This window comes from Vibrio sp. 2033, from assembly GCF_033339735.1.
Genome location: NZ_JAWOVC010000010.1, coordinates 1 through 57671, shown reverse-complemented (window position 1 = coordinate 57671; position 57671 = coordinate 1). Strand labels below are relative to the sequence as shown.

The following is a 57671-nucleotide window of genomic DNA, read 5'->3' as shown; positions in this document are numbered from 1 at the left end:
CAGCCAATGCTTCTCGTACATCGTCTAATTTAAACGGCTTAATAATGGCATTGATTATTTTCATTGAGTTATCTCCGAAGCTTTCATCCTGAAACACTTCTTATAATCCAATCTACGTGCCAAGTTTTTAAGTTATTGAATAATAAAAACTAACCTCAATTTACATATCTATAAACAAAAAGAGCGCACCATATCGGTGCGCCCTTTTCACAAATTTAAAGCAACGGCAGAGAAGTTACCCAAAACTGTGCATTAAATGTTCAAAAAGTCTTTCCACTGTTCGATAAGTGCCATGAAATCCTCTATCCCACAACTTGCTGTACTTTCTGCATTGTAGAAGTCGAACTCACTTTCCATCTCGACATCATATTCATGGGCTAATGCGTTTTCTTGTACAAGAACTTCGTCGCCCTGAATCATCAAGCTAATTTCCGTGCCTGTTAGGTTATGCTCCTGAGAAGGCGCTGAAAATGACCGCTCAATTAGCTTTTCAACCTGTGCAATCTTCATCGGATCTTTGCCAATTTCTTCTTGCAACCAGCGCCCTACAATCTCATGTCCCATGCTACATTTTACGTAGTACTCGCCCATCAACGTGTTACGAATGAATTCAAATTCCACCGAGATTGCCTATTTCGTATCAATTTGGTGCGAGTATAGCGAATTGCTCCCATAAAAAAAGCACCTCATATGAGGTGCTTTTGAATTGTGCATTTCTGATTATGCCGGTTCTTGGAAGATCACTTCGTCCGCTTTCTTGGTGTATTGATCCATTTTATGGAAGTTCAAGTAGCGGTATGTATCCGTTGCCGTAGCGTCGATTTGCTTCGCGTATTCTAGGTATTCTTCTTTGGTTGGAATCTTACCTAGAATTGCACCTACTGCAGCTAGCTCAGCTGACGATAGGTAAACATTCGCCCCAGTACCCAGACGGTTCGGGAAGTTACGCGTTGAAGTCGACATTACTGTTGATTTATCTGCAACACGTGCTTGGTTACCCATACAAAGTGAACACCCTGGCGTTTCAATACGAACCCCTGCACGTCCGAAGATACCGTAGTAGCCTTCTTCAATCAGTTGGTCTTTATCCATCTTTGTTGGTGGCGCTACCCAAAGGCGCGTTGCTAACTGGCCATTGAACTTATCAAGCAATTTACCTGCTGCGCGGAAGTGACCGATGTTCGTCATACAAGAACCGATGAACACTTCATCAATCGCTGTGCCTTGTACTTCAGACAACAAACGAGCGTCATCTGGGTCATTCGGTGCACATAGTACTGGCTCATTGATTTCAGCCATATCGATTTCAATCACATGTGCGTATTCAGCGTCTTTATCTGCTTGCATCAGCTCAGGGTTTGCTAGCCACTCTTGCATTGCTGTAATGCGGCGCTCGATAGTACGGCGATCACCGTAGCCTTCAGAGATCATCCACTTCAGCATCACGATGTTAGAGTTTAAGTACTCTTCGATCGACTCTTGAGACAATTTCACAGTACAACCTGCCGCCGAACGCTCTGCAGATGCATCAGAAAGCTCAAATGCTTGCTCAACCGTTAGCGTTTCTAAGCCTTCAATCTCAAGGATACGGCCAGAAAATTCGTTGATCTTGCCCGCTTTCTCTACCGTTAGTAGACCTTGCTGAATCGCGTAGTAAGGGATGGCATGAACAAGATCACGCAGTGTAATACCCGGTTGCATTTCACCTTTAAAACGAACCAAGATTGACTCTGGCATGTCTAGCGGCATAACGCCTGTCGCAGCTGCAAAGGCAACCAAGCCCGAGCCTGCTGGGAATGAAATACCCAGAGGGAAACGAGTATGTGAGTCCCCACCCGTACCGACAGTATCCGGTAGTAGCATACGGTTTAGCCATGAGTGGATAATACCGTCACCAGGACGAAGAGATACACCACCGCGGTTCATAATAAAGTCCGGAAGTGTATGGTGAGTGTTAACGTCTACTGGTTTTGGATAAGCCGATGTGTGACAGAAAGACTGCATGACAAGATCAGCAGAGAAGCCGAGACACGCCAAGTCTTTAAGTTCATCACGAGTCATAGGGCCAGTAGTATCTTGCGAACCTACTGTCGTCATTTTCGGCTCACAGTAGGTTCCAGGACGGATGCCTTCTACGCCACATGCTTTACCAACCATTTTCTGTGCAAGCGTGTAGCCTTTACCAGAATCTGCGATTTCACCAGGTTTGCGGAATACGTCCGAAGGCTCAAGACCTAGCGATTGACGCGCTTTGTCTGTCAAACCACGACCGATGATCAATGGGATACGACCACCAGCACGAACTTCATCAATCAGTACTTCTGTTTTTAGCGAGAACTCAGCTAGAACCTCACCAGTTTCGTGGTTGCAAACTTTACCTTCATATGGGTAAACATCGATAACATCGCCCATGTTGAGCTTAGTTACGTCAACTTCGATTGGTAGTGCGCCAGCATCTTCCATTGTGTTAAAGAAGATAGGGGCAATTTTGCCACCAAGCACATACCCACCAGCTCGTTTGTTTGGAACGTAAGGGATATCATCACCCATAAACCAAAGCACTGAGTTGGTTGCAGATTTACGTGAAGAGCCAGTACCAACAACATCACCAACGTAAACCAATTGATGACCTTTGTCTTTTAACTCTTCAATTTGCTTGATCGGACCAATAGTACCCGGTTGATCAGGGTTTATTCCTTCACGCTCGTTTTTAAGCATCGCCAGTGCGTGTACTGGGATATCAGGACGAGACCAAGCGTCAGGTGCAGGTGAAAGGTCATCCGTGTTCGTTTCACCTGTTACTTTAAATACGGTTAGAGTGACTTTTTCTTCAAGCTTAGGCTTAGAAAGGAACCACTCAGCATCAGCCCATGATTGAAGTACTTTCTGTGCATGCGCATTGCCTGCTTTTGCTTTCTCTTCTACGTCATAGAAAGCATCAAACATTAGCAGCGTATGAGACAGCGCTTTTACTGCGATCTCTGCCAGTGCTTCATCATCCAATAGCTCAACTAGCGGTTCGATGTTGTAACCACCTTGCATAGTGCCTAGCAGTTCAGCCGCTTTTTCACGACTCACTAATGGTGATTTAACTTCACCTTTTGCTACTGCTGTTAGGAAACCCGCTTTTACATAAGCAGCTTCATCAACACCTGGAGGGATACGGTTTTCAAGTAGGTCAAGAATGACTTCTTCTTCACCTTGTGGGGGATTTTTCAGAAGTTCTACAAGTCCAGCAACTTGTTCTGCGTCTAGCGGTTTAGGAACAACTCCTTCAGCAGCACGCTCTTCGACGTGTTTACGGTAGGCTTCAAGCACGACTTTTTCCTCTCATTGCGGTTCCTCCTCTATTATTACTATTGTTAAAGTAAAGGAGTGAACATCCTTGGAAACTTGGCTCTCCATTGCCCTTGTTTTCATTCAATTATGATTGAGAAACAGCGCCGTAGAGGCCAAAGTGTGGGCAAAATAATAGCAAATTTAACCTTAAATTAAAATCTTATCATTTTGACCAACATAGCAACTTACGACTAAAGTTCTGCTAATTTTGACCAAATATGCCAAGTTTTTGCTTTCTCATACCCGATTAATTAAACGATGTTCCTACGATCAAATACACAGCATCTAAATCTTGCTCGGTACGACCGTATGCCAACATTATTGGTCCTATTGGTGAGTCAACACCAAAGAAGATGGAGCCAGCATTGTAAAGCGGCGCTTCGTTTAGTTTCAGATCATTATCAGACCAAACACCGCCATATTCGACCGATGCGCCCAGGTAGACTGGAGCTTCAAACAATCCGAAATCATTATCAAACCACTTATATCGGTACACCAAACTGCTGAAAAATAAGTTCTGTCCGATCAGGCTATTTCTTGGGATTCCAGATAGGCTTAAAAAGCCGCCCAACTCTCTGGGATCAAGCGGTAAAGATGAGTTTTTACTCTCTACAAAACTATATTCAGCATGTCCGACTAAAGTATGACGCTGATGACTCACTGCACCTTTAAATCGTGCAGAGATTTCATAAACGGTATCTTCAATAATTTTGTCAGTTTCTAAAAGGCTAACGCCTTGAGGACTTTGATCATGAGACACTAAATATTCGAGATCGACTAAAAGCCCACGAGTCGGAAATGCGAAATCATCAAGTGTATCTAGGCGATAATTGGCAAACAGGCCACGACGTTCAAAATCCAATTTACCAGCAGAAGCCAAAGTAGAAAGCTCAATATCTCCGGTTGAGTAGCGAGCGCCAAATCGAAGTTCTTGCCACAATGTGGGTTGGATACCTATCGCTAACTCTGTTGTAAAATCATCGTAAGTGACCGGAAAAAAGTCATTTACTGACTCTAAATCTGGTGCTTGAGGCTCTGTTAAAGGTAAGTTTCGGCTCTCACTACCATAGGAAATTCGCCCCGATACAAAAAGTTCTTGGCTAGATAAAACAGGGGAATACAACTCAGCTTCAATCAGCTTATCCGTGCCCATTTCTACGTTGAACGCCAACTCCGCGCCATGAGAGTTTAAATTGGTAAAGTTGGTCGATATTCCTATGCCGTACTGGCTATCTGTATCGAAGTCATCTTCAAGAAAAAATCGGAAGTTGAGATAATTAGGCCCCCACGACTTCTCGTTAACATCAAAAACCAACAATGTCTCACCATCAACCTCTTCAAAGTGATAAGTGATGAGCTCGAACCGATCTAACGCGTAGAGGTTTTCAACGGCTTTCTCAATTTCGGCCGTTGAAATACGACGTCCGGTTTCTAGTTCAATACGATTCGTCAACAACACATCGCTGTAGTGCGTATTATTAACAATCACTATGTCATCAACCACACGCTGATCGCCATAAATCAAAGTTTTACGAACTTCTTGTTTGCGATCGATGTATTTTTGATAGTCCGCATTGGACAAGCGCAACCCTTTCAGCTTGTCTTTTAACTGCTTGGTAATATCGTACCCAGCTTGAAAAGCCCAAGGCATTTTGTCGAACTCGACAGTTTCCATGGTGCCCACATTGGGACGAATATAGATATCTTGAGGTTCAAGCTCGTCCACTTGCTGTTGTGTACTACGACGAACGAGATAGTTAGAGAGTTGGTCCGCGACAGTAAACAGCCCCGTAAATTCATCTTCGGTTTTGTAATCGGTGCTAATATCGACGGCAATAACGACATCAGCCCCCATGGCGCGAGCCACATCGACAGGCATGTTATTGACGACACCGCCATCAACAAGCATATGGCCATTGAGCTTATAAGGAGGAAGCGCTCCTGGTACAGACATGCTAGCCATCATGGCGTCCACAAGGTAACCATTGCCCAGTACGACTTCTTCTAGGGCAAGAATATCAGTCGCAACAGAACGATAAGGAATGGCAAGATCATCAAAAGAATCGAATCGCCCTAAGTTCCCTGTAGTCTCACGCAATACTCGCAACATGTTCTGGCCTTGCACCACACCCGTTGGTGCTCGTACCTCACCGAACCTTAAGCCGAGATCGGTATTAATTTGATAGCGGTCTTCATACTCTTTGTCACGAACTCGACGTTGGCTACGGTCAACACGATCTCGATAACCGCTGCCCCAATCGACGGTGTAGATAAAACTCTCGATTTCATCAGCACTCATACCCGTGGCATAAAGCCCACCCACATAGGCGCCCATACTGGTACCGGTCACAATATCCACAGGGATCTGCATTTCTTCCAATGCTTTTAAAACTCCAATGTGTGCCGCCCCTTTCGCTCCGCCACCAGCGAGCACAACCGCCACCTTTGGTCGAGGTTCCAAGTCATCCGTTTTTGTTAGAGAGTTTGCGAGGGAAACAGAAGGAGTGATCATCAAAAAGGTACTAACCCAAAGCGCAAAGTTGCGAACCGATGGGCTTGATAACAGCTTTTTGAACATTCACTTCTTCCTTTATTGAATATCTGATCAAGTAGGGCGTGCTAGCAGTACTGTACTAACACGCCCTAATATGTACTAAGAATTAATCAGATAAACAAGCTAATGTTGTTGATTTGGCGATGCTACCAATCAAATATGCTATTTAACCAGTTTGATTTCTTCTCACACTGTTGCTTTATCTGACCGGTTTTATCCCAAATCGGCAGTTTGTAATCACTACGGCAGTTCATTTCTAAACCTCCATCAGATGTAGGCTTGAACCCTAATGTGGTGATTTCTCTTGGCCATGGGAGCTCTAAACGCTCAGGAATACGCTGCTTCAAGTACTCTGCGTACACTCGTAATGCACCACTCGACCCTGTTAGATTCACGGGTTTATTATCGTCACGGCCTAGCCAAATTGTCGTCACCTCACGACCATCAACACCGACAAACCAACTATCGCGGTTGTCATTACTGGTACCCGTTTTTCCTGCCAATGCAGCCCAACCAAACTGGCTTTGTAAGAAGCGGCCAGTGCCTTGAGCAACCCCTTGTTTCATCGCGTAGGTCGTTAGCCATGCAGCTTGTTCATCCACGGCTCTTGATGAACGAGGCAAGGATTGATACAGCACATTACCTTCCATATCCATGACTGAGCGCAGAGCGGTCAGTTTTGCACGCTTACCTGAATTCGTCAGAGTCTGATACATCTGTGCAACTTCGAATGGCGTCAAAGAAAACGAACCCAAAAACATCGAAGGCACTGGGCGAATTTCGTCTTTGTTCACGCCCAAACGCTCTAAAGTATTGGACACTTCAGGAATGCCAAGTGCCATACCTAAGCGCACGGTCGGTACGTTAAGTGATTTCGCTAAAGCAATGTAAAGTGGCACATCACCACGATATTTTCTATCGTAGTTGCGCGGCGTCCACACGTTACCTTTACTGCTCTTCAGACTTAACGGCGTGTCGTGTAGCGTCGTGCCTAGGTTGTATTTATCCGGTTGTTCTAGAGCCGTTAAGTAAATCGCTGGTTTCACTAAAGAACCAATCGGACGACTGGCATTGAGCGCGCGGTTAAAGCCTTCATAACCGACACGTTTACCACCTACCATCGCACGGATTTCACCACTATGGCGATCAACGGCCACAGCTGCGGCTTCTAACTCTTTACCACCCCGTTTAGCTAGTTCTGGGATCTTTTTCGCGATAGCTTGTTCCATTTTGCTTTGCGATACTGGGTCCAGAGACGTAAATACGCGCAGTCCGGTCTCTGCCTTAAATCGCTCCCCAACTTTTTCTTTTAATTCAATACTCAATTGTTGGAAATAAGCTGGCTGACGGCTCGCAATACGTGGCTTGCTTTGCGTATCGAGTGGACGACTTACAGCTTGTTCATACTGCTCTGAAGTCAACATGTTTTGCTGCATTAACAGGCGCAGAACGAGATCACGACGCTCTTTCGTTCTCTCAGGGTAACGAATTGGGTTGTAGTAAGACGGTCCTTTTACCATCCCAACTAACATCGCCAATTGATCGATTCGCAACTCCTGAATTGGCTGCCCAAAATAATAACGCGACGCCAAGCCAAACCCGTGGATCGCTTCACCTCCACTTTGACCTAGGTACACTTCGTTTAGGTAGGCTTCTAAGATACGATCTTTGCTGTAACGGTAATCCAAAATTAGCGCGATATACGCTTCTCGAACTTTACGCCACAGTGTTTTATCACGAGTCAAAAACAGGTTTTTTGCCAATTGCTGAGTCAGCGTACTACCACCTTGAACAGTACGACCCGCCTTAATGTTCGCAACCAATGCACGTGCAATCGCGAGCGGTGACACCCCGTCATGTTGATAAAAATCCCGGTCTTCGGTCGCAAGCAGTGCATCCACCAAAATTTCAGGGAACTGATCACGACGTAAGAAAAGGCGCTGTTCATCACGGTCTTTCTCCAGCATGCCCAACATCTTCGGTTCTAGGCGCAAGTAACCAAGGTCTCCTCGAGATTCTAAAGACTGAATACGTTGCAAGCCGGAATCAGAGAAATGCAGCATAATGTGACGATCCGGCTCGGGACCATCGGCAAACTCGAATGGACGACGAATCAATTCAATCCGAGTGGAAGAAGAGGAATATTCGCCTGGGTAACGAGGTTGACTCACTTTACGGTAATTCAACACATCTAGCTCGTTGCGCAGTTCTTGGATGGTGATATTCTCACCAGGGCTTAGATTCAAGATACGGGCATAAACCACCGTTGGCAGCTCAAACAGCTGACCTTCAAAGCGTTCTTTCACCACACTATCTAAGTAAATCCCAACAAACAGCAAAACAGCGGCAAGTGCAACGCCAGCTTTCCAGCTAAACGACCACAGAACTTTCAACCACGAACGTTTCTCGTTAGTCGGCTTTTTACTCGGCGTACGTCGAGTCTGTTTTGCGGTTCCTTTATTGGTTGTACTTTTCTTCGCTGGCGCTTTTTTCGCGCTAGGCTTCTTGCTGTCAGTCATTATTCAATTGTCTTTTTGTTTTCGTTGTTGCTACATGATTGGCAGGATCATCTGGCCAAACGTGTTTTGGGTAGCGCCCTTTCATCTCTTTTTGAACGTCTTTGTAGCTTCCGTTCCAGAAAGCCGCCAAGTCCGACGTTACTTGCAATGGACGTTGTGCCGGTGAAAGCAGTTCAAGCACCAAACGCTTGCGGCCAAGAGCTACCGTTGGGGAACCACTCTCCCCAAATACTTCTTGCATACGCACCGATAATATCGGCTCGTGGCCATATTGGTAACGGATACGCTTCTTTGAACCTGTGGGTAGTTGGTAATGCTCAGGTAACCATTCATCCAGTTGTTGATTGAGTGGCCAACCTAATAGAGCATTAAGCGCTTCGACCAAGTTTATCTTGCTCAGGTCTTTAACCGAGCTGACAGACGTCATGTATGGTTCTAACCACTCCTCTAATGAATCCAGCAAACTGGCTTCATCAAACATTGGCCATGACTGCTCAGGTAACCATTCCACCGCACAACGAATCCGAGCCAACAAGCTCTCCGCTGCCGGTGTCCAGTTTAGACTCTGTAAGCCCTGGCGGCGGACATACGTGAGTAAAGCTTGTGTCATTTTTTCTTTGCCCGGGCTTGGCAACGGCTCGCGTTCAACGACCAGCAGACCGAGTTTTGTTTGTCGCTCAGCTATTAGACGGCCTCTTTTTTCATCCCAGTCCACTACTTCTTCAGACGAAAATAGCGTATCAAAGGTCGTTCGCAATATATTGACATCCAATTCACATGCCGAATGAATTTGACTTGAATTAGAATGAGAACGCATTAAGTCAACGGCAACCAAATACTCACAGCCACCTAGCATGTCTTCCTGATGACATTCTGCACCATGACCATTAGCCAAAGTAAATCGCCCAAATTGATTTGTGCGCTGCTGCGCAATGCGATCTGGAAATGCCAAACTTAACACCAGCGGTAATGCATCTTCATCCACGCCTTTCAGGTCAAATACCGTATCCAATTTGTACGCCAGAGATTGAGCACGCTTGAACAACATCGACTTTTTTGGATGAGTACCAACAAGCCAACGATGCAAGCTATGAGCGATATTGGTAACATTTCTCTCTGGCTCTTCAATCAGTGCGACCGCCGCCAAAGCAGCATTTAACATCTTATCACTGTAAGATTGCGCTTTAATTAGCATCGCAGCCGCACGAGGCTCAACGCCTAGTTCATGCGCCTGTTTTCCTTCGGACGTTAATTGCCCTTGTTCCGTCAGTAGTCCCAATGACACCAATAGCTGCTTCGCTTGTTCCAATGACGCATTAGCGGGAACATCAAGCCACTTTAGATCGTGGATATCACTCGCTCCCCAAAAGGCAAGCTCCATAACTAAACTAGCTAAATCGGAATGCAAAATTTCGGGTTGGGGAACCAGCGGTTGCTGCTTGAACTGGTTTTCAGAATAAAGACGAACACAAATGCCCTCTTCTATTCGTCCCGCTCGTCCTGCACGCTGAATCGCTGAAGACTGTGCAATGCGTGTTTGCTCTAAGCGTGTTAAACCGTTTTTCAAATCAAAGCGGGCAATACGCTCTAACCCAGAATCAACGACGAGGCGAATGCCTTCAATCGTTAGTGAAGTTTCTGCAATGTTGGTCGCTAGAACGACTTTACGCTTACCTTGTTCTGCTGGCGTAATCGCTTTTTGTTGATCTGCAAAGCTCAGTTGACCATAAAGTGGGCATACGTCGATATCATCCGCTAAATGAGACAACCGCTCTTCAACTTGTTTTATGGCACCAACACCCGGTAGGAAAGCTAACAAAGATCCAGACTCTTTGTTCATAAGACTTTCTATTGTTTTTGCCATACTCGTAGGTAAATGCTCGTTCACACCTAACGGCTGGTAGCGCATTGCCACATCAAAGCTGCGCCCTTCAGATTCAATGTAACTGGCTTCTGGCAACAACCATTGTAATGCTTGTTGGTCAAGCGTTGCCGACATTACCACCAGCTTGAGATCGTCTCGCAATGCCTCTTGAACTTCTAAACTGAATGCCAAAGCGGTATCGGCATGAATGCTGCGTTCATGAAACTCATCAAAGATCAGTAGATCAACCCCATCCAGTTCAGGGTCAGTTTGGATCATCCTGGTCATGATCCCTTCGGTCACGATCTCCAGCTGCGTTGCAGAACTTACCTTTGCCTCGCCACGAACTCGATAACCCACGCGTTGACCAACTTGTTCTCCCAATTGCTCAGCAAGATAACGGGCAATGTTACGCGCCGCGAGTCGTCTTGGCTCAAGCATGATGATTTTTCCAGCAACCGAATGATTTAAGAGTAACTGCAAAGGGAAGTAAGTCGACTTACCGGCACCAGGCGCCGCTTTTAAGATCACTTGATGTTGATTTTTGACCGCCGTCAGCAACTCAGGCATCACGGCTTCAATCGGCAATTGTGACAAAGAAAATACCTTATGGTGTAATGGTGGCAACATTGTACATAAAAAATTTTTTGTCTAAATAAGCAAATGCATTTCACACCCGCTTTAGAGTCCGCCACTCTACTCAAACGTTATAAACGCTTTCTTGCCGATATCGAGCTCGATACTGGTGAAATCCGTACAATCCACTGCGCAAATACAGGTGCAATGACGGGTTGTGCAACGCCCGGAAACAAGGTTTGGTTTTCTACTTCCGACAACCCGAAACGAAAATACCCCAATAGTTGGGAGTTGAGTGAAACCGAACAAGGCCACCGTATTTGTATCAATACCGCGCGCGCCAATCAATTAGCCGTAGAGGCTATTGAAAATAATGTCATTTCAGAGCTTTGTGGTTATGACACACTTCAAACTGAGGTGAAATACGGCAATGAAAATAGCCGAATTGATATCTTGCTCAGCGCAGACGACAAGCCAAAGTGCTATATAGAAGTGAAAAGCGTCACTCTTCTTGATGAGACCGACTCTACTGGACAAGGATACTTCCCAGATGCGGTCACGACTCGGGGACAAAAACACCTGAGAGAGCTCACAGAAATGGCACAAAATGGAAGTAGAGCCATACTTTTATTCACTGTTTTACATTCAGGTATTGAAAAAGTATCCGCGGCGCACCATATAGACGCGAAATATTCACTATTACTCAAACAAGCACAAGACGCTGGAGTGGAAGTTCTCTGCTACAAAGCTGAACTGAGCGATACTGGAATGAAGCTGATTTCCGCTATTGATTTTATCAATTAAGAGAAAAAATGATGTCGTCTTCACATTGACGATAACTTTGCGATTCAGTATTTGCTTGCACCGCCTCTTTTTGCTATAGATACCCGCCTTAAATTGACTGCGTAGCAGTTGACTAGGTGTAAGTAGGAGATGCTGTATGCCAGAATCAAAGAAGAAAACGATAGGCATCCTAGCCATTGCCGGCGTGGAGCCATATCAGGAAAAACCTGGTGAAGAGTACATGTCACCAGAGCAGGTTGAACACTTTACGAAAATCTTAACAGCTTGGCGCGACCAGCTAAGAGCTGAAGTGGATCGTACTGTTCACCACATGCAGGACGAAGCAGCAAACTTCCCAGATCCAGTTGACCGCGCCTCTCAAGAGGAAGAGTTCAGCCTAGAACTGCGTAACCGTGACCGCGAACGCCGTTTGATCAAGAAGATTGAAAAGACTTTGGATAAAATCAAAGAAGACGATTTTGGCTTCTGTGAGTCTTGTGGCGTAGAGATTGGCGTTCGCCGTCTTGAAGCACGTCCAACCGCTGACCTTTGTATTGACTGTAAAACACTTGCAGAAATCAAAGAGAAGCAAATGCAAGGTTAATCACCCAGCATTATGATTGTTGAAGGGAGCTCAGGCTCCCTTTTTGTTTTGGCTATCTTCGCACCCTATTTGTTTACTAAATTCGAGATACACGCATGACACGCTATGTAGGTCGATTCGCCCCATCTCCTTCTGGTCCACTGCATTTTGGTTCACTGATTGCCGCTCTTGGCAGTTATTTTCAAGCGAAAGCACAAAACGGAGCTTGGTTAGTACGTATTGAGGACTTAGACCCACCAAGAGAAATGCCAGGTGCAGCGCAACTTATCCTAGAGGCACTCAAGGCCTATCAGCTGCATTGGGATGGAGAAGTGGTATACCAGAGCGAACGTCACGACCTTTACCAAGCTCAAATAAACAAATGGCTCGAAAATGGGGAAGCCTATTATTGCCAATGTACTCGTAAGCAAATTAAAGAGCATGGCGGTTTTTATCCTGGCACTTGCCGCGATAAAAACTTGAAAGACGGCGCGATTCGCCTAAAAATGACCAAGCCTGTCGCTCATTTCCTCGACCAAAAGCGGGGAACCATTACTATTCCAGAGCAACTCGTTAATGAAGATTTCATTATTAAACGTCGAGATGGATTATTTGCTTATAATCTTGCGGTAGTATTGGACGACATCGACCAAGGCGTCACAGAAGTCGTGCGAGGTGCAGACTTAATCGAGCCGACAGGGCGTCAAATTAGCCTGTACCAAATACTTGGTCAGCCTGAAGTTAGCTACTTGCATTTACCATTGGCGATGGACAACAACGGCAATAAATTGTCGAAACAAAATCACGCGACGGCTATTGATATAGATACACCAAAACCTACTCTATTGCGCGCCATGACATTTTTAGGTTTCGAGATACCTGAAACCGTAAGGGCGGCCAACATAGAAGATATTCTTCGTTGGGGCTGCGAAAACTGGTGCTTGGAACAGCTTCCAGCAGAGATCGAGATCACACCGTGATTCTCAAATGGCATTGTGTAGGCTATCATTAGCCGCAAATTAGGCCCTAGAGGCGTATAAAACTAACCAAAGCAAGATTGGATTAAACCCAGTTATTGCCAGATGCACATGAATACAAACGACTATACACCAAGCGAACCTGCCACAATTCCAGAGCTCGCTCTCAATGTAATAACTCGTGAAGAGCACAACATTTCGCGTAAGCAGATCAGTGATAATGCGCTGAAGGTACTGTACCGCCTAAATGGTGCTGGTTTCGATGCTTTTCTTGTGGGTGGCGGGGTTCGAGACTTACTGCTTGGACAAAAACCAAAAGATTTTGACATTGCGACCAACGCAACGCCGGAACAGATCAAACAGCTATTTCGTAACTGCCGTTTGATTGGTCGCCGCTTCCGCTTGGCTCATATTATGTTTGGCCGAGACATCATTGAGGTTGCGACATTCCGTGGTCACCACCAAGAGCAAAAGAATAAGAGCATTTCTCAGCAATCAAAAGAGGGTATGCTGCTGCGTGACAACGTCTACGGCACCATCGATGAAGATGCTGAGCGCCGTGATTTCACGATTAACTCGATGTACTACAACATCGCAGATTACTCGATTCACGACTACGCACGTGGTATTGAAGATTTAGAAGATCGCCTAATTCGACTGATTGGTGATCCAGAAACACGCTACCGTGAAGACCCTGTGCGCATGCTGCGTGCGGTTCGTTTCGCGGTAAAACTAGACTTTGATATTGAAGAAGACACCGCAGCGCCAATCGAACACATGGCACCGTTGCTCGGTGACATTCCGTCAGCGCGTCTTTTTGAAGAGTCACTCAAATTATTGCAATCCGGTCATGGCTTAGAAACCTACCACCTACTGCGTGAGTACAACCTATTCCAGCAACTATTCCCGACGATTGCAGCGCACTTTACAGAAGATTACTCCTCTCACACTGAGCAGATGTTGGATCTTGTCCTAGATTCTACCGACATGCGCATCGAAGATGGGAAACGCATCAATCCAGCATTTATGTTTGCTGCAATGCTGTGGTACCCACTGTGTGCGAAAGCCGATGAACTGATGGAAGAGCGCAACTTAGGCCATTACGACGCCATTATGGAAGCGAGCAACATCATTCTTGACGAGCAAGTTCGCACAATTGCCATTCCAAGACGCCACACCGCAACCATTCGCGAGATTTGGCAGTTACAGCTTCGTCTTCCACGACGTAACGGTAAACGTGCATTCCGTCTTATGGAGCTCAATAAATTTAGAGCTGGCTTTGATTTTCTTGAAATGCGCGGTGAAATTGAAGGTGGTGACACTCAGAAGCTTGCCAAGTGGTGGGAAACTTTTCAAAATGCAGGCCGAGAAATGCGTCAAGCAATGGCTGCCGACTTAGACGGTCAATCACCGAAAACAGGCCAACGCCGCCGTAAAACTTATCGCAAGAAAAAGAGTAAGCCCAAATCATGATTACAGCGTACATTGCGGTAGGCAGTAACTTGGCTGATCCTGTCAGCCAAGCGAAGCAAGCGATTGAAGCATTAAAAACGCTGCCTAAATCAGAGTTTGTTCAAGCTTCTTCGCTATACAGCAGCACGCCAATGGGGCCACAAAACCAACCGGATTACATCAATGCGGTTGTGTCTATTAACACCAGTTTGACGCCTATTGAATTGCTCAATTGCACACAAGCTATAGAGCAAGAACAAGGGCGTGTCCGTAAAGACGAACGCTGGGGACCAAGAACCTTGGACCTCGACATTGTGCTTTATGGCAATGAGGTGATTAATTCCGAGAGGCTGATCGTTCCTCATTATGGAATGAAAGAGCGTGAATTCGTACTCTACCCTCTTGCGGAAATTGCACCAAGTTTACAACTCCCTGATGGGACCGAGGTCTCTAAACTACTGGAACAAGTAGATAGAAACGGCCTCAGTATCTGGCAGTCATAGCCAACTCCTAGTAAGGATAAAACCATGAAAAAAATGACCATCAACGACCTAATCAAGTGGAAGCAAGAAGGTCGTAAATTTGCTACTTCAACCGCTTATGATGCGAGCTTTGCCCAACTGTTTGAAAGCCAAGAAATGCCAGTACTTCTTGTCGGTGATTCTCTAGGTATGGTTTTGCAAGGTCACAACGATACTCTGCCAGTAACGGTCGATGATATCGCTTACCATACTCGTTGCGTACGCGCTGGTAGCCCAAATTGTTTGTTGATGGCAGACATGCCATTCATGAGCTACACCACGCCAGAGCAAGCTTGCGAAAATGCGGCTAAACTGATGCGTGCTGGTGCCAATATGGTAAAAATTGAAGGTGGTGACTGGCTTGTCGACACGGTGAAAATGCTCACTGAACGATCAGTTCCAGTTTGTGCTCATCTTGGTTTAACTCCTCAAGCTGTTAATATTTTTGGTGGTTACAAAATCCAAGGTCGCGATCAAGAAAAAGCAGACCGCATGGTAAAAGACGCATTAGCGCTGCAAGAAGCAGGCGCTCAAATCGTCTTACTAGAATGCGTACCAGCTGAGCTTGCTGAACGTATTACGCAAGTGCTTGACGTTCCTGTTATCGGTATTGGTGCAGGTAACGTAACAGATGGTCAAATTCTCGTAATGCATGATATGTTTGGTATTTCTGCCAACTACATGCCGAAATTCTCCAAAAACTTTCTTGCTGAAACAGGTGATATGCGCAAAGCCGTTACTAAATACATTGAAGATGTAGCCAACGGTGTATTCCCAGACGACGCTCATACCATTGCCTAGAGGATAAATGCATGCAAACTTTTGCGGAAATCTCAGCAGTTCGTGAACACCTTAAAACCTTTAAACGTGAAGGTCGTAAAGTGGCGTTTGTCCCTACCATGGGCAACCTTCACGAAGGCCACTTAACTTTAGTGCGTAAAGCACGCGAATACGCTGATATCGTTGTCGTAAGCATCTTTGTTAATCCGATGCAGTTTGATCGTGCAGACGATTTAAATAATTACCCACGCACGCTAGAGGAAGACTTAAGCAAGTTAACCTCTGAAGGGGTCGATGTGGTATTTACGCCAACACCAGAAGTTATCTACCCAGAAGGTCTGGATAAGCAAACCTTCGTCGATGTCCCTGGCCTATCAACAATTCTCGAAGGCGCGTCTCGACCAGGTCATTTCCGTGGCGTGACGACGATTGTGAATAAGCTGTTTAACATCGTACAACCGGATGTCGCGTGCTTCGGCGAGAAGGACTTCCAACAACTTGCGGTTATCCGCAAGATGGTTGATGACCTAGCAATGGACATTGAAATCATCGGTGTACCAACCGTACGTGAAATGGACGGTTTAGCAATGAGTTCACGCAATGGCTTGCTTACGCTGGACGAGCGTCAACGTGCTCCTGTACTTGCTCGTACAATGCGTTGGATCAGTAGTGCCATTCGCGGTGGCCGCGATGACTACGCATCGATCATCGAAGATGCAAGCGACCAACTTCGAGCTGCAGGTCTGCACCCTGATGAGATCTTCATTCGTGATGCTCGTACATTACAAGTGATCACACCAGAAACGACACAAGCTGTCATTCTGATGTCTGCGTTCCTAGGCAAGGCTCGTCTTATCGATAACCAAACGGTAGATATGGTTGTCGAAGCGAAGGAAGAAGCTGAATCTAACAATACAAACTCAGAGAGCGCAGAGTAAGCTCTGAGTCATAAAAGTAAAAAGGTCGACTCTTAAGTCGACCTTTTTTATACTCTACGTATAGACGCAATCTAACCCTTCAGGGCGAGTTTTAAACCGCTTGTGCAGCCACATCCACGCTGGAATATCACGTTTTATCATTTTCTCAAGCTCTTGGTTCAAGATGCTTGCCGCTTTAACCGCATTACGTCTCTCGAAACACTCGCTAATGTCTTTTCCAATGTACAGCGTGTAATGGTGATTTTTACTCACTGTAACGCCAGATATAACCGCGCACTTTGTTGCATCAATGAGAACACTAGACCCGACGGTACTCGCCGCTTGTTCAACAGCAAAAAACGGCGCAAAAACAGAATGGTTAACGCCATAATCATGGTCGGGCAAATACCAAAGTCGATGACCACTCTTCAGAACTTTGATCATTGATTTCACGTCTTTTCGATCAATCATTTGATGTCCAAAACGAGTTCGACCTCGATGTTGAATAAACTCATAAGCAGGATTCGAATTTGGGCGATAAACGCCATAACCTTGGGCAAACCGGCTAAAAATACGAGCGGTTATCTCCAAGTTTAAATGGTGACTGCACACCACCAACACACCACGTCCATTCTTTTCCTCAGCGAGTAAACGATCTTTTCCAACAATAGAGGTTATCCGACGTATCCGCCAATCTGGCCAAAACCAGGCGATACCGGTTTCGATGATCGCCATTCCAGTATATTGAAAGTTTTTTCGTACTACGTCCTTACATTGCCAATCCGTAAAATCAGGGAAACACAGCTGGAGATTACGCAGAGCGATCTTGTGTCGGCGCTTCATTACATGCATCGCAATACAGCCGATGCTTCTACCTAAGATTCGTAATACTACGTATGGCAGTACATTAACAAGAATCGCTAAAGATCCAAATGCCAGCCATACAGACCAATATTTGGGCTTAAGTAATTGATAGGAGAAAGGCGGCGGCGGGACAATATTCATAGGATCACTCATTTATTACAAATGATTGAAACCTACCATGATAAAAACCGAAAAATTGTATGGGTATGTATTGTTATGCACGCGAAAGAGCAGCATGAGTCGCTGCTCTTTGCTTTATGAGAATGGCTTAGCTTCTTAGGCCAATCCCTTTGGTTACTAGGTAATGCGCAATGGCATACAGTGCAACAACAAACACTGCAAGTACACTAAATGAAGTGACAATGCCCACATCCGAGACACCTAAAAAGCCGTAGCGGAACGCATTCACCATGTAGACGATTGGGTTGATCTTAGAAACGCCTTGCCAAAATTCAGGCAGAAGACTAATCGAATAAAAGACACCTCCCAAGTAAGTTAGAGGAGTCAATACAAACGTAGGGATGATCGAAATATCGTCAAACGTTTTTGCGTAAACCGCATTGATCAAGCCACCGAGAGCAAATACCACCGACGTCATGAAGACAGTCGCGACAATAATGCCCCAGTGCTCCACTTGCAAATCAACGAACAAAAGTGACACACAAGTAACAATTGCACCGACCAACAAACCTCGAGTCACGCCGCCCATCACGTAGCCAGCAATAATCACATAGTTTGGTACCGGTGCCACCAGCAGTTCTTCAATGTTCTTCTGTAGCTTTGCACTAAAGAATGACGACGCCACGTTCGAGTATGAGTTAGTGATCACCGACATCATTATCAAACCTGGAACAATGTACTCCATGTAACTAAAGCCGCTCATCTCACCAATTCGAGAGCCAATAAGATTGCCGAAAATGATGAAGTACAACGTCATCGTAATGGCTGGCGGCACTAAGGTTTGCACCCAAATACGTGTAAAACGAGTGACTTCTTTGCTCAGCAAGCTGCGAAATGCCGTCCAATATAAACCGTACATTTAATTACTCCCCTCTCTTACAATGCTGACAAACAACTCTTCAAGTCGGTTGGCTTTGTTACGCATTGAGAGAACTTTAATGCCATGCTCGGTTAACTGACTGAATACCGAATTCAATCCTTGGCTTTTATCTAGTTCTATCTCTAAAGAGCCATCAACAATACTTTGTCGATTAACACCTTCAAGCTCAGGCACCTCGACTTCTGACTCAATATCCAAGATAAATGTCTCGACGCTTAGCTTACCTAGTAACGCCTTCATGGTGGTATTTTCAATCAGCTCACCACGATTAATAATGCCGATATTTCGACACAGCATCTCCGCTTCTTCTAGGTAGTGTGTCGTTAAAATAATCGTAATTCCTTGCTCTTGGTTGATCTCTTTCAGAAACCCCCACATTGAGCGGCGTAGTTCAATATCCACTCCAGCCGTTGGTTCATCTAAAATGAGTAATTGCGGCTCGTGCATCAAAGCTCTTGCGATCATTAAACGACGCTTCATCCCACCGGATAGGTTACGAGCACGCTCTTGGCGTTTTTCCCATAAATCCAATTTTTTCAGGTATTTTTCTGCTCTTTCTTTGGCTAATACTTTAGACACACCGTAATAGCCAGCTTGCTGCATCACAATTTGCTCAACGGTTTCAAACTGGTTGAAGTTGAACTCCTGTGGCACCAAGCCTAAATTCTGCTTGGCCAATTCGAGGTCGGTATCAATGTCATAACCGAAAACTTTCGTCGTTCCGGAGGTTTTATTCACTAAGGAGGAAATGATGCCAATCGTGGTCGATTTTCCTGCACCATTGGGACCCAGAAGCGCGTAGAAGTCACCCTTTTTCACTTGGAGACTTATACCTTTTAACGCCTCAAAGCCACCTGCATACGTCTTGCGCAGTTGTTCAATTTCTAATGCGTACATAAGGTCTTGATTGCCGTTTGTTTGTGATTACTAATACCGACTTATATTTAGCAGCGGTTTACTACAAAATCGCCTTGGGTATCGTATTGGAGGTCCATCAGTTTATCGTTGAATAACGATGATTACAAATAAACCTTTCGATAATATTGGAAATATAACCCTTGCCTCGTAAAGGTTATCTCTGAGTAAGACAAAATAGAGCATAAAAAAACGCAACAGGACACTGTTGCGTTTTTAACTGTCAGAATGATTACGCCGTTATGCGCTGATACTGGTCTGCCTCAACATGTGCCACCGCCGCATTCAATGCTTCGTAACGGAATTGGTACATATTTTCATCAGGCACAAGGTCAATCACATGGAATTTCTCTAGCTGTTCTCGTGTTCGCTCATTCGGGCATAATAAATACACGGCACAATTGGCATCGAGAGCATCCTTAATCGCATTCTCTAACGCCAAACCGACGGTTACATCAATCATTGGTACATCCGTAAGATCGAGAATCATCACGTCATAGTCCGAAATACTAGAGTGCTGACGTGAAATGGCTTTAGAAACACTAAAGATCATCGGACCGGAAAGATAAAAGAACAGCACTTTACCATTAGCACGATCCAACAAACCACGCTCGCTGTCAGTCAGCGGCACATCATCTTCATCCGCGTCGCTGATCGCTTTTACTTGTCGCGCCTGCTCTCGGCTCAAACGCTCGATGATGATAATGTTCGAGATAAAGACGCCTAAACCCACCGCAACGATAAGATCAACGAATACTGTAAGCAACATAACGCCATACATCACCGCCATTCCGGAAAAACTTACCTTATGTGCCCTCTGAATAAAGCTCCAGTCTAGGATGTTAAAGCCAACATACACCGCAATGCCTGCTAACACAGCCATCGGGATTGGCTCTGTTAACCCGCCAGCAACCAGTACAACCAACGCCAACATTAGTGCACGAATCACACCAGATAATGGCGAACGAGCCCCAACTTGGATATTCGTTACCGTCCCCATGGTAGCCCCCGCCCCCGGCAGCGCACCAAACAAGCCTGAGATCATGTTAGCTAACCCTTGACCTCGCAGCTCTTTATCTGAGTCGTGTTCTTTACGAGTTAATGAGTCACCGATAACTGCCGTTAACAAAGTATCAATACAACCTAATGTGCCTAGCACTAATGCATCAATGACCATCTCGACAAACATATCTGTGTCAATGTATGGTGCGACGAGAGAAGGTAACCCAGCAGGAATTTCACCGATACGACGAATATCTTCTGTATCAAAGAGAATCACAGACAATAAAGTCACCGCGACCAATGCCACGAGCTGTGCAGGAACGTATTTACGATATTGCTTAGGGAAGAAAAAAAGAATCCCCAAAGTCAGTAGTCCCAAAAACAACTCACTGAACTTAAGGTTAGAAATGGTCTCCGGCAAAGCAGATAACGTTCCGAGTACTCCCCCTGAAGGCGCAGCATGCCCCATCAAAGGCGATAACTGCAGAATGATAAGAATCACACCTATGCCAGACATAAACCCAGAAATAACGCTGTAAGGCATCAAGGTAACGTATTTACCCAGTTTTAACGTCCCCAATAGGATTTGGAACGCGCCAGCCATCATGACAACTGTGAAAGTCATAGCCATGCCCGTTTCTGGGTATTTCGCCATCATACTGGTTAATACTGCGGTCATGATTACCGTCATTGGCCCTGTCGGTTCTGATATTAACGTATTAGAACCACCAAATAACGAGGCAAACAAACCGACCATTATTGCCCCCCAAAGGCCGGCCTCAGCCCCGGCTCCGGATGCAACACCAAACGCTAACGCCAGAGGGAGAGAGATAATCGCCGTGGTTACCCCGCCAAACACATCCCCTTTGAAATTGATATCTTCAAAACGACTACCGAACACTGCTGATTTTCCCTGCATTCAATTTTAAAAAGTAAAATATCACTACTTTAACGAGCTAGGCGAAAATTTAAACCATAAATAGATTAAGGCTAAATTCACACCACAAATAGTTTCACCAGATTTTACTTTTTTCTTAATGAAAACTAGTCAGATGAGTCCTATCTGACGAATATTTAACGAGATCGAAATTGTAACATTGTGTATAGTTACAACACTGATCGCTTGCATGTGCACACAAACAGCGGCAGCGATTTTGTCTTTTAAGGGAAGTAGTTTGCAAAATGCCGGAAATAAAACAGTTATTTGAAAACAATTCGAAATGGTCTCAAGAGATCAAATCTGATCGACCTGAATACTTCGCAAAACTCGCAGAGGGTCAAAAGCCTGATTTTCTTTGGATTGGCTGCTCTGATAGCCGCGTCCCTGCCGAGCGACTAACCGGACTATACTCAGGTGAACTCTTTGTTCATCGGAATGTTGCAAACCAAGTTATCCATACTGATCTCAACTGTCTATCTGTCGTCCAGTACGCCGTAGACGTGCTTAAGGTTAAACACATCATTGTATGTGGACACTATGGATGTGGTGGCGTAAACGCAGCTATTGATAACCCTAAGCTAGGTCTTATTAATAATTGGCTGTTACATATCAGAGATATCTATTTCAAACACCGCACTTACCTAGATCAAATGCCGCAACAAGATCGAGCGGATAAACTAGGCGAGCTTAATGTTGCAGAGCAAGTGTACAACTTGGGTAACTCAACCATCCTGCAAAACGCTTGGGAGCGTGGACAAGATGTTGAAATTCATGGTGTGGTATACGGAATTGAAGATGGTCGCTTAGAGTACTTAGGCATTCGTTCTAACTCTAAGGAAACCGTAGAAGCGTCTTACCAGAAAGCTCTTTCGACGATTCTAAATACAGACAACAAGCTCCTTTGTCGCTAAGTCATATCTAAAAGTTGAACGAAAAACGCCCATCTTAGATGGGCGTTTTTTTATATTTTTAATGCTGAACTCAATAATTATTCTTGAGGTACAACTTTACCGATGTATGGTAAGTGGCGGTATTTCTGCGCGTAATCAATACCCACCCCAACGACAAACTCATCTGGGATTTCGAAACCAATCCAATCCACAGGAACATTCACTTCACGACGAGATGGTTTATCTAGGAGCGTACAAATCGCGATAGACTTCGGCTCACGCAGTGATAAGATCTCACGGATTTTATTTAGTGTGTTACCTGTATCAATGATGTCTTCAACAAGCAAAATGTCTTTGCCTTTGATGTCATCATCCAAATCTTTCAAGATACGAACGTCACGTGAGCTTTCCATCGTGTTGCCGTAGCTTGACGCTGTCATAAAATCAACTTGGTGAGTCAGTTCGATAGCACGTGCCAAGTCTGCCATAAATACAAATGAGCCACGCAATAAGCCTACCAACACAAGATCTTCACTACCTTGATAACGCTCTGTAATTTGTTTGCCTAATTCACGAACTCGCTCCTGAACTTCTTGCTCAGAAATCATGACTTCTATTGTATGTTTCATACTGTGCTCAATCTAAATTTGTGGGTTGAGGTAAGTCGCACGCAAACGATCACCTAATCTTACGGCGTGTAGTGTATCACCACGTTCATTGGGTTGAAAGTCGCATCCTGTTGCCAAAAAATCTTGGAAGAAGGTCTTAGTTTTATAAAGTTCATAGCTAAATTTATCAATAATAATGACATTACTGTATATAAATTGTTCTACAGATGTTGACCTTGTGCATATGCACCATTACACTCATCACTGCTTTAAGCAACTATTAAAATAATCAATTAGGGGGTTACCCCCAATATCAACTCAAATGGCAAGGAAAATGGATATGGACTCAATTGCAAAGAGACCTAGAACTAGGCTTTCTCCAATTAAGCGTAAGCAACAGTTAATGGAAATCGCATTGGAAGTATTTGCGCGCCGCGGCATCGGTCGTGGTGGTCACGCAGATATCGCAGAAATTGCTCAAGTTTCTGTGGCGACTGTTTTTAACTACTTCCCTACACGCGAAGACTTGGTGGATGAAGTTCTCAATCACGTCGTACGTCAGTTCTCAAACTTCCTATCGGATAACATAGACCTAGACTTACATGCACGTGAAAACATCGCCAATATTACTAATGCGATGATCGAGCTTGTCAGCCAAGACTGTCACTGGCTAAAAGTATGGTTCGAGTGGAGTGCTTCAACACGTGATGAAGTATGGCCATTGTTTGTTTCAACTAACCGTACTAACCAGTTGCTGGTACAAAACATGTTCATTAAAGCAATTGAACGCGGTGAGGTGTGTGACCAGCACGATTCAGAACACTTGGCAAACCTGTTCCACGGTATTTGTTACTCACTGTTTGTCCAAGCGAACCGCGCTAAAGGTGAAGCGGAACTGAAACATCTAGTGAATTCATACTTAGATATGCTTTGCATTTACAACCGTGAACACTAAAGCTTAACTAGTAATATATGTCAGCCCACCGTTTGGTGGGCTTTTTATTGTCTGCTGTCAGCTAAGCACACATTTATATTCCTATGTAACAAGCATAAAAAAACCGCTGCAATGCAGCGGCTTCTATCATTCAGTCAGAAAAAGCTTACTTCTTCTTAACTGCTTTTTTGTTTGGCAGGTCAGTGATTGAACCTTCAAATACTTCAGCAGCTAGACCTACAGACTCGTGTAGAGTTGGGTGAGCGTGGATAGTCAGAGCGATATCTTCTGCATCACAGCCCATCTCAATTGCAAGGCCGATTTCACCAAGTAGTTCACCACCGTTAGTACCAACGATAGCACCACCGATTACGCGGTGAGTTTCTTTGTCGAAGATTAGCTTAGTCATACCGTCTGCACAGTCAGATGCGATTGCACGACCTGATGCTGCCCATGGGAATGTTGCTACTTCGTACTTGATGCCTTCTTCTTTCGCTTCTTTTTCAGTCTTACCAACCCAAGCCACTTCTGGCTCAGTGTACGCAATTGAAGGGATAACTTTAGGGTCAAAGTAGTGCTTCTTACCAGAGATAACTTCAGCAGCTACGTGACCTTCATGCACACCTTTGTGAGCAAGCATTGGTTGACCAACGATATCACCGATCGCGAAGATGTGAGGAACGTTAGTACGCATTTGCTTATCAACGTTGATGAAGCCGCGCTCGTCAATTTCTAGACCCGCTTTTTCACCGTCGATTAGCTTACCATTTGGTACACGACCGATAGCAACTAGAACCGCATCGTAACGCTCAGCTTCAGCTGGCGCTTTCTTGCCTTCCATTGAAACGTAGATACCGTCTTCTTTTGCTTCAACTGCTGTTACTTTCGTTTCTAGCATTAGCTTGAACTTGTCTTTGATACGCTTAGTAAATACTTTCACGATATCTTTGTCTGCTGCAGGAATTACCTGGTCAAACATTTCAACAACTTCAACTTTAGAACCTAGAGAGTGGTAAACCGTACCCATTTCTAGACCGATGATACCACCGCCCATGATAAGCAGTTTTTCTGGCACTTCTTTTAGTTCTAGAGCGTCAGTAGAGTCCCAAATACGTGGGTCTTCATGCGGGATAAATGGCAGTTTGATTGGACGAGAACCAGCCGCAACGATTGCGTTGTCAAAGTTAACAACTGTTGGCTCACCTTCGCCTTCTACAAGGATAGAGTTAGGGCCAGTGAACTTACCGTAACCGTTAACTACTGTTACGTTACGCATCTTAGCCATACCGCTTAGGCCGCCAGTTAGTTGGTTAACAACTTTTTCTTTCCAGATGCGGATTTTGCTGATGTCTGTTTGAGGCTCACCGAACACAACGCCGTGGTCAGCCATCGCTTTCGCTTCTTCAATTACTTTAGAAACGTGAAGCAGTGCTTTAGATGGGATACAACCCACGTTCAGACATACACCGCCAAGCGTGCTGTAACGTTCAACTAGTACAGTTTCAAGACCTAAGTCCGCACAACGGAATGCAGCGGAGTAACCAGCAGGACCAGAACCAAGTACAACAACTTGGGCTTTAATTTCTTTGCTCATTTTGACCTCTTGTAGTCATTATCCCTAACAGGCTGAGTGGGTATCGATTTTTTATGTTTAAGAGAGATTTGTTTTAAACAGTTATTTTCAGACCGCTAACAGTTTACAGAGATGTTAATGGTGTGAAAAGTAAATCAATTTAGCCTGTGAGCTAGACAACAATTCGATTGTGAAAACCCTGAACGAAGCAAGGCTGATAACCAAATTGTCGGTAATTATGATTAGCAGAGGCGGCTAAGTTGCCGCCTCTCATTCATCTAATTTCTATTACAGAACTAGACGACGAATGTCAGATAGACATGAGTTTAGGTAAGTGATGAAGCGCGCACCTTCAGCACCATCGATCACACGGTGGTCGTATGATAGAGACAGTGGAAGTTGTAGACGCGGTTCGAACTCTTTACCGTTCCATACCGGTTTCATTTCTGACTTAGACACACCTAGGATACCAACTTCGGGTGCGTTTACGATTGGAGTAAACGCTGTACCGCCGATACCGCCTAGGCTAGAGATAGTGAAACAGCCACCTTGCATGTCAGCCGCAGTTAGCTTACCAGCACGTGCTTTCTTAGAAACCGCCATTAGCTCTTCAGATAGCTCGTAGATGCCTTTCTTGTTCACGTCTTTAAATACAGGAACAACTAGACCGTTTGGTGTATCTACCGCGATACCAACATTCACGTATTTCTTCAGAATTAGGCTCTCACCGTCTTCTGATAGAGAAGAGTTGAACGCTGGGAACGCTTCAAGCGCTTTAGCTACCGCTTTCATGATGAACACAAGTGGTGTGATCTTCATGCCAGTGTCTTTCTTCGCTTCAATCGCGTTTTGCTCTTTACGGAATGCTTCAAGAGCCGTGATGTCTGCGTTATCCCACTGTGTAACGTGCGGGATCATTACCCAGTTACGGTGTAGGTTTGCGCCAGAGATCTTCTTAATGCGAGATAGCGGTTGAACTTCTGTCTCACCAAACTTGCTGAAGTCCACTTTTGGCCATGGTAGTAGACCAAGAGCCGCGCCGTCGCCTTTGCCAGATGCTGCTGCACCTGCGCCAGACTCAAGACGCTTAAGTGCATCTTTCACGTAAGCTTGAACGTCTTCTTTTAGGATACGGCTCTTACGACCAGAACCTTTAACCTTCGAAAGATTAACGCCAAATTCACGCGCTAGACGACGAACAACTGGAGACGCGTGAGCGTACTCATCGTTTTCTTTGAAATCGCCAGTCGCTGCTGGAGCTGCTGCCGCTGGAGCTTCTGCTTTAGGAGCTGCAGGTGCTGCCGCTTGAGCTGGAGCTGCTGCAGGAGCAGGTGTTGCGCCCGCCACTTCGAATACCATGATTAGTGAGCCAGTAGACACTTTGTCGCCAGCTGCAATCTTGATTTCTTTAACTGTGCCAGCGAATGGTGCAGGAACTTCCATAGAAGCTTTGTCACCTTCAACAGTGATTAGAGATTGCTCTTCTTCCACTGTGTCGCCAACCGCAACCATGATCTCAGTAACTTCAACTTCGTCGCCGCCGATATCTGGAACGTTCACTTCTTTTGCCGCAGACGCTGCTGGAGCTGCTGCCGCAGGAGCTTCAGCTGCCGCTGGTGCTGCTGGAGCGCCTGAACCTGCTGTTTCGAATACCATGATAAGTGAGCCAGTCGATACTTTATCGCCTGCTGCAACTTTGATCTCTTTTAGAGTACCTGCGAATGGCGCTGGAACTTCCATAGAAGCTTTGTCGCCTTCAACAGTTAGAAGAGATTGCTCTTCTTCGATGCTGTCGCCAACGGCAACCATGATTTCAGTAACTTCTACTTCATCACCACCGATGTCTGGTACGTGAACTTCTTTTAGTTCTGCCGCTGCTGCTGGAGCTGGAGCTGCTGCTGGAGCTGCTTCTGCCGCAGGAGCAGGTGCAGCGTCAGCTGCACCCTCGGCTTCGAAAATCATGATTAGAGAACCAGTAGAAACCTTGTCGCCTTCTGCAACTTTGATTTCTTTAACGATACCCGCTTGAGAAGCAGGAACTTCCATAGAAGCTTTATCGCCTTCAACTGTGATCAGAGACTGCTCTTCTTCAACCTTGTCGCCAACGCTTACAAGAATCTCAGTAACTTCAACCTCATCCGCACCGATGTCTGGTACATTAATTTCGATTGCCATTTCTTATCTACCTTCTTAATTAAGCGTATAGCGGGTTTGTTTTCTCTGTGTCGATGTCGAATTTCTTAATTGCTTCTGCAACTACAGATTTCTCAACTTCGCCACGTTTCGCTAGTTCAGTTAGCGCTGCTACTACTACGTAACCTGCGTTCACTTCGAAGTGACGACGTAGGTTTTCACGGCTGTCTGAACGACCGAAGCCATCAGTACCAAGAACTTTGAAAGACTCAGCAGGAATGTATGCACGAACCTGCTCTGCGTAGTTCTTCATGTAGTCAGTTGCTGCGATAGCAGGTTCAGTACCCATTACTGTTTGGATGTAAGGTACTTTCGCTTCCGCTTCTGGGTGAAGCATGTTGAAACGCTCTGCATCTTGGCCATCGCGAGTTAGTTCGTTGAATGACGTTACAGAGTAAACATCAGAAGCAACACCGTAATCTTCGCTTAGGATTTGAGCTGCTTTACGTACTTCATTCATGATAGTACCAGAGCTCATTAGCTGAACTTTCGCTTTGTCGCCCGTGTAAGTTTCTAGCTTGTAGATACCTTTACGGATGCCTTCTTCAGCGCCTTCTGGCATTGCTGGCATTGCGTAGTTTTCGTTCATTAGCGTTAGGTAGTAGAACACGTTTTCTTGTTCTGGACCGTACATGCGACGGATACCGTCTTGCATGATTACAGCTACTTCGTACGCGAACGTTGGGTCGTAAGAAATACAGTTAGGAACCGTACCCGCCAAAATGTGCGAGTGGCCGTCTTCGTGCTGTAGACCTTCACCGTTCAACGTTGTACGACCCGCAGTTGCACCTAGTAGGAAACCACGTGCTTGTTGGTCACCAGCCATCCACGCCATGTCGCCAACACGTTGGAAGCCGAACATTGAGTAGTAGATGTAGAACGGAATCATTGGTAGGTCGTTTGTCGAGTATGAAGTCGCAGCAGCAACCCATGAAGACATAGCACCTAGCTCGTTGATACCTTCTTGTAGAACCTGACCTGAAGTCGCTTCTTTGTAGTAAGAAACAACGCCACGGTCTTCTGGTGTGTATGTTTGGCCGTGCGGGTTGTAGATACCGATTTGACGGAACAGACCTTCCATACCGAATGTACGTGCTTCGTCAGCAATGATAGGAACGATGTTCTTACCAATGTTCTTGTTCTTAAGTAGAACGTTTAGTGCACGTACGAATGCCATAGTAGAAGAGATATCACGCTTCTGTTCTTCTAGTAGTGGCTTGAATTCTTCTAGCTCAGGAACGATGAATTCTTGAGTGAATTTTGGTAGACGCTGTGGCGTGTAGCCGTGTAGCGCTTTACGACGAGCGTGTAGGTATTCGTACTCTTTTGAACCTTCTTCAAGTTTCAGGTACGGAAGTTCTTTCACTGCTTCGTCAGTTAGGATGTCTTGAAGACCTAGACGATCACGTAGGTGTAGTACGTGAGTCATGTCCATCTTCTTAACTTGGTGCGCGATGTTCTTACCTTCAGCCGCTTCACCCATGCCGTAACCTTTAACAGTCTTAGCTAGGATTACTGTTGGACGACCTTTAGTTTCTGCCGCGTTTTTGTATGCCGCGTATAGCTTAGAAGACTCGTGACCACCACGCTTAAGTGCGAAGATTTCGTCATCAGTCATGTCAGCAACAAGTGCAGCTGTCTCTGGGTACTTACCAAAGAAGTGCTCACGTACGTACGCGCCATCTTTTGATTTGAATGTTTGGTAGTCGCCGTCGATCGTTTCATTCATAAGCTGTAGAAGCTTACCAGTCGTATCTTTAGCTAGTAGTGAATCCCAGTTGTTACCCCAGATTACTTTCACTACGTTCCAACCAGCACCTTTGAACAGACCTTCAAGTTCTTGAATGATCTTACCGTTACCCATTACAGGGCCATCTAGACGCTGTAGGTTACAGTTGATTAGGAAGCATAGGTTATCTAGTTTCTCACGCGCAGCAAAAGAGATAGCACCACGTGATTCTGGCTCATCCATCTCACCGTCACCTAGGAACGCGTAAACGCGCTGCTCTGAAGTATCTTTAAGACCACGGCCTTCTAGGTACTTAAGGAAACGAGCTTGGTAGATAGAAGCGATTGGACCTAGGCCCATCGATACTGTCGGGAACTGCCAGAATTCAGGCATCAGTTTAGGGTGCGGGTATGAAGGAATACCTTTGCCGTCTACTTCTTGACGGAAGTTGTCTAGCTGCTCTTCAGTTAGACGACCTTCAACGAATGCACGTGAGTAGATACCTGGTGAAATGTGACCTTGGTAGTAAACTAGGTCGCCACCATCCTTCTCGTTTGGTGCACGGAAGAAGTGGTTGAAACATGTCTCGTAGAACGCAGCAGAAGACTGGAAAGACGCCATGTGGCCGCCTAGCTCTAGGTCTTTCTTAGATGCACGTAGAACGATCATGATAGCGTTCCAACGAATAATTGAGCGAATACGACGCTCAAGTGTTGTGTCACCTGGGTATGCTGGTTCTTGGTCTGCAGGAATCGTGTTGATGTAGTTAGTTGTGATACCTGTTGGCATATCAACACCGTCTAGACGTGCTTTATCTAGAACTTGCTCTAATAGGAATTGAGCACGCTCTAGACCTTCTTCACGTACAACTGACTCAAGCGCTTGTAGCCATTCTTGAGTTTCCAGTGCATCTACGTCATGCTTCATATCAGACATGGCGATCTATCCTTCTGTTGGTTGGATCTACTTATTTAAGTAACGCTCTTACGAGTCATTACCCTGCTGAATTCGACGTAGAGAACGCTCTCGTCGAGACTCTTCTCGAGTCAAATCCAACAATGTTTCTTCGATGTAAGCCAAGTGCGAGTGGGACATTTCTCGCGCCTTTTCAGGCTGACCAGAAACAATCGCATCCACGATATTGGCTCGGTGTTTACTAACTTTCTCGACCGCTTCTGGGCGGCGACGTAGTAATTTAAAATTTTGTAGAATATTTTGCTCAAGCAAAGGTGCTAAGCTTCGAACAATGTGCAACAAAACCACGTTGTGCGCGGCCTCTGTCAAAGCGATCAAAAATTGCATTACTTCCGCAGATTCAGCTTCGATATCGTTGTTTGCTTGCTCTTGGCTAATGCGCTCAAGGCAACCTTGAATACGCGCAAAATCTTCTTCGGTACCACGTAAAGCTGCAAAGTAGGCTGAAATTCCTTCCATCGCATGACGAGACTCAAGCACATCAAGCTGGGTTTCAGAATGACTAGACAACAAATTCAACAAGGGATCTGAAAAGCTCTTCCAGATATTCTCACTTACGAATGTTCCGCCACCTTGGCGACGAGTCAACAAACGCTTCGCTTCCAAGCGTTGAATGGCTTCTCGGACTGAAGGACGAGACACATCGAACTGTTTTGCCAGTTCACGCTCTGGAGGCAGTTGTTGCCCCGGAGACAATGTTCCTTCCACTATCAACCTTTCTAACTCTTGTTCTATAACATCAGAGAGTTTTGGCTGACGAATCCTTTGATAAGCCATAATTTATTGTTCTTCTACTCTTGCAGGTAATTGGTAATACCAATTTTAAGTTGGTGCAGAAATTAACATAATTAAAACGCCACTGTCCAGCCGAAAATTGACCTAAATCATAGAACGAGCTTACTTCCAACACTCTGATAACAATCGACTGTTAAAACAGCAATAGAATTGGTATGACCAATTACATAAAGCATACAAATGGGAAGTCGACGTGCTAGCAGTTTTGGAAAAGAAATACAGAAAATGACAAAATTATCAGTCTATTTATTCACCAAAATGGCATGTACGAGCGTAAAAATGTAGTTAACTTTTAACAATCATTAATATTTCTGGTATCAAAAAAAGGCATACCTGATCGTATGCCTTATTTATTTCGCTTTTTTGAATTTACACTTTCGCTACAAATCAACGCTGTATAAGCAGTCTATATTTCACCCAATCAAAGCTTAGACCAGGATCGCTTTTTCTCAAGGGCGCAATATATTGATGACCGGTAATTCGTGGCGGGGTGATTTGAGGATAAGACTGCATAATCACCTCAGTGATCTCTGCAAGTGATTGATATTGCGCTTCTGTGTAGGCAGTAAATTCTGTCCCTTCAAGCTCGATACCAATGGAATAGTCATTACAACGCTCCCTGCCCGCGAAACTGGATTGACCGGCATGCCATGCTCTATCGAGAAAAGAAACAAATTGAACAACCTCGCCGTTTCTTTTAATCAAGCAATGTGCAGAAACGCCCATTTTGTGAATAACTTCAAAAAATGGATGTTCATTTGGGTCTAGCTTGCCAGTGAAGAAGTCCTCTATATATGGTCCACCAAACTGCCCAGGAGGCAAACTGATATTGTGTACCACCAGCAGAGAGATGTCGTTTACATCAGAGCGGGCATCAAAAAATGGTGACGGAACATGCTTTGCTTGTGTCAGCCAGCCATTCTCGATAATTGGGCGCATATCAACCTCTCTACTTTGCAAATTAACTGCTGAAATTATTGACACCGGAGAGTATCATTCGTTGCCATCTCCCTTTCAAGACAAGATTTGCGATGAAGAACACACACAACATTCAAGAACGCCTAGAATACCTTAAACAACAACTCCCTTTAGAGATCACTCGCTCTGTCGCTGATACCTTAAAAGAAGATCTAGGTGGCAGTGTCGACGCAGATAACGACATTACTGCATCTTTGATCCCTGCCGAGGCGGTTAATACCGCAACGATTATTACTCGTGAGCATGGTGTGTTCTGTGGTCAAGCATGGGCTGATGAAGTTTTTAAACAGCTCGGTGGCAAGGTCAGCATTGAATGGCACGTAAAGGACGGAGATAAAGTCGAACCTAACCAAACCCTTTGCACGCTGACAGGCCCTGCTCGCGACTTGTTAACTGGTGAGCGTAACGCAATGAATTTCATCCAAACGTTGTCTGGCTGCGCAACAGTTACCGCAGAGTACGCTGAAAAAATCGCGCATACTGAGTGTCGTCTACTAGACACACGCAAAACCATTCCTGGTCTGCGTAGCGCACTAAAATACGCCGTGACGTGTGGTGGTGGCTTTAACCATCGCATCGGCGTGTTCGACGCTTACCTCATTAAAGAAAACCACATTATTGCTTGTGGTGGCATCACTCAAGCCATCCAAAAAGCGAAAGAGCTTAACCCAGGCAAACCGGTAGAAGTAGAAACGGAAAGCTTAGAAGAGTTGAAACAAGCGATAGAGGCTGGTGCCGACATCATCATGCTCGATAACTTCACAAAAGAAATGATGCGTGAAGCCGTAGCGATTAACGCAGGTCGTGCCGCTTTAGAGAACTCCGGCAACATTACGCTAGAGACCATCGCAGAATACGCAGAAACCGGTGTCGATTACATTTCGGTAGGCGCGTTGACTAAGCATTTAAAAGCGATGGATCTTTCGATGCGCTTCAAATAATAAAAGCAACACAATCTCAATTACTTCAACTAACTCAGTGAGTTGTGAGTAACTCATCATTTAAAAGGGCCAATTGGCCCTTTCTTTTTATCCACTAAAAAAATAGTACTACTCGCAAAACTCTGCATGAGATATGCAACTTTTCACCAAAGAGTTTTATCTCACTCGAGAGCCCATCTCTTCCCCATTTTCAACCCACCTTAACTCTCCATAATCTTTCGCCAATGCAAGAGCATTATTAATTTTTAGGAAAGGGTTAAAAATGAAAAACAGTAAACAGAAAAAACAACAGGGTTTTACTCTGATTGAGTTAATGATTGTGGTGGCGATTATTGGCATCTTATCTGCTTTCGCAGTTCCTGCTTACCAAAATTATACTAAGAAAGCGACATTGTCAGAATTTCCAAAAGCAGCTGCGGCAGCCAAATTAGCAGTAGAATTATGTGCCCATGAGAATGCCTCAAATGAAACAACATTTATTAGTGAATGTGTAAAGGAAGAAAATGGAATTCCCGCTAAATTCGTTTTGAATAATATTGAAATTAGCGTTGTTAAAGCCACAGATGCTAGCGTTTCTGGTGCGATAGCAGTTATTGCAGCAGCTGATGAAGTTAAGGGACCTATTGCTAAAGGCGAGCAATATATCATGGCTGCATCATATAAAACTCAAGGCTTAGAGTGGGGGGCTTCATGTAAAGCTGGCGGTAAAGCACAAACAGACTACTGCCCAAACTAACTTAAATGTTGACCAACCTATCCACGGCTCTTCGCCAAAAAGGGTTACTGACGTTTTCCCAAGAAGAATCGTTAATAGAGCAAGTCAAAGCTTCTGGCATTTCGATGCCAGAGGCTTTACTCAGTTCTGGATTATTTACATCAAGCGAACTCGCTGAGCACTTAAGTTCTCTCTTTGGTTTAAATCAGCCCGAGTTATCTCAGTACGAGTATGCTTCGCTTTGTCAGCAACTTGGCCTTAGGGAATTAATCACGCGGCATAACGCACTCCCACTCCAGCGTACGTCTTCAACGTTATTACTCGCCGTTGCCGACCCCACCAACCAACAAGCAGAAGATGATTTTCGCTTTGCCACTGGTTTACAGGTTGAATTGGTCTTGGGGGATTTTAGTCAACTCAGCGCGGCAATTCGACGCTTGTATGGTCGTTCATTGAGTCATGAGAAGTCCGGGTTAAAAGAGATCAACCAAGAAGAGTTAGCCAATCTGGTTGACGTGGGCGCAGATGAAATCGACAACATTGAAGACTTGAGCCAAGATGAGTCTCCTGTTAGCCGTTACATCAACCAAATTCTGTTGGACGCTGTGCGCAAAGGCGCATCCGATATCCACTTTGAGCCTTATGAAAAGATGTACCGCGTGCGCCTACGCTGTGATGGCATCTTAATTGAAACACAGCAGCCACCAAGCCACTTAAGTCGCCGCTTATCCGCTCGTATCAAAATCCTCTCTAAACTTGATATTGCAGAGCGACGTTTACCACAAGATGGGCGTATTAAGCTCAAGTTGAATCAAAACACCGCAATTGATATGCGTGTATCCACGCTACCGACTCTATTCGGAGAGAAAATTGTACTACGACTGCTCGACAGCAGCTCTGCGTCATTGGATATCGACAAGCTTGGTTATAGCGAACAACAAAAACAATTGTACTTGGATGCGCTGCGTCGCCCACAAGGCATGATTCTGATGACAGGCCCAACAGGGAGCGGAAAAACCGTTTCTTTGTACACCGGGCTGAGTATCCTCAATAAACCAGAAATCAACATTTCTACGGCAGAAGACCCAGTAGAAATTAACTTATCGGGCATTAACCAAGTTCAAGTCCAGCCTAAGATTGGTTTTGGTTTTGCCGAAGCACTGCGCTCTTTCTTACGTCAAGACCCCGATGTGGTAATGGTCGGTGAGATTCGTGACTTAGACACTGCAGAAATCGCCATCAAAGCCTCGCAAACTGGTCACTTAGTACTTTCAACCTTGCATACCAACTCTGCGGCTGAAACGGTTATTCGTTTATCAAACATGGGCGTAGAAAGCTTTAACTTGGCCTCATCCCTTAGTTTGATTATTGCCCAGCGCTTGGCCCGTAAACTGTGCTCGCACTGTAAACAATCACAAGAGCTTACCGTTCAGCTACAACACCTTGGAATTCAAGCAAGCGACAACATTTTTAAAGCCAATCCCGATGGATGTAATGAGTGTACCCATGGTTATTCCGGCCGAACGGGGATTTATGAAGTGATGCGCTTTGATGAATTTCTTTCCGAAGCGCTTATTAAAGGCGCCTCGGTACATGAACTAGAAAAACTCGCCATCGCAAATGGTATGAGCACGTTACAAATGTCGGGCATAGAAAAACTCAAACAAGGGATCACAAGTTTTAGTGAACTACAGCGCGTACTTTATTTTTAATCCTTTAATCAGCAGTCACCTCTATGAAAAGCACTACACCACAACTTAAAAACTTCCGCTGGAAAGGCATCAACAGTTCAGGCAAAAAGACGTCTGGACAAACCCTCGCGATGACAGAAATTGAAGTACGCGAACGCCTAAACGCACAGCATATCAAGATCAAGAAGTTAAAGAAAAGCAGTATCTCGTTTCTCACTAAACTCAGCCATCGCGTAAAAGGCAGAGACATCACGGTGTTTACCCGTCAAATTTCGACGATGTTGATAACCGGTGTCCCCTTAGTTCAGGCTTTAAAATTGGTATCAGAAAATCACAAAAAAGCAGAGATGAAATCCATTTTGATGAGCGTAACACGCGCCGTCGAAGCGGGTACGCCTATGTCAAAAGCCATGCGCACTGCAAGTGAACACTTTGACCCACTCTATACCGACCTTATCGCAACAGGTGAGCAATCCGGTAACTTAGCAGAAGTGTTCGAGCGCTTAGCCACCTACCGAGAAAAAAATGAGCAGCTTCGTGCGAAAGTGATCAAAGCACTGATCTACCCAGCCATGGTAGTTCTAGTAGCGTTAGGCGTGTCGTTTATCATGCTCACCAAAGTCATTCCCGAGTTTGAAAAAATGTTTGTTGGTTTTGGTGCTGACTTACCGTGGTTTACCAGGCAAGTATTAGATCTTTCCGCCTGGACACAAAACTGGAGTCCGTTTATCGCACTAGGCTCCATTAGTTTATTCATCTCGGCGAGAATCCTCTCTAAGCGTTCAGATTCTTTTCGCTTAATGCTCAACCGCTCTGTGCTTAAATTTCCTGTTCTGGGCCCTGTATTATCAAAAGCCGCTATCGCCAAATTTAGTCGAACACTCGCCACAAGCTTTACAGCGGGTATTCCAATTCTAACCAGTTTAAAAACCACATCAAAAACCTCAGGAAACTTACACTATCAACTCGCTATAGAAGAAGTTTACCGTGATACCGCCGCAGGTATGCCAATGTATGTTGCCATGCGTAATTGTAATGTGTTCCCTGAATTGGTGTTACAAATGGTTATGATCGGTGAAGAGTCTGGTCGACTTGACGATATGCTCAATAAAGTTGCAACGATCTACGAGTTTGAAGTCGACAACACCGTCGACAACCTTAGTAAAATTCTAGAGCCACTAATTATCGTTTTTTTAGGTATCGTTGTTGGCGGATTAGTGACAGCAATGTACTTGCCAATCTTTAACTTAATGAGTGTATTGGGCTAGAATGAGCTGTTAACTCCTTTAAAACAGCACTTGCTGATTTCACTCATCGCTCAAGAGACAAATATGGAAGTATTCCAGTACTACCCTTGGCTATTCGTTGTGTTTGCCACCATCTTCGGTCTGATCGTGGGTAGCTTCCTCAATGTGGTTATTTATCGACTACCTAAAATCATGGAACTAGAATGGCGACGCGAATGTGCCGAGTCATTTCCTGAATACAAAATAGAACCTCCTAAAGAAGTGCTGACCTTGAGCGTCCCACGCTCCTCCTGCCAGAAATGCGCAACACCGATACGTATTCGCGACAACATTCCTGTGATTAGCTGGCTGCTTTTAAAAGGCAAATGCCACAACTGTCAGACAGCCATTAGCGCACGCTATCCACTGATTGAACTGCTCACTGCGTTCTGCTCAGGCTTTGTCGCTTACCACTTTGGTTTTAGTTACTTTACCGTTGCCCTACTCTTTTTCACTTTTATCTTAATCGCCGCAACATTTATCGATCTCGATACTATGTTGTTACCTGACCAATTAACATTACCATTAACTTGGGCTGGCATTGCCTTAGCATTAGTCGAAATAAGTCCTGTTACTCTACAAGATTCTGTCATTGGTGCTATTGCTGGTTACCTATGTCTCTGGTCCGTTTACTGGGGCTTTAAGTTACTTACTGGTAAAGAAGGAATGGGGTATGGTGATTTTAAACTACTAGCGGCACTAGGAGCTTGGCTAGGTTGGCAGTCACTGCCGATGATCATTCTACTTTCTTCTGTGGTTGGCATCGTATTTGGCATCATTCAACTACGCTTGCAAAAGCAGGGAATTGAAAAAGCTTTCCCTTTCGGTCCTTACTTAGCAATTGCTGGTTGGATAAGCTTAATTTGGGGCGACCAGATTTTAAACTGGTACTTTACTTCAGTTCTAGGAGTGTAAATGGCTTTGGTTATTGGTTTAACAGGTGGTATCGCTAGTGGAAAAACAACCGTCGCGAATCTGTTCAAACAACAATTTAAAATCGATATCGTCGATGCCGACATTGTAGCAAGAGAAGTTGTCGAACCAGGTACTCCCGGCCTAAACGCGATTATTGAACATTTTGGTCACGATATCGTTCGTGAAGACCAAACTTTAGATCGCGCAAAGCTGAGAGAAAAAATCTTTTCGAATTCAGATGAAAAAGCATGGCTCAACGCACTGTTGCACCCGATAATTCGTGAAAAGATGATCGAAGATTTGCAGCAAGTCACTTCAGAGTATGCGTTACTTGTGGTGCCGTTGCTCGTAGAAAACAAGCTAGATAGTTTGTGTGATCGCGTTCTTGTCGTCGATGTAGAACCGAATACACAGATATCTCGCACGATGAAACGAGACAATGTGAGTGAAGATCAAGTTCGCGCCATCCTTGCCTCTCAAGCATCAAGAGAGCAAAGGCTCGCGCTTGCAGACGATGTGGTTAAGAATAATCCAAGTGACCCTGATCTTTTGCTTCAAATCACAGATTTGCACGAAAAGTACCTAGCCATGTGTAAGAAAAATCTGCGAAAATAGGAACGAAACTCACAAAGGCTTATGTCGATGACCACGCACAAATTTGAACATCCGTTAAATGAGAAAACTCGTATTTATCTAAGAGTGGAGTCTCTGCTGCGTCAGGCTCACTTGGCCTCTGGGTTTAGCGAAAATCATCAGTATCAACTGTTTTTCCGTGCGTTATTCGATATGGTTGAGATCTTCGAACAAATCCAACTGAAAAGTGAACTGGCTAAAGATCTTGAGAAGCAACGGCTGTCGTACCGCCATTGGCTAAATGTTGATGGTGTCGATCAAGACGCATTAAATACCCTACTACAAGAGATAGATGTCGTTCATAGCCAACTAATGGGTGCTGAACGTTTTGGCCAAGCATTAAAAGAAGATCGCTTCCTAAGCTCTATCCGCCAACGCTTTAATCTACCGGGTGGTTCATGCTGTTTTGATCTGCCAGCATTACACTACTGGCTTCATCTACCTATTGAACGTAAAAAGCGTGATGCACAACAGTGGCAAGCAAGCTTAAAGCCCTTATCTGATGCGCTTTCGTTATGGTTAAAGCTCACTAGAGAGACCGGACATTTCAAAGCTCAAATCGGTCGTGCAGGTTTCTTCCAAAGCGACGCTGATGAAGCCAACATTCTAAGACTTCATATCCCAATGGAATATGGCGTTTATCCTATGATTTCAGGTCATAAAAATCGCTTTGCGATCAAGTTCATGTCGTTTGAAAACGGTCAAGCGTGCACACAAGATATTGAATTTGAACTTGCTGTGTGCAGCTAAGACGACACTACGCCTCGCCTCCATAATCTAAAATTCAACGCTTTATTGCGCTTATATTTGATAAAATTTCGTAGCAGCAATAGCGCGTTGAATAAGCCATCTTTAATTCGTTTAGGTATACTACCCTTTAACACCAATTAGTAATGGGACGCTCAACTATGTCTAAAGTTACCATCGTTCAATGCCCACAATGTGGCGCCGACGTAGAATGGGGAGAACAAAGTCCTCATCGCCCTTTCTGCAGTAAACAATGCCAAATGATTGACTTTGGTGAATGGGCAGATGAAGAAAACACCATCCCAGGCGCACCCGATATGTCCGATAGTGATGGCTGGTCTGAAGACCAGTATTAAATTGAGACCTAGGGTAAAGGAATACCCTAGGTTCCTTCTTGGGGAATCTGAATCACGCTCCTTCGTCGCTGTCCAGAATGACGAATTTTAACCACGGTACCCTGTAATCTTTGGCTATCAATTCCCGTCATTCAGAGGAGCCATAGCGAAATCAAGAACCTACTCATAGCAAGAATACTGTTGGACAACTGAAACACTAGCATTCTCAGCGAGTAGATTTTTAACCACGCTCCTTCGTCGCTATCCAGAATGACGATTTTTAACCACGGTACTCTATAATCTTTGACCATCATTTCCTGTCATTCCGAGGAGCCATAACGGCATCAGGAATCTACTCATAGCAAGGATGAAGCTAACAACTTAAACAATTGCATGCTCGACTAGTAGATTCTGAATCACGCTCCTTCGTCGCTGTCCAGAATGACGAATTTTAACCACGGTACTCTGTAATCTTTGACCATCATTTCCTGTCATTCCGAGGAGCCATAGCGACATTAAGAATCTACTAACAGCAAGGATGAAGCTAACAACTTAAACACTTACATTCTCAACTAGTAGATTCTGAATCACGCTCCTTCGTCGCTATCCAGAATGACGAATTTTAACCACAGTACCCAGTAATATTTGATCATTGTTTCCCGTCATTCCGAGGAGCCATAGCGACATCAGGAATCTATTCACAACAAGACAGAGGCGTGGAGTGTACGTCAGTGCATGAGCATCGACAGTGCAGGTCGGGTGAAAAGAAACGAACAAGCTAATTACACAAATAAAAAAACGGAGCCCTAAAAGGACTCCGTTTAAGATGAGAACGCTAGTTATAGCATTACTTCTTAGCAAGTTTCTCTTTGATACGAGCAGACTTACCAGAACGCTCACGTAGGTAGTACAACTTGGCACGACGTACTGCACCACGGCGTTTAACTTCGATGCTATCAACGATTGGAGAGTGTGTTTGGAACGTACGCTCAACACCTTCACCGTTAGAGATCTTACGTACAGTGAAAGCAGAGTGTAGACCACGGTTACGGATTGCGATTACAACGCCTTCGAAAGCCTGTAGACGCTCACGGTCACCTTCTTTTACCTTAACTTGAACTACAACAGTGTCACCTGGTGCAAATTTAGGTAGGTCTGATTTCATTTGCTCTTCTTCAAGAGCTTTGATGATGTTACTCATTTTTTAAATTCCTAGAATAAACTGATACTAAATAAATTAGGTTACTTTGCGTTATGTTCTTTAATGGCTTTATGCTCATTAACAAACTCAGCAAGTAATTGTTCCTGTTCGTCAGTCAGAGCTAGGTTTTCCAGGAGCTCTGGTCTTCTTAGCCAAGTACGGCCCAACGACTGCTTGAGTCGCCATTGACGAATGTCCTTGTGATTGCCTGACATCAGTACAGCTGGTACCTCTTTGTCATCCAATACTTCTGGACGCGTATAGTGAGGGCAATCTAACAAGCCATTTGCAAAAGAGTCTTCTTCTGCTGACGCGAAATCCCCTAGTACACCCGGAACAAACCGAGAGACAGAGTCGATTAACGTCATGGCTGGTATCTCACCACCCGTCATCACAAAATCACCAATCGACCATTCTTCGTCGACTTCAGATTGAATGATGCGCTCATCTACCCCTTCATAACGACCACAAATCAGAAGCAAGTTCTCATTCGTTGCCAGTTCTTCCACTCCTTTCTGGTCGAGCTTGCGACCTTGAGGAGAAAGGTAGATGACTTTCGTCTTGCCCGGTGAGGCTGCTTTCGCGGTATGAATGGCATCGCGCAAAGGCTGAACCATCATTAACATACCAGGGCCACCACCGTAAGGTCGGTCATCGACTGTGCGATGTTTGTCGTGAGTGAAATCTCTAGGATTCCAAGTCTCAATCGACAAAAGACCTTTTTTAACCGCTTGACCTGTTACTCCAAAATCAGTAACAGAACGGAACATTTCTGGAAAAAGGCTAATAACGCCAACCCACATGTTTATCTCGCTCTGTAATTTTGGAGATTAGAATCCAGGATCCCAGTCAACTTCGATCCGTTGAGCTTCGCGATCAACATTAATGATCACTTGCTCTTCAAGGAACGGGATTAATCGTTCCTTCTGCCCGAAAGCATCTTTAAGATTTGCTTTAACAACCAGAACATCGTTTGAGCCAGTTTCTAGCATGTCAGTAACGACACCTAGATCGTAACCTTTAGTAGTTACAACTTGCATCCCAAACAATTCGCGCCAGTAGAACTCATCTTCTGACAATTCAGGAAGTACCGCAGGGTCAATAGCAATTTCAAAGTTCGTCATTAGATGCGCGTCTTCACGAACATCCATGCCTTCCAGCTTAGCCACCATACCTTTGTTATGGCGCTTCCAGCTTTCTACTTTGTACTCAACCCACTTGCCCTTTTGGTTAATGTACCAAGGGCTGTAATCGAAAATGCTTTCAGCATTGTCTGTGTAGGAAAAAACCTTAAGCCAACCACGAATGCCGTAAGTAGCACCAAACTTGCCTACAACAATCTTTTCGTTGCTCATTGTTTCTTTACCTTTCATCGACATAAACTAGTTTCTACTTTTCAAGTAAAAAATTAAGCCGCTTTTTGAGCGTCTTTAACTAGCTTAGCAACACGGTCAGATACTGACGCGCCTTGACCAACCCAGTGGTTAACGCGGTCTAGGTCTAGACGTAGACCTTCTTCTTGACCTTTAGCAGTTGGGTTGAAGAAACCAACTTTCTCGATGAAACGGCCAGTTGCAGCGTTGCGGCTGTCCGCTACTACGATTTGATAAAATGGACGCTTTTTAGCGCCGTGACGTGCCAAACGAATGGTTACCATGTCGTCCTCTTTGCTTTCTCAAAAATAAAATTAACCCCAAAAACCATTCAAGAAATTAAACAGTTTGGGGTCTCGTGCCAAAATAAAGCTCCGGAATTTTACTCTTCTCCCGGAGCAATGCAAGGAGTTTAGTTACTTTTTCACCAACATAAATTGAATTTAAAGTTTGTGACGTACCTAACACCCTGAATCTATGCGTGATCGATTAATTAACGACCAAATGGGTTGAAGCCACCGCCACCACCCATGCCGCCCATCATGCCTTGCATGTTGCGCATCATGCCTTTCATGCCACCTTTTTGCATCTTTTTCATCATTTTCTGCATTTGGGTGAACTGTTTTAGTAAGCGGTTTACATCTTGAACCTGCACACCAGAACCAGCCGCGATACGCTTCTTGCGCGAGCCCTTGATAATTTCTGGGCGTTGACGTTCTTTCATTGTCATGGAGCTGATGATCGCTTCCATCTGTTTGAACATCTTGTCATCGACTTTATCTTTCACATTGTCTGGTAGCTGGGACATTCCTGGAAGCTTATCCATCATCCCCATCATGCCGCCCATGTTTTGCATCTGGCCTAGCTGTTCACGGAAATCTTCAAGGTCGAAACCTTTCTTCTCTTTGAACTTCTTCGCTAACTTTTCTGCCTTTTCTTGGTCAACGTTGCGTTGTAGGTCTTCAATCAAAGACAGAACGTCACCCATGCCAAGAATACGTGAAGCAACACGATCTGGGTGGAACGGTTCTAGCGCGTCAGTTTTTTCACCGACACCCAAGAATTTGATTGGTTTGCCCGTGACATGGCGTACTGAAAGTGCCGCACCACCACGAGCATCACCATCAACCTTAGTTAGAACTACACCAGTAAGAGGTAGCGCATCGCCAAAGGCTTTTGCTGTATTTGCTGCGTCTTGACCCGTCATGGCGTCAACAACAAATAGCGTTTCTACTGGGTTGATAGCTGCGTGAAGATCTTTGATCTCCCCCATCATCTCTTCATCAATTGCCAAACGACCTGCGGTATCGACAATAAGTACGTCGTAGAATTTTTTCTTCGCATGGTCAATTGCTGCATTGGCGATATCAATAGGCTTTTGGTCTGGTGATGATGGGAAGAAGTCAACACCGATGTCTGATGCCAGTGTTTCAAGCTGCTTGATTGCCGCAGGACGGTAAACGTCGGCAGACACAACCAAGACTTTCTTCTTGTCACGTTCTTTTAGAAGCTTAGATAACTTACCTACCGATGTGGTTTTACCCGCACCTTGTAGACCAGCCATAAGAAGCACTGCAGGTGGTTGAGCAGCAAGGTTTAGCGCCTCATTCGACTCACCCATTACGGCTTCAAGTTCTGTTTGAACGATCTTGATAAATTCCTGACCTGGAGTCAGAGATTTAGAAACTTCTACGCCCACCGCTTTTTCTTTAACGCGGTTCACAAATTCACGAACGACCGGAAGCGCAACGTCAGCTTCAAGTAGAGCCATTCGGACTTCACGTAGGGTTTCTTTAATGTTGTCTTCGGTCAGACGACCTTTACCACTGATATTTTTCAGCGTTTTGGATAATCGATCCGTTAAATTCTCAAACATCTTTGTCTCTTCGCTAAAATGGCGATTAATTAGTGTGAGTATACATTAGCCAAGGTCTGAGTCATACCCGTACCGCTGTCCTATTCTTGTCTCTATTTATATATGGTGCGGTAACTTATTAATTTCAATATCTCATCTCTCACGATTGATGTCGGATATATCGTAGCCCCAAAGTGTAATGCAAGGTATAATTTCTCCATCGTGCACAATAATATTTAGGATTCATGGATAGCTTAATAGCCATCGCGGCCGCCATACTTTATGTCTTGGCGATTGCGACCATCATACCCGGACTCTCACAACAGTCAGGAATCAAAGCAAAAACAGTGTTTGCTAGTGCTGCCTGTGCGCTTGTTTTTCATGCGTGGATTTTGAGTGATCTGATTTTTGATGGTTCAGGTCAAAACCTGAGTATTCTCAACGTGGCTTCTTTGATCAGTTTTATTATTTCTCTGGTCATGAGCCTTGCTATGTTGAAAAACCGACTGTGGTTTTTATTGCCTGTCGTTTATAGCTTTGCTGCCATCAATTTATCTGCTGCCACATTTTTGCCAAGCACGTTTATAAAGCACCTAGAGAATGACCCTAAGCTACTCATTCATATTTCATTTGCGCTCTTCTCATACGCGACTTTAACTATCGGGGCACTCTATGCGCTTCAGTTGGCTTGGCTGGATCACAAACTGAAAGCAAAAAAATCTTTGGCGATTAACCCAAACCTGCCGCCTCTATTAATGGTGGAGCGTCAACTCTTCAAAATTATTTTGATCGGTAACTTATTGTTAACTGCCACGCTCATTACTGGCTTTGTCTTTGTGCAGGATATGTTTGCCCAAGGTAAGGCACATAAGGGCATTCTTTCTTTCATCGCTTGGGTGGTGTACTCAATACTGCTTTGGGGTCACTATCAAAAAGGCTGGCGTGGTAGAAAAGTCACATGGTTCGCTGTTGCAGGAGCAACACTGTTAACTCTGGCATATTTTGGCAGTCGCTTTGTAAAAGAAATCATCTTGAATTAAGGAGCTCTAGGGCTCCTATCCTTTATATTTTAGGCTAGATAAAATACAGTACGCCTTAACTCTTTGACTTAACGGACTTACTCAACCGTTATATAACCCAATACTTACAAGGAACAGCAACGTTTTGGACGACATCTCTACGGGTATCTTGTTTGCGCTACTCGCGTGTCTTATCGTCATATCAGGTTACTTTTCCGGTTCAGAAACAGGGATGATGTCTCTGAATCGTTATCGCTTAAAACACTTAGCCAAAAACGGGCATAAGGGTGCTAAGCGAGTCGAAAGACTATTAGACCGTCCAGATCGTTTGATTGGTCTTATTCTTATCGGCAACAACCTCGTTAATATTCTCGCGTCCGCGATCGCGACCATTATTGGTATGCGTTTGTATGGTGATTTAGGTGTCGCTATCGCAACCGGTGCACTAACTATGGTTGTATTGGTTTTTGCCGAGGTTACCCCTAAAACAATTGCAGCGCTTTACCCTGAACGTGTGTCCTACGCGAGCAGTATATTATTGACCATACTGATGAAGTTACTGTCGCCTTTAGTGATGCTTGTTAACTTTATTACGAATGGCTTTATCCGCTTACTTGGTGTGAGAGCGGATCACTCAGCAGAAGATCATCTTAGCTCCGATGAGCTGCGTACGGTGGTAAATGAAGCTGGCGGTTTGATCCCTCGTCGACACCAAGACATGCTAGTGTCTATTTTAGATCTTGAGCACGTCACCGTGAACGACATTATGGTCCCACGCAATGAAATTACCGGTATTGATATTAACGACGACTGGAAATCCATTGTTCGCCAGCTAACACACTCACCACATGGGCGCATAGTTTTCTATCGTGACCAAATTGATGAAGTGGTTGGCATGCTGCGCTTGCGCGAGGCTTATCGTCTGATGTTGGAAAAGAACGAATTCAACAAAGAAACGCTATTACGTGCTGCTGATGAGGTCTATTACATCCCAGAAGGCACACCACTGAACGTGCAAATGTTGAAATTCCAACGTAACAAGCAACGTATCGGTCTGATCGTGGATGAGTACGGTGATATCATCGGTCTAATTACTCTTGAAGATATTCTGGAAGAGATCATTGGTGAGTTCACGACGTCAATTTCTCCAAGCCTCTCTGATGAGATCAGTCCTCAAGGTGACGGAAGCTTCCTTATTGAAGGCAGCACCAATATTCGAGATATTAACAAAGGCCTGAAATGGGATTTACCAACGGATGGCCCAAGAACATTAAACGGCCTTATTTTGGAGCACCTGGAAGATATTCCAGAGAGCCATTTAAGCGTGAGAGTGGCTGGTCATCCAATGGAGCTTGTTGAGATTGAAGAAAACCGCATCAAGCTCGTTCGTGTTTATCCGAAGAAGAAAAAATCGACATCCAAATAAACAAAAGAAAAGCCTGACTCATGTCAGGCTTTTTTACTTATTGGGGCAATATGCTTCTTAATGAGCACCTAGTCGATGCGCAACTCTTTTAACATCGACTCAGGCAAAGCAAGTTCATCATTTTTGTTCACCGAAACACCAGCATCCAAAATGTTCTTTGCGATCTGTTGTGCTTCTTTTAAAGAGTGCATTGCTGCCGTGCCGCATTGGTATTCGTTAAGTTCAGGGATCTTATTCTGACTTTCTACCTTCAGCACGTCTTCCATTGCTGCAATCCAAGCATCTGCGACTTGCTGCTCTGATGGTGTGCCAATCAGACTCATGTAAAAACCTGTGCGGCAACCCATAGGCGAAATATCGATGATCTCAACAGAATCACCGTTTAGGTGATTACGCATAAAGCCTGCATAAAGGTGCTCTAGGGTGTGAATACCTTTTTCAGAAAGAATGTCTTTGTTTGGCGCAGTAAAGCGTAAGTCGAAAACAGTAATCGTATCCCCTTTTGGGGTCTGCATGGTTTTCGCCACTCGCACTGCCGGTGCATTCATACGAGTGTGGTCCACGGTAAAACTATCGAGTAAAGGCATTACATCTCTCCTGATTGTAACTCCAGTACCTTTCGGTAATGGATAAATGTCATTCATCCCTACAGCACATGAACTGACTGTGGGCTAAAAGAACCAGCTGCTGTTGTCTTCTAATTCCTGACGACATTGCTTCAGCTGCCAGCCATAAGTTTTCGCTGTTTGTTCAACACGTCGAGCGACTTTGATTAAACTAGGCTTTCGATTATAAGTACCTCGCTTATACCCACCTCGCCCTTCATGATAAGCCAGATACTGGTTATAGGGATCCCATAATGAAATCCCTAGCTGACGCCGTGTTTCATGAGTATACCAACCGACAAACATCATAGAATCATCGAAGTTGGTACGAGAGCCACCCTGACCTGTGGCATCTTGGAAGTCTTCCCAAGCAGGGTCTTGAGCTTGAGCGTAACCATACGCACTGCTGACTCGTCCCCAAGGAATAAACCCTAGCAAATAATCTTTAGGTGGTTTTGCATCGTGCCGAAAGCTGCTTTCTTGTTTAATGATGGCCATAGCGACATGAATAGGGGTCCCCCATTCATCTTCCATATCTTTGGCATCATCGTACCAACCGGATTTCTCTCGGAATATCTCGCATAAGTTATTCTGCTGCTTTGGCGGTGCCGTAGCACAACCTGCAAGTAACACGCTTCCAAGTACCGCTACTACTGACGACTTAATGTTCAACCGCACCAATCCTTAGTTAGTCATTACTGCTTCAGGTAAGCAAAGTAATCTTCCAAAAAATCATCAAAAGAAAGCGTGTCACTCTGCTCTGCTTGCTTTTGTTTTTCCACGGACGACGCTACTTCCGTTTCCATCGTATCTTGTGAATAGTACTGATAACCGTGAGCTAGGTTTTCATCACGGTACTTCATACCAAGAGTACAACCAACTTTACCTAGCCCACCCAGCTCTTTCGTTAGCTCTAATAGTTGACCAGAGATCGTTAGTTCTGGGTTATCAATCCATGTCTCGAGTTGATTACACACATCTTGGTATGCACTGCCACCAGCGGTCATATCCATTTGCTGTGCTATTTGACGTAACTCGACGAAAACTCGGTGTGCCCAATCTTGTAGAGATAGACGCTCACCTTGGCAACCAATTTGCAGCATTAGACCTTTTTCACGGCCTGAAACAATGACTTTATTCCAGTTATCGCGCCAACACTCTAATTCACAGTTATCCATAGGGTCTGAGTCTGACAAGGCCGCCCAGGTAAGGAAGAGATCCAAGAATCGTACTTGCTCTTCATTTAAGCCCACTGCGCTGAATGGGTTAACATCTAGAGAACGAACTTCAATGTATTCGACACCACCGCGTCGTAACGCATCTGAAGGCTTCTCACCACTTTTCGATACACGTTTTGGACGAATCGGAGCGTACAGTTCATTCTCAATTTGTAAGATATTGGAATTAAGCTGGCGGTATTCACCATCCACTTTTACCCCAATTTTCGCAAACTCTTCTGATGGGTGGCGAATCGCATCACTCAAACCATCGAGGTATTGGTCAATGCTGTTAAAACCAATTTTCAGCACACTTTGCGCACTATTGGTATAGCCAAGATCGCTCAAACGCAAAGACGTCGACTTCGGCAAATATAATGTCCCGCCAATCTTCTCGAATGGCAGATCGGTTTCACGACCTTGAATAAAAGAGCCACATAACGCTGGTGATGCACCAAAGAAGTAGGGAATCATCCAGCCAAAGCGGTAGTAATTACGGATCAACGCAAAGTACGCATCAGACTTAGCATCTTGGCGGGCTTGTTCATCTTGCTCGCCATAGAGCGCATCCCAAAATGTTTCAGGAAACGAGAAGTTAAAATGGACACCTGAAATAATTTGCATCAGGCTGCCATAGCGACGCTTTAGGCCTTCTCGGTACAGCGTTTTCATTTTCGCTGCATTCGAAGAGCCATACTGGGCTAACTGAATATCATCCTCTGAGCCCACGTAGCAAGGCATTGATAGTGGCCACATTTTCTCTTCACCCATTTTGGTTTGAGTGAAATGATGGATATCTTTCAGCTGTGCCATCAGTTCTGGAATTTCATGTGACACAGGCGTAATGAACTCTAACAATGATTCCGAAAAATCCGTTGTGATCCATTGATTTGTGAACGCAGAGCCTAACCCTTCAGGATGAGGAGTTGTAGCTAGATGTCCATCCTGACGATAGCGCAAAGTTTCTCGCTCAACACCGCGTCCAAACTGCTTAAATACTTCGGGGTTTGATGCAACTTTTTTTAGTCGCGCAGCAAAATCAGTCAAAATGAGGTTCGCTTATATTGGGAGCAGGACACTTGTTACATAACACAAGTGTAAGCTAAGTTATTGATAGTTAATGCATCTAGATAAATAACCCACGAAAAGTTGCTTATCTAGATGAATAGCGGAGAAACGTTTCTCCGCTATTAAATGTGTACTCTATCGAATGATTTCAAGCTCTTCTACGTCTTTCCCCAACTTTTCTAATTGAGGACGCAACGATTTAGCATCACCAACGACGATAATTTGATAGTCATTTGGATCAAACCATTTCTGAGCCAGCGCATTCAACGTCTGCTTATCGACTTTTTCTACGATAGCGTTTCTTTGCTGCAAGTAATCATGATCGAGGTTGTACTTAAGAATATCACTGATGAGCTCCGCTTTTTGTGTTGGCGTTTCATATTTCAGTGCATCTTTTTGACCGACCGCTTGACGCATAAATTTCATCTCTTCATCAGTAATACCTGACTGCGAGTATTCATTTAGCTCATTTTCCATCTCAATGATCGAAGCAACCGTTGCATCCGCTCGTACTTGCGCGGTGAAAACCACCGAGCCTGTTTCTGGATTACCAGAGAAGTAGCCGTAAGCACCGTATGTGTAACCCTTGTCTTCACGTAGATTTTGGTTAATGCGGCTATTGAAGTTCCCAGCTAAGTTGAAGTTTGCCAGTTGGCTTAGGTAAAAATCGCCCGTTGCGTCGTAAGGCATACCTTGACGAACCATCATGACCACACTTTGCGGCGCTCCTGGTTTATCAACAAGATGGATCTTTTGCTCACCTAATGCAGCAATGCTTTGCGGTGCATACAATGGCGCAGCTTCATCTTGCCAGTTTTTCCAGAACGTCAGTTGCTGCTCAATTTCCTGTTTATTGATGTCACCAACAACGACGATTTGCGCACTTTGTGGCGTGTAATGCTTCGAGTAGAATTCACGGACATCATCCAACGTTAATGCACTGACACCTGCTTGCGTGCCGTCTTTTGGTCGAGCAAAAACCGAATCCCCATAGAGCACCTGACGACTCGCTTGTGACGCCATCCAACTTGGATTTTGGTGCTCATATACCAGGCCTTCTAGCGCTTGCATTTTTACACGCTCGAAATCATCTTGATTAAATGCAGGAGACAGCAACATCTCTTCGACAATTTTTAACGTCGGCTCTAAGTTCTTTTCTAGAGCAGAAACACTGATGTTTGTTGTATAACCTGTGGCATTAACAGAGATAACACTACCTAGTTTATCAAGCTCAGCTTGAATCTCTTCGACACTGCGTTTCGTTGTACCTTCTTGCAACATCGCAGCGGTCAATTGGGCAAGACCTTCTTTACCCTTTTCAACAAAACGTGTCCCTGCAGGTAAACTAAATTGCATCATCACCGTCGGCGTTTCATCGCTAACTGCACCAAGCAGCTCTGAGCCATTCTTGAAATGTAACTCGTACAGCTCTGGCATCGTCGCTTTCACTGGTTCTCCTACTGGCGGTTGCACTGAGCGATCGAAGTTATCGGTCGCACGACGATACGCCAATTGGTCATCGGAAATCTTCTCATATTCTGGCAGCGTACGCTTTGGTGTCACAAAGGTCGCAGGTTTTACGACAAGGTCTGTTTTTCCTTTTGGGACCACGCTTAGGGTCACTTTGTTCTTACCTTGGATAAAGTCCGTATACGCTTTTTCTACCGAAGTCGGCGTAACTGCACGGATTTGTTCAAGCTGTTGCTCAAGACGATCAGGATCGCCGAAAAATGTCTCGTTGGAAGCCAACTGAGTCACTTTACCTTTAACGCTTTCTAGCGCAAAAATAGCATCCGCTTCCGCTTTACCCTTCAACTGCTCAAGGCGATCTTTTGTCACGCCTTTTTCCGCAAACTGATTCAGTGATTGTAAAAGCTCGTCGTACAGTTTTGATAGGTCGCCTTTGTCTCCAGAATCACCCATTGCGTAAACGTAAAAGTTACACGCCAGTTCAGCACAATCATGGAATGAACCAGCATCGACCGCTTTTTGAGTCTTCACTAGGTCTTGATAGAGCACGCTGTTGGTACCGCCACCCAATACTTCTGATAATGTATCGAGAGACGCTTGGCTTTCTTCGCCGTTGTAGGTTGTTGGCCACGCGATCATCACCATAGGTTGTTGAATACGATCTTCTAGAGTGATGTATTTATCTTCTTGCAGTTTTGCAGGTTGTTTCGGCGCATTTTCAACCTCAGGACCACGAGGAATCGAACCGAAGTACTTATTTACCCACTCTAGAGTTTGTTCAACGTCTAAGTCACCACCGATCGTGATAGTCGCATTGTTTGGGCCATACCAACGCAAGAAAAACGCTTTGAGATCGTTCACATCAACACGATCAAGATCTTCAACATAACCAATGGTTTGCCACGAATACGGATGACCTTCAGGATATAGCGCTTCGGACATGCGCTCCCAAATTAAGCCATAAGGACGATTATCGTAACGCTGAGCTCGCTCATTTTTTACAGTAGAACGCTGAATTTCAAATTTGCGTTGAGAAACCGCATCCAACAAAAAGCCCATACGGTCAGACTCTAACCACAGCATTTTCTCGAGCTGGTTAGCAGGGACAGTTTCAAAGTAGTTAGTACGATCGCGGTTTGTTGTACCATTTAACGTGCCGCCAGCCTCTGTGATGATTCTGAAGTGCTCTTGGTCACCAACGTTCTCTGAGCCTTGGAACATCATGTGCTCAAAGAAATGCGCAAAACCAGACTTACCCACTTCTTCACGAGCTGAACCAACATGGTAAGTCACATCCACATGGACCAATGGGTCAGAATCTTCAGGAGCTAAGATCACCGTTAAACCATTATCGAGTTTATACTTTTGGTATGGAATCTTAACTTTGCCTTCTTCAGCTTTCGATGACTCAACGAAAGTTACCCCTTTCGGCAGTGATGAAACTGGCGTATTTGATGCACAGCCCGTGATCACCAACAGTGAACACGCGCCAACCCAAAACATCTTCATGTACTTTCCTTAAAATAATCCGAGATAGATGGCCGCAAGTAAGCTATACCTAGCAGCCTTTCCTAAAAATATTAAAATCACGCAAGGCAGAAACTTCATTCTTAGCCACCCTGCGGCTAAACACAGCGGGTCTCCTATTACAGGTAACCAACTAAAAAATAACCCCCAATAGCCATACTTAGAGAGCCACTTTAATGCGGTATGACCGTGCTTTTCCTCTTGTGCTTTGTTGGGAATCCACAAGCCAAGCCAATAATTTGTTAAGCCACCAAGCGTATTACCGATAGTAGCGACCATAACAATTGAAGAAACGGAGTATTGATTTAATGAGAGAGTGGCAACTAAGCCCGCCTCAGAACCACCAGGCAACAACGTGGCACTGAGAAAACCGGTCATGAAAAGCACCCATAATGCTGAATCTGAAAACCAAAGCGCTAAACTTTCAAAACTCGTGTTAAATGCTTCTAGCATGTCATATCAAGCAACACCTTGCCTCTGGTTCTTCCTGATTCGACCTGCTGGTGAGCACCAATGACATCACTCATAGGATAAACCTGTTGAATTTCAGTCTTCAGTAAGCCAACGCCGACCATGTACAACAAGGTATCTAACTGCGCAGGGGCTGGTTCAACCAACATGCCACTAGCCTCAAAGCCTAGGAGTTTGGCTTTTTCACAAATCAGCTCAGCAGTTATGGTTGGAACGGTGATGACTCTCGCATTATCTTTCAGGCATTTAAGCGCATCTAACGCAGCATCTCCGCCTACTAAATCAATCAAAACATCAACATCTTCAACACGTTCTGACACTGGTGCAAATTGATAGTTCACTGCATGAGCACCGAGCGTCGCAAGGTAGTCTAAATTTCGTTCACTGCAGGTTGTAAAGACTTCCGCTTTCGTCGCGATCGCAATTTGTACCGCGAGGTGTCCAACACCACCGGCTCCAGCGAGGATAAGTACGCGATCGTTTTCCGTCACATTAGCCTTACTGAGAGCTTGTGCCGCAGTTTGTCCCGCCAACGGTAATGCAGCAGCTGCCTCCAAAGTTACGGAGCTAGGAACATGACTTAACTCAGTTTCTGGAACACATATGTATTGACTGTAACCACCGCCTCGAACTGGGAAACCAATAAATCCAGCCACCTCATCACCTTCATTAAAACGTGATGCCCCCTCTCCACAAGACATCACTTTTCCTGAGATGTCGTAACCTGGCACCCAAGGTAAATTATCCTTATTCTGCGCTGCTGCCCAACCGAGCCCAGCTCGAGCTTTGACATCAATAGGATTTACGCCTGAAAAAGCGACTTTTACTAAGACTTCACCAGGCTGTGGTGATGGTGTAGAAGCATGTTGAATCGCGAGTACGTTGGCATCACCAAACTCAGTGATAACGATCTGTTTGTGTTCCATAAACCATTCCCTGCAAGAAAACAAAAAGGGATGCGAAAGCATCCCTTTGACTATAAACCATTTTGTTAACCTAAGTTAATCGTGATTTTGTAAATTGGTTGATCATTCCATTTTCAATAATGTCTAACCAACAAGTGCTAACAATATACCAGCCGCAACGGCTGAACCCAGCACACCAGCAACGTTTGGTCCCATCGCATGCATTAACAAAAAGTTTTGCGGGTTAGCTTGTAAACCAACTTTGTTTACGACTCGCGCGGCCATTGGTACCGCAGAAACGCCAGCCGCACCAATAAGTGGGTTGATGTCTTCTTTCGAGAACTTGTTAAGCAGTTTCGCCATCAGGACGCCCGCACCAGTACCGATACTAAATGCAACTGCGCCTAACCCCAAGATACCTAACGTTTCTAGGTTCAAGAACTGCTCAGCTTGCAGCTTAGAACCAACACCAAGACCTAAAAAGATAGTCACTATGTTGATCAATTCATTTTGAGCAGTTTTCGATAAACGATCGACCACACCAGCTTCACGCATCAAGTTACCCAAACAGAACATACCAACCAATGGCGTAGCTGAAGGTAAGAACAGAATCGTCATCAGTAATACAGCAAGCGGGAAGATGACTTTCTCCCATTTACCAACATGACGAAGCTGAGCCATCTTGATTTGACGCTCTTCCTTGGTTGTCAGTGCTTTCATGATTGGTGGCTGGATGATCGGCACCAATGCCATATAGCTGTATGCCGCGACTGCAATCGCACCTAGCAGATCTGGAGAGAGCTTACTCGCTAAGAAAATCGCTGTTGGCCCATCAGCACCACCGATGATCGCGATAGACGAAGCATCTGCCATGGAGAACTCCATGCCAGGTACATAGTTGAGCAAAATAGCGCCAAACAGTGTTGCAAAAATACCAAACTGCGCAGCCGCACCTAACCACAACGTTTTTGGGTTTGCGATCAAAGCACCAAAGTCAGTCATCGCGCCCACACCCATGAAGATCAATAGCGGGAACACACCCGATTCAATCCCAATGTAGTAAACGTAGTAGAGCAAGCCACCAGGCTCAGTAAAGCCAGCATTTGGAATATTCGCCAAAATAGCACCGAAACCAATCGGCAATAACAGTAAAGGTTCAAATCCTTTTTTAATTGCCAAAAACAGCAAGGTACAACCAACCAGCATCATACAGATTTGGCCGAACTCGAAGTTAGCGATCCCTGTTTCTGCCCAAAGGGTTAACAATCCGTCCATGATACTCCCTTACGCCAGGCTCAACAGAGGCGCACCTACTGTGACAGCATCGCCTTCTTTAACGTTCAGCTCTTGAACCACACCACCACGCGCCGCTCGTACTTCAGTTTCCATTTTCATCGCTTCAAGGATGAGCAATACATCGCCTTCAGCTACCTCAGCACCAGGTTGAACATTCACTTTGAAGATGTTACCTGCAAGAGGAGCAGGTACCGCTTCTGCTGAAGCATTAGAAGGTGCGCTAGGTGTAGCCGATTTTGCCGGTGCATTAGAAGGAGCAACAGATGTCAGTTCACCTTGAGGGCCAACTTCCACCTCATACACCTGCCCGTCAACACGTACACTATAAGTTTCTACACCACCAGTTGCTGGTTGAGCTACAGGTACAGCAGGCTTCGCAGCTTCTAGCGTTGGTGCAGGCTCAAATGCTTCTGGGTTTTCACGATTCTTAAGGAACTTAAGCCCAACTTGAGGGAAAAGTGCATAAGTGAGTACGTCATCAACACGCTCACTTGCTAGCTTAATGCCTTCTGATTTCGCTTTCTCCATCAGATCAACCGTAAGCGTCTCCATTTCAGGCTCAAGTAAATCGGCAGGACGACAGGTAATTGGCTCTTTACCATCAAGCACTTTCGCTTGCAGTTCTGCATTTAACTCGGCTGGCGCTTGACCGTACTCACCTTTCAATAGGCCAGCGGTTTCCTTGGTAATACTCTTGTAGCGCTCGCCAGTAAGAACGTTAATCACCGCTTGCGTACCGACGATCTGTGAAGTTGGAGTCACCAATGGAATGAAACCAAGATCTTCACGTACACGAGGGATCTCTTCTAATACTTCATCAATGCGATCCGCAGCACCCTGCTCTTTCAACTGGCCTTCCATATTGGTCAGCATACCACCAGGCACTTGAGCAATCAGGATGCGTGAATCGACTCCTTTTAACTGGCCTTCCCACTTCGCATACTTCTTACGTACCTCACGGAAATATGCGGCGATAGATTCCAGTTGCTCGAGTTTCAAATTGGTATCTCGCTCGGTGCCTTCTAGCATAGCGACTACCGTTTCAGTCGGTGTATGACCGTAAGTACAACTCATTGAAGAAATCGCAGTATCGAGAATATCAATACCGGCTTCTACTGCTTTTACCGCTGTTGCTGTAGACAGCCCCGTTGTTGCATGACAATGAAGTGCCAATGGCACATCACAAGACGCTTTGATACGCGTGATAAGCTCTTCCGCTTCATAAGGCTTAAGTAAGCCAGACATATCTTTAATACACAGCGAGTGACAACCTAAATCCTCTAGGCGTTTTGCCAAGTCAACCCAAGTGTCTGCGTTATGCACTGGGCTCGTAGTGTAAGACAACGTACCTTGAGCATGCGCACCAACATCAACCGTTGCTTTAACGGCTTTCTGGAAGTTTCGCACGTCATTCATTGCATCAAAAATACGGAATACATCCATGCCGTTAGCATGCGCGCGTTCAACAAACTTCTCTACTACGTCGTCGGCATAATGGCGGTATCCTAAAAGGTTTTGACCACGCAGTAGCATTTGCATTGGTGTATTAGGCATCGCTTTTTTTAGTTCACGTAAACGCTCCCAAGGGTCTTCTCCTAAGAATCGAATACAAGAATCAAATGTTGCACCGCCCCAAGTCTCTAGAGACCAGTAACCAACCTTATCCAACTCAGCTGCGATAGGCAGCATATCCTCAATACGCATACGCGTAGCAAATAGTGATTGATGGGCATCACGAAGGACCACATCAGTAATAGCTAGTGGTTTAGACATGCTCTTAAACTCCTTTTTAATCCTAGTTCGGCTACTTCGCGAATGAGGCGCGATGTTTATGAATCGCAGCCGAGATCGCCGCCACTACTTGTGGACTAACAGCTGAAGAGGTTGATTGAATATTAGTGTTTGTTTTTGGTGCTGCGATCGGCTCTGGTACTTCTTCTGGTACCAATTTCGACATTAACCGAACGAGATAAACAAGAATAGTGAGGAAAATAAATACGACCGCCATCCCCGTTAGCATCAGGGTGGCCGCATCTACTAGCAGGCTTCCTATATTAGTCATGTTGCTTCCTTTCTTTGTCATCCTGACAACGTGCAGGACTTTAATAGTGTCAAATCCCGACCCATGGATTATCTCGATTGGTTAAATTTTGTCAATTTTGTTTAAGGAAGGTTTGTAGTAATCCTGATAAATGATTATTTATTCACTACCCAGATCACAGTTCATGACAAAATAATCACTTCAAATCGCTATCACCTTACGAACAGAGTAAAGGAGGACATAAATAAAAACTGCGATTTAGATTTCAAAATCAAATCGGGACTCACGAAGTAAAAACCAACAAAAACAAAAAGATGAACAAAATTAACAATCAATAAACAAATAACAAACAAAGTGACTACATGAGAGTAATTGAAATGAAAAATGGAAGTCAGTGTATAGGAGGGATAATCAGGATGATTTCACACGATGCGACAGAAGCTTGATAGCAAATTGCTTAGATACGCACATATTCGCTTTTAAAAAAGAGGAACATGGGCTCTAGTGATCCTACGCCATATTTCAGATGTCTAGATGTAAATTACCACCTTCTAAAGAAGGTGGCTTTGTGTGAGCCCCCTAAAAGGGGGCCTTTGTTTAGTCCAGCGCCAAT

49 protein-coding genes (1 of these 49 running past the window's edge) are annotated in these 57671 nt (G+C 44.8%); 19 read left to right on the top strand and 30 right to left on the bottom strand.

Translation table 11 applies throughout. The annotated features are described in order from the left end of the window. From R7P74_RS14255 to hrpB, 6 genes are all read right to left on the bottom strand, one after another. A protein-coding gene (locus tag R7P74_RS14255; protein ID WP_005386570.1) for a P-II family nitrogen regulator crosses the window boundary here: on the bottom strand, positions 1-64 show its 5' portion. 275 nt of this gene lie to the left of the window's left edge; only the first 64 of its 339 coding nucleotides appear in the window; its start codon is at positions 62-64; its stop codon lies off the left edge, out of view. 188 nt (positions 65-252) lie between these two features. Beyond that, positions 253-621, bottom strand: coding sequence for a YacL family protein (locus R7P74_RS14250; protein ID WP_017635908.1), 369 nt, complete (start codon positions 619-621; stop codon positions 253-255). A gap of 99 nt (positions 622-720) precedes the next feature. Then, complete coding sequence (acnB, locus tag R7P74_RS14245; protein WP_005380009.1) at positions 721-3318, bottom strand: bifunctional aconitate hydratase 2/2-methylisocitrate dehydratase; 2598 nt, start codon at positions 3316-3318, stop codon at positions 721-723. Between the two features lie 268 nt (positions 3319-3586). Beyond that, positions 3587-5917, bottom strand: a complete 2331-nt coding sequence (locus tag R7P74_RS14240) for a patatin-like phospholipase family protein (protein ID WP_005380018.1) — start codon at positions 5915-5917, stop codon at positions 3587-3589. Between the two features lie 122 nt (positions 5918-6039). Next, a complete protein-coding gene (gene mrcB, locus R7P74_RS14235) occupies positions 6040-8412 on the bottom strand; it encodes a penicillin-binding protein 1B (protein ID WP_053306758.1) in 2373 nt (790 codons plus the stop codon). Further along, on the bottom strand, positions 8405-10873 hold the full coding sequence (gene hrpB, locus R7P74_RS14230) for an ATP-dependent helicase HrpB (protein WP_213886701.1): 2469 nt from the start codon (positions 10871-10873) through the stop codon (positions 8405-8407). The genes mrcB and hrpB overlap by 8 nt, the downstream gene beginning before the upstream one ends. A 66-nt stretch (positions 10874-10939) precedes the next feature. Here hrpB and sfsA point away from each other — a divergent pair, with 66 nt between their 5' ends. From sfsA to panC, 7 genes are all read left to right on the top strand, one after another. Then, the gene (gene sfsA / locus R7P74_RS14225) at positions 10940-11656 is read left to right on the top strand and encodes a DNA/RNA nuclease SfsA (protein WP_017635909.1); all 717 of its coding nucleotides are present in this window, start codon (positions 10940-10942) and stop codon (positions 11654-11656) included. A gap of 136 nt (positions 11657-11792) precedes the next feature. Further along, entirely contained in the window at positions 11793-12239 is a 447-nt protein-coding gene (dksA, locus tag R7P74_RS14220; RefSeq protein WP_005386584.1) for an RNA polymerase-binding protein DksA, read from the top strand. Positions 12240-12334: 95 nt separating this feature from the next. Next, positions 12335-13198, top strand: coding sequence for a tRNA glutamyl-Q(34) synthetase GluQRS (gene gluQRS / locus R7P74_RS14215; RefSeq protein WP_213886702.1), 864 nt, complete (start codon positions 12335-12337; stop codon positions 13196-13198). Positions 13199-13300: 102 nt separating this feature from the next. Next, positions 13301-14668: a polynucleotide adenylyltransferase PcnB gene (pcnB, locus tag R7P74_RS14210; RefSeq protein WP_005386589.1), complete on the top strand. Its 1368-nt coding sequence runs from the start codon at positions 13301-13303 to the stop codon at positions 14666-14668. Next, on the top strand, positions 14665-15150 hold the full coding sequence (gene folK, locus R7P74_RS14205) for a 2-amino-4-hydroxy-6-hydroxymethyldihydropteridine diphosphokinase (RefSeq protein ID WP_005380007.1): 486 nt from the start codon (positions 14665-14667) through the stop codon (positions 15148-15150). The genes pcnB and folK overlap by 4 nt, the downstream gene beginning before the upstream one ends. Positions 15151-15174: 24 nt before the next feature. Next, positions 15175-15969, top strand: a complete 795-nt coding sequence (gene panB, locus R7P74_RS14200; RefSeq protein WP_005386592.1) for a 3-methyl-2-oxobutanoate hydroxymethyltransferase — start codon at positions 15175-15177, stop codon at positions 15967-15969. A gap of 11 nt (positions 15970-15980) precedes the next feature. Then, the gene (gene panC, locus R7P74_RS14195; protein WP_005380005.1) at positions 15981-16886 is read left to right on the top strand and encodes a pantoate--beta-alanine ligase; all 906 of its coding nucleotides are present in this window, start codon (positions 15981-15983) and stop codon (positions 16884-16886) included. Positions 16887-16940: 54 nt separating this feature from the next. Here the strand turns inward: panC and R7P74_RS14190 are convergent, their stop codons facing one another. The 4 genes from R7P74_RS14190 to R7P74_RS14175 form a co-directional block, all read right to left on the bottom strand. Continuing rightward, the gene (locus R7P74_RS14190) at positions 16941-17870 is read right to left on the bottom strand and encodes a Kdo(2)-lipid IV(A) acyltransferase (RefSeq protein ID WP_213871669.1); all 930 of its coding nucleotides are present in this window, start codon (positions 17868-17870) and stop codon (positions 16941-16943) included. A 127-nt stretch (positions 17871-17997) separates the two neighbouring features. Next, a complete protein-coding gene (locus tag R7P74_RS14185) occupies positions 17998-18768 on the bottom strand; it encodes an ABC transporter permease (RefSeq protein WP_005386598.1) in 771 nt (256 codons plus the stop codon). After that, a complete protein-coding gene (locus R7P74_RS14180; protein WP_005380000.1) occupies positions 18769-19686 on the bottom strand; it encodes an ABC transporter ATP-binding protein in 918 nt (305 codons plus the stop codon). Between the two features lie 250 nt (positions 19687-19936). Then, the gene (locus R7P74_RS14175; RefSeq protein WP_005379997.1) at positions 19937-21607 is read right to left on the bottom strand and encodes a SulP family inorganic anion transporter; all 1671 of its coding nucleotides are present in this window, start codon (positions 21605-21607) and stop codon (positions 19937-19939) included. Between the two features lie 281 nt (positions 21608-21888). Between R7P74_RS14175 and can the strand changes: the two genes are divergently transcribed. After that, complete coding sequence (gene can, locus R7P74_RS14170; protein WP_005379996.1) at positions 21889-22557, top strand: carbonate dehydratase; 669 nt, start codon at positions 21889-21891, stop codon at positions 22555-22557. A 77-nt stretch (positions 22558-22634) separates the two neighbouring features. Here can and hpt read toward each other — a convergent pair whose 3' ends face one another. After that, positions 22635-23165, bottom strand: a complete 531-nt coding sequence (gene hpt, locus R7P74_RS14165) for a hypoxanthine phosphoribosyltransferase (RefSeq protein ID WP_005379995.1) — start codon at positions 23163-23165, stop codon at positions 22635-22637. Positions 23166-23484: 319 nt separating this feature from the next. Here hpt and opaR point away from each other — a divergent pair, with 319 nt between their 5' ends. Continuing rightward, a complete protein-coding gene (opaR, locus tag R7P74_RS14160; protein ID WP_005379994.1) occupies positions 23485-24099 on the top strand; it encodes a transcriptional regulator OpaR in 615 nt (204 codons plus the stop codon). Positions 24100-24244: 145 nt separating this feature from the next. Here the strand turns inward: opaR and lpdA are convergent, their stop codons facing one another. From lpdA to ampD, 5 genes are all read right to left on the bottom strand, one after another. After that, a complete protein-coding gene (gene lpdA, locus R7P74_RS14155) occupies positions 24245-25672 on the bottom strand; it encodes a dihydrolipoyl dehydrogenase (protein ID WP_005379993.1) in 1428 nt (475 codons plus the stop codon). Between the two features lie 267 nt (positions 25673-25939). Beyond that, positions 25940-27826, bottom strand: coding sequence for a pyruvate dehydrogenase complex dihydrolipoyllysine-residue acetyltransferase (gene aceF / locus R7P74_RS14150; RefSeq protein WP_258478499.1), 1887 nt, complete (start codon positions 27824-27826; stop codon positions 25940-25942). 19 nt (positions 27827-27845) lie between these two features. Then, positions 27846-30509 (bottom strand): pyruvate dehydrogenase (acetyl-transferring), homodimeric type, encoded by a 2664-nt coding sequence (gene aceE, locus R7P74_RS14145; protein WP_005386612.1) that lies wholly within the window; start codon positions 30507-30509, stop codon positions 27846-27848. Positions 30510-30557: 48 nt separating this feature from the next. Next, a complete protein-coding gene (gene pdhR, locus R7P74_RS14140; RefSeq protein WP_005379989.1) occupies positions 30558-31325 on the bottom strand; it encodes a pyruvate dehydrogenase complex transcriptional repressor PdhR in 768 nt (255 codons plus the stop codon). Between the two features lie 405 nt (positions 31326-31730). After that, positions 31731-32282 (bottom strand): 1,6-anhydro-N-acetylmuramyl-L-alanine amidase AmpD, encoded by a 552-nt coding sequence (gene ampD / locus R7P74_RS14135; RefSeq protein ID WP_005386614.1) that lies wholly within the window; start codon positions 32280-32282, stop codon positions 31731-31733. A gap of 92 nt (positions 32283-32374) precedes the next feature. Here ampD and nadC point away from each other — a divergent pair, with 92 nt between their 5' ends. The 8 genes from nadC to yacG all read left to right on the top strand — a co-directional run bounded on the left by nadC (position 32375) and on the right by yacG (position 39605). Then, entirely contained in the window at positions 32375-33262 is an 888-nt protein-coding gene (gene nadC, locus R7P74_RS14130) for a carboxylating nicotinate-nucleotide diphosphorylase (protein WP_047102656.1), read from the top strand. 262 nt (positions 33263-33524) lie between these two features. Continuing rightward, the gene (locus R7P74_RS14125; RefSeq protein ID WP_065274839.1) at positions 33525-33998 is read left to right on the top strand and encodes a pilin; all 474 of its coding nucleotides are present in this window, start codon (positions 33525-33527) and stop codon (positions 33996-33998) included. Positions 33999-34003: 5 nt separating this feature from the next. Beyond that, positions 34004-35689: a type IV-A pilus assembly ATPase PilB gene (pilB, locus tag R7P74_RS14120; RefSeq protein WP_318122923.1), complete on the top strand. Its 1686-nt coding sequence runs from the start codon at positions 34004-34006 to the stop codon at positions 35687-35689. 23 nt (positions 35690-35712) lie between these two features. After that, the gene (locus R7P74_RS14115) at positions 35713-36936 is read left to right on the top strand and encodes a type II secretion system F family protein (protein ID WP_062730449.1); all 1224 of its coding nucleotides are present in this window, start codon (positions 35713-35715) and stop codon (positions 36934-36936) included. Positions 36937-36999: 63 nt separating this feature from the next. Next, positions 37000-37869, top strand: a complete 870-nt coding sequence (locus R7P74_RS14110; RefSeq protein ID WP_012841418.1) for a prepilin peptidase — start codon at positions 37000-37002, stop codon at positions 37867-37869. Further along, on the top strand, positions 37870-38484 hold the full coding sequence (gene coaE / locus R7P74_RS14105; protein WP_017635920.1) for a dephospho-CoA kinase: 615 nt from the start codon (positions 37870-37872) through the stop codon (positions 38482-38484). 27 nt (positions 38485-38511) lie between these two features. Further along, the gene (gene zapD / locus R7P74_RS14100) at positions 38512-39252 is read left to right on the top strand and encodes a cell division protein ZapD (RefSeq protein ID WP_005373086.1); all 741 of its coding nucleotides are present in this window, start codon (positions 38512-38514) and stop codon (positions 39250-39252) included. A gap of 158 nt (positions 39253-39410) precedes the next feature. Further along, on the top strand, positions 39411-39605 hold the full coding sequence (gene yacG, locus R7P74_RS14095; protein WP_017635922.1) for a DNA gyrase inhibitor YacG: 195 nt from the start codon (positions 39411-39413) through the stop codon (positions 39603-39605). Between the two features lie 826 nt (positions 39606-40431). Here yacG and rplS read toward each other — a convergent pair. From rplS to ffh, 5 genes are all read right to left on the bottom strand, one after another. Then, a complete protein-coding gene (gene rplS / locus R7P74_RS14090; protein ID WP_005379971.1) occupies positions 40432-40785 on the bottom strand; it encodes a 50S ribosomal protein L19 in 354 nt (117 codons plus the stop codon). A 41-nt stretch (positions 40786-40826) separates the two neighbouring features. After that, positions 40827-41588: a tRNA (guanosine(37)-N1)-methyltransferase TrmD gene (gene trmD / locus R7P74_RS14085; RefSeq protein ID WP_005385420.1), complete on the bottom strand. Its 762-nt coding sequence runs from the start codon at positions 41586-41588 to the stop codon at positions 40827-40829. 27 nt (positions 41589-41615) lie between these two features. Beyond that, positions 41616-42164: a ribosome maturation factor RimM gene (gene rimM, locus R7P74_RS14080; RefSeq protein ID WP_005379964.1), complete on the bottom strand. Its 549-nt coding sequence runs from the start codon at positions 42162-42164 to the stop codon at positions 41616-41618. 29 nt (positions 42165-42193) lie between these two features. After that, positions 42194-42442, bottom strand: coding sequence for a 30S ribosomal protein S16 (gene rpsP / locus R7P74_RS14075; protein ID WP_005379962.1), 249 nt, complete (start codon positions 42440-42442; stop codon positions 42194-42196). Positions 42443-42651: 209 nt separating this feature from the next. Then, positions 42652-44034: a signal recognition particle protein gene (ffh, locus tag R7P74_RS14070; protein WP_005385423.1), complete on the bottom strand. Its 1383-nt coding sequence runs from the start codon at positions 44032-44034 to the stop codon at positions 42652-42654. Between the two features lie 224 nt (positions 44035-44258). Between ffh and R7P74_RS14065 the strand changes: the two genes are divergently transcribed. Together R7P74_RS14065 and R7P74_RS14060 are read left to right on the top strand one after the other, a co-directional pair. Continuing rightward, a complete protein-coding gene (locus R7P74_RS14065) occupies positions 44259-45053 on the top strand; it encodes a cytochrome C assembly family protein (RefSeq protein WP_005379950.1) in 795 nt (264 codons plus the stop codon). Positions 45054-45177: 124 nt separating this feature from the next. Next, positions 45178-46458: an HlyC/CorC family transporter gene (locus R7P74_RS14060; RefSeq protein WP_005379948.1), complete on the top strand. Its 1281-nt coding sequence runs from the start codon at positions 45178-45180 to the stop codon at positions 46456-46458. Between the two features lie 68 nt (positions 46459-46526). Here R7P74_RS14060 and luxS read toward each other — a convergent pair whose 3' ends face one another. The 9 genes from luxS to R7P74_RS14015 all read right to left on the bottom strand — a co-directional run bounded on the left by luxS (position 46527) and on the right by R7P74_RS14015 (position 57079). Then, positions 46527-47045: an S-ribosylhomocysteine lyase gene (luxS, locus tag R7P74_RS14055; RefSeq protein ID WP_017820391.1), complete on the bottom strand. Its 519-nt coding sequence runs from the start codon at positions 47043-47045 to the stop codon at positions 46527-46529. Positions 47046-47129: 84 nt separating this feature from the next. After that, positions 47130-47735, bottom strand: coding sequence for a transglycosylase SLT domain-containing protein (locus R7P74_RS14050; RefSeq protein WP_005379943.1), 606 nt, complete (start codon positions 47733-47735; stop codon positions 47130-47132). Between the two features lie 23 nt (positions 47736-47758). Continuing rightward, entirely contained in the window at positions 47759-49327 is a 1569-nt protein-coding gene (gshA, locus tag R7P74_RS14045) for a glutamate--cysteine ligase (RefSeq protein ID WP_005385430.1), read from the bottom strand. Positions 49328-49483: 156 nt separating this feature from the next. Next, positions 49484-52327 carry a M16 family metallopeptidase gene (locus R7P74_RS14040; protein WP_262630382.1) on the bottom strand — a complete coding sequence of 948 codons (2844 nt, stop codon included), beginning with the start codon at positions 52325-52327 and terminating at the stop codon, positions 49484-49486. 9 nt (positions 52328-52336) lie between these two features. Next, complete coding sequence (locus tag R7P74_RS14035; RefSeq protein ID WP_005379938.1) at positions 52337-52798, bottom strand: YqaA family protein; 462 nt, start codon at positions 52796-52798, stop codon at positions 52337-52339. Continuing rightward, positions 52792-53742 carry an NADP-dependent oxidoreductase gene (locus tag R7P74_RS14030; RefSeq protein ID WP_318122922.1) on the bottom strand — a complete coding sequence of 317 codons (951 nt, stop codon included), beginning with the start codon at positions 53740-53742 and terminating at the stop codon, positions 52792-52794. Before R7P74_RS14030 ends, R7P74_RS14035 begins: the two co-directional genes overlap by 7 nt. A gap of 123 nt (positions 53743-53865) precedes the next feature. Next, positions 53866-54996, bottom strand: a complete 1131-nt coding sequence (locus tag R7P74_RS14025; protein WP_005379935.1) for a sodium ion-translocating decarboxylase subunit beta — start codon at positions 54994-54996, stop codon at positions 53866-53868. Positions 54997-55005: 9 nt separating this feature from the next. After that, positions 55006-56790: a sodium-extruding oxaloacetate decarboxylase subunit alpha gene (oadA, locus tag R7P74_RS14020; protein ID WP_149192423.1), complete on the bottom strand. Its 1785-nt coding sequence runs from the start codon at positions 56788-56790 to the stop codon at positions 55006-55008. Between the two features lie 31 nt (positions 56791-56821). Continuing rightward, complete coding sequence (locus R7P74_RS14015; RefSeq protein WP_005379932.1) at positions 56822-57079, bottom strand: oxaloacetate decarboxylase subunit gamma; 258 nt, start codon at positions 57077-57079, stop codon at positions 56822-56824. Positions 57080-57671: the final 592 nt, after the last annotated feature.

Coding starts and splice junctions, on each gene's coding strand:
- R7P74_RS14240 (WP_005380018.1), bottom strand. CDS start 5,917: ATGTTCAAAAAGCTGTTATCAAGCCCATCGGTTCGCAACTTTGCGCTT.
- mrcB (WP_053306758.1), bottom strand. CDS start 8,412: ATGACTGACAGCAAGAAGCCTAGCGCGAAAAAAGCGCCAGCGAAGAAA.
- sfsA (WP_017635909.1), top strand. CDS start 10,940: ATGCATTTCACACCCGCTTTAGAGTCCGCCACTCTACTCAAACGTTAT.
- dksA (WP_005386584.1), top strand. CDS start 11,793: ATGCCAGAATCAAAGAAGAAAACGATAGGCATCCTAGCCATTGCCGGC.
- gluQRS (WP_213886702.1), top strand. CDS start 12,335: ATGACACGCTATGTAGGTCGATTCGCCCCATCTCCTTCTGGTCCACTG.
- pcnB (WP_005386589.1), top strand. CDS start 13,301: ATGCACATGAATACAAACGACTATACACCAAGCGAACCTGCCACAATT.
- folK (WP_005380007.1), top strand. CDS start 14,665: ATGATTACAGCGTACATTGCGGTAGGCAGTAACTTGGCTGATCCTGTC.
- panB (WP_005386592.1), top strand. CDS start 15,175: ATGAAAAAAATGACCATCAACGACCTAATCAAGTGGAAGCAAGAAGGT.
- panC (WP_005380005.1), top strand. CDS start 15,981: ATGCAAACTTTTGCGGAAATCTCAGCAGTTCGTGAACACCTTAAAACC.
- R7P74_RS14190 (WP_213871669.1), bottom strand. CDS start 17,870: ATGAATATTGTCCCGCCGCCGCCTTTCTCCTATCAATTACTTAAGCCC.
- R7P74_RS14185 (WP_005386598.1), bottom strand. CDS start 18,768: ATGTACGGTTTATATTGGACGGCATTTCGCAGCTTGCTGAGCAAAGAA.
- R7P74_RS14180 (WP_005380000.1), bottom strand. CDS start 19,686: ATGTACGCATTAGAAATTGAACAACTGCGCAAGACGTATGCAGGTGGC.
- can (WP_005379996.1), top strand. CDS start 21,889: ATGCCGGAAATAAAACAGTTATTTGAAAACAATTCGAAATGGTCTCAA.
- hpt (WP_005379995.1), bottom strand. CDS start 23,165: ATGAAACATACAATAGAAGTCATGATTTCTGAGCAAGAAGTTCAGGAG.
- opaR (WP_005379994.1), top strand. CDS start 23,485: ATGGACTCAATTGCAAAGAGACCTAGAACTAGGCTTTCTCCAATTAAG.
- lpdA (WP_005379993.1), bottom strand. CDS start 25,672: ATGAGCAAAGAAATTAAAGCCCAAGTTGTTGTACTTGGTTCTGGTCCT.
- aceF (WP_258478499.1), bottom strand. CDS start 27,826: ATGGCAATCGAAATTAATGTACCAGACATCGGTGCGGATGAGGTTGAA.
- aceE (WP_005386612.1), bottom strand. CDS start 30,509: ATGTCTGATATGAAGCATGACGTAGATGCACTGGAAACTCAAGAATGG.
- pdhR (WP_005379989.1), bottom strand. CDS start 31,325: ATGGCTTATCAAAGGATTCGTCAGCCAAAACTCTCTGATGTTATAGAA.
- ampD (WP_005386614.1), bottom strand. CDS start 32,282: ATGCGCCCAATTATCGAGAATGGCTGGCTGACACAAGCAAAGCATGTT.
- nadC (WP_047102656.1), top strand. CDS start 32,375: ATGAAGAACACACACAACATTCAAGAACGCCTAGAATACCTTAAACAA.
- R7P74_RS14125 (WP_065274839.1), top strand. CDS start 33,525: ATGAAAAACAGTAAACAGAAAAAACAACAGGGTTTTACTCTGATTGAG.
- pilB (WP_318122923.1), top strand. CDS start 34,004: ATGTTGACCAACCTATCCACGGCTCTTCGCCAAAAAGGGTTACTGACG.
- R7P74_RS14115 (WP_062730449.1), top strand. CDS start 35,713: ATGAAAAGCACTACACCACAACTTAAAAACTTCCGCTGGAAAGGCATC.
- R7P74_RS14110 (WP_012841418.1), top strand. CDS start 37,000: ATGGAAGTATTCCAGTACTACCCTTGGCTATTCGTTGTGTTTGCCACC.
- coaE (WP_017635920.1), top strand. CDS start 37,870: ATGGCTTTGGTTATTGGTTTAACAGGTGGTATCGCTAGTGGAAAAACA.
- zapD (WP_005373086.1), top strand. CDS start 38,512: ATGACCACGCACAAATTTGAACATCCGTTAAATGAGAAAACTCGTATT.
- yacG (WP_017635922.1), top strand. CDS start 39,411: ATGTCTAAAGTTACCATCGTTCAATGCCCACAATGTGGCGCCGACGTA.
- rplS (WP_005379971.1), bottom strand. CDS start 40,785: ATGAGTAACATCATCAAAGCTCTTGAAGAAGAGCAAATGAAATCAGAC.
- trmD (WP_005385420.1), bottom strand. CDS start 41,588: ATGTGGGTTGGCGTTATTAGCCTTTTTCCAGAAATGTTCCGTTCTGTT.
- rimM (WP_005379964.1), bottom strand. CDS start 42,164: ATGTCGATGAAAGGTAAAGAAACAATGAGCAACGAAAAGATTGTTGTA.
- rpsP (WP_005379962.1), bottom strand. CDS start 42,442: ATGGTAACCATTCGTTTGGCACGTCACGGCGCTAAAAAGCGTCCATTT.
- ffh (WP_005385423.1), bottom strand. CDS start 44,034: ATGTTTGAGAATTTAACGGATCGATTATCCAAAACGCTGAAAAATATC.
- R7P74_RS14065 (WP_005379950.1), top strand. CDS start 44,259: ATGGATAGCTTAATAGCCATCGCGGCCGCCATACTTTATGTCTTGGCG.
- luxS (WP_017820391.1), bottom strand. CDS start 47,045: ATGCCTTTACTCGATAGTTTTACCGTGGACCACACTCGTATGAATGCA.
- R7P74_RS14040 (WP_262630382.1), bottom strand. CDS start 52,327: ATGAAGATGTTTTGGGTTGGCGCGTGTTCACTGTTGGTGATCACGGGC.
- R7P74_RS14035 (WP_005379938.1), bottom strand. CDS start 52,798: ATGCTAGAAGCATTTAACACGAGTTTTGAAAGTTTAGCGCTTTGGTTT.
- R7P74_RS14030 (WP_318122922.1), bottom strand. CDS start 53,742: ATGGAACACAAACAGATCGTTATCACTGAGTTTGGTGATGCCAACGTA.
- R7P74_RS14025 (WP_005379935.1), bottom strand. CDS start 54,996: ATGGACGGATTGTTAACCCTTTGGGCAGAAACAGGGATCGCTAACTTC.
- oadA (WP_149192423.1), bottom strand. CDS start 56,790: ATGTCTAAACCACTAGCTATTACTGATGTGGTCCTTCGTGATGCCCAT.
- R7P74_RS14015 (WP_005379932.1), bottom strand. CDS start 57,079: ATGACTAATATAGGAAGCCTGCTAGTAGATGCGGCCACCCTGATGCTA.